We start from the raw sequence: 57,671 nt of genomic DNA, 5'->3' as shown, positions 1-57,671 counted from the left end.
TAATCCCTAAAATCCCGCCTTCTGATAGATGATTCGGGATCGTGAAATAATTGACACCCAATGCAAAAATAAGTGATCCTAGCAATATATACAAAATATCCTTCAACGTTTTCTTCATAAGAAAGAACCCCTTAACGAAATTTATATCCTAATCTTAACCTAGTAAGTGATAACCATCAAACTACAAATTAGGCCAAAAATCAAGATAAAAAAATGCTTCAAGAACATTAAATTCTCACTGCATTTTAATCTATAACATCCGCCGCTCCGCCAGGAATCTAATATAAAAAAAGCCCCGCCCACATAAGTAGACAGAGCTGCCAATTAATATGTTTGTTTCTGATGCCAATTCCACGCATCTGCAATAATTCGTTCCAGATTCCGTTCAGCCTTCCAGCCTAGTTCGCTAAGAATTTTTTGAGAGGAAGCGACAAGCATAGCAGGATCTCCGGCACGGCGGTCAGCCATTTCTACGTTTGCCTCCACACCGGTAACTTTTTCACATGTTTCAATGACTTCCTTAACAGAATAGCCAAGACCGTTGCCAAGATTATAAACCTCAGCCGATTTCTTCCCTGTTAATAACGCCTCGAGTGCGAGGATATGGGCACTGGCTAAATCAGTCACGTGGATATAATCGCGAATACAAGTACCATCAGCTGTATCATAATCAGATCCGAAGACAGATACTTTTTCCCGCTGGCCTAACAGTTGTTGAAGGACAATCGGAATTAAATGTGTTTCTGGGTCATGACTCTCGCCAATTACTGCTGATTCGTGGGCTCCTGCTGCATTAAAGTAACGTAAGACCACATAATTCAATCCATAAGATTTTGAGAAATCAGACAGGATTTGTTCGATCATCAGTTTGGAATGTCCATACGGATTAATCGGTCTGGTTGGAGTTGTTTCATCAATCAACTCCACATCAGGAATTCCATAGGTAGCTGCAGTGGAAGAGAAAATAAAGTTTTTTACGTTGTTTTTCATCATCACTTTTAACAAGGTAAGTGTGGACGCCACGTTATTCTGATAATATTTCAAAGGATCCACAACAGACTCCCCTACCAAACTAAAGGCAGCAAAGTGCATAACCGCCTTGATGGGATAACTTTTGAAGATCATTTGTAAATCTTCTTCATTGCCAAGATCACCTTCGACAAAAACGGCCCGGCTATCAACTGCTGCGCGGTGACCAGTCGATAAATTATCGAGAACGAGAACCTCTTCTTTTTCTACTAATTCCTTTACAAGATGGCTACCAATGTAACCTGCTCCGCCAACGACGAGAATCATATTCATTTCCCCTTAGCTAGAATTTCAATTACCTTTTTTATTATAGCATTTTGACGAAAAAACGTATATTTTGCGTTAAAGTAAAAAAGTGCCAGGCACCATGTGAATTTTTCACATGGTACCTGACACCCTGACTGTTAAGCTACTTGGCCATCATTTTTACGGCTTTTTCTCTTTTTATCGGCTTTGAGGACTTTTAAGGATAGGTAAATCCCGGAACCAGTTAGGAAGATCATGTTAGTGCAACTAAGTCTACCAGCCATTTACATTAGTTGTGCGGATCAGACAATTCCAAAATCCAAATTTTGTGAAAGAAGTAGAAATAATATTAGGCGAAGCTAATTAGCGCCGCAATTCTTGAAAAATGAAATAACCGAAAGCATTTCACAAAATATCAATAAAACTTTAAAGGTATTGAATGAATAAAAAATGGATTAGGGATCCAAATTGTGATTGATTCCGGAACCGGGTTTCCTACTTAAGCTATTTGAAGAATATCCCCGTCAGCTGCTTAACAATAAAGCTTTTATCGATGATCCATAAATACAGATGGCCCCATAGTTAAAACAATTACTCCAATCTGCTACAGATCCTTCTTCCCGTTCACGCATCTTTTGGTGGAAACGCCAGTTGTCCTTACTGTTCGAAATTGAATTTGATCTGGGCTATTTTACACTGCCACCTTAAAGGGGATAAAATCAAAACGGGAAGTGCTTTTGAGCAACCTAAACTGATGACCATGCCATAAAGCTCCGGTTTAATTCCTTTAAGGGTACTCGTGGCGCGAAATTCTAAAAAAAGGGCTGCCCATTCGGACAACCCCCAAAAGTTATTTATAGCTAAATTACTTTACAATAATCGAATCGAGATTCACCCCGGTTGCGGACTTTTTCACTCCTGTCGCAGCTTTTCCTGTCCATTCAATCGTTAGAACGTGCCTTCCTGCTTTAAGTCCTGTTTTCGTATAATACAACTGCTTATAAAGCGTAGAGGCAGAGTACAGGTTTACCTCCGTACTTGCTCCGTCCAACGTTACCTTCACAATTCCCTGGGTTGCATACTTGAGGCCTGTTACTGTAACTGCTGTACCATTAAAAACGAACTGAGCCTTTGATCCCGCTACATTGGTGGTAGCATATGATCCACCCGATACACTTGTATTAGACACAGTACTCCACGTACCAATATACCCCAGTTCCTTAGCCGTATTCTCATACGTTCCAGCTGTTGAACCCTGCTTTAAAGTTGCTGTATAACTTCCTGCTCCCTTATAAGCGTATACATCCAAATAATAGGTGCCGTCTGCTGGGGCAATGTACGTAAATGTCTCACTCGATGTCCCAGTTTTTTCAGAATAAGCAACAATACCTGCGCTACTTTTTACCGTTTTAGCGCTACTGTTATATAGATATATGTCAAAATCCGTACCAGTTGCACCGGACAAGGTAATCGTGACTTTTTCGCCTTTCAGCATATTGATGGCGTAAACATCATCTAGATCACTTGTTGAACTTACAGTATTTGTTACACTGGTGCCTGGGAACGGCAAGCCCGGTATATCGTTATCCGGTTGGAAATTGACTGTCTTGTTTGCACTTAACATACTACCCGTTAATACAGCACCTTTCAAGGAGGAAAGAGCTGTTGAATTTTTCAAAATAGCATCCTTCATAGTTAAAGGAGCAGCGGCTGGATTCTTGCTCAAGAACAATGCTGCTGTCCCAGTGACATGAGGAGTAGCCATTGATGTTCCGCTGAAATAATCGTAAGCATTGGTGTAATTTCCAGGCGTTGTTGCCGGTACTGTACTTAAGATATCCTGGCCAGGCGCTGCGATATCAACAGTTGTAGCTCCATAATTGGAAAACCATGCTAAGTTTCCTGTATTATCAATGGCAGCTACCGACAAAACATTCGGTAAATTATAGTTAGATGGATAATGCGGTGAAGAATCATTGTCTGTTCCATCATTTCCAGCTGCCGCTATAAAAAGGGAGTTAGAATTTTGGATCGCATCGTACAAGGCTTGGCTGAAGCCTCCTCCACCCCACGAGTTGTTGGTAACCTTGACTCCTTTTGCCTTCGCATAATTTACTGCTAAAATAGCATCAGACGTGTAGCCTCCATCAGGACCGAGGAATTTCAGCGGCATAATCTTTACATTTGGCGCTACCCCAATAACCCCTAATGTATTGGCTGTTCCTGCAATTGTTCCAGAAACGTGTGTACCGTGTTCATCCCCATCTGCCGCGTCAAAAACTGTATTGTCGATATTATAGAAATCCCAGCCGTTTACATCATCAACATATCCGTTTTTGTCATTGTCGATGCCGTCTCCAGCAACCTCTCCAGGGTTTTTCCAGATCTGCGCTTTCAAATCAGGATGATTGATATCTACCCCAGTATCAATGACCGCTATGACTAAACTCGTACTTCCCTTTGTCACAGCCCATGCGGCTTCCGCTCCAATATCAATTCCGGCTTTACCAGGAACCCCCAAAATGGACTGACCTGTATTTTTTAATCCCCATAATTCCCCATAATAAGGATCTGATACAGCATCAGCTTTAAGTATATAGTTAGGCTCCGCATACTCGACTTGCGGAGAGGCATTAAGAGATTTCAGTACATCCTGCATTGGAATTTTAGCATTGAAGCTGATGAGTTTTGTATTGGATTGATTTAAATTCTTTTTCGTCTTCAAGCTGAACTTCGTCTGTAAAACACCTAAACTTTCAGTTTTATAAGTATTTTTAAACTTTACGATTACTTCCCCTTCTTTATAGCTTTTACCATTGCTGCTTTTAAATGTAGCCATGGCTTTATCGCTTTGTGACTTCCGTTCTTGAATCTGAATGACGGGATTGACCTTTTGTGTGGCCTTTTTGAAATTCTGTGTGCCACCGTTCCCAGATTCATTTGATGTAGCAAGCGCAGGAATGCTAGAAAATAACAACCCCACGCTTACCATTAAAGCAGTAATCTTCTTCCTCATACCATTTCTCCCTTCAACTATAAACTTGTTAAAAAATCATACGAGTCTAATATATTTAGAGAATTAGCCCCTTATGCCTATATCGTGATTATTTTTCTGAAGTCCTCTTATGCCAAGATAAGATTTATTGAAAAACTTTAAATAAAGCAGGTTTTATTAGTCTTACAACATAATTAAAACACCATAGTTTTAGAGATATCTTAAACGTATTTCTTTTCTTGTTAATTGTTTATTTTTGTACAATAAATTAGCTGCTTATCTACAAGTATCATATAGTTACTTGTAGATAAGCAGCTTAAATTTTTCTATCAAACAACTTTAATAGATTTCTTGAGAAGTATTTTCAACTGTGACTCCCGATTTTTCTTCAAAATTAAACAGACAAGTATGCACTCGGCCCCCCTCACCTATCCTTTGTTAGCCGGAAGACAATGGTGCAACTAAGCCAGATAATAAACCATTACTCATACTATGATTCTTGATTCGGGTAAATAAATATTTTGCCGTCGCCATCCTCACCAATCTGGGCAGAATTCACAACCTTCTTCATGGTCTACTGCTCTTTTTTTGACAAAAAATTTATGCCACTTTCCCGTCTGCTTTTCGTTTTTTCCTCATCATATCTACACGAAGGACTTTTAAGGATAAGTAAATCCCGGAACCAGTTAAGAAGATCATCGCTAGTGCAACTAGGTCGACCAGCCATTTCACATTAGTCGTGCCGATTTTCCCTTCATGAAGACCTCTAATGATACTTGTGATCGAACTCGCTCCGCCTTCTCCCCCAGGGCCGCCGGCGCCCATGCGTCCAGGGAATTGACCAGTTGCGTTTGTTCCTGTTTGTCCTTGAGTTTGGCCGTTTGTCTGCGTTTGATTGCTAGCAGGATTCTGCGATTGAGTTTGCCCAGTTGTTTGGCTTGAGTTTGTGGTTGCACCTTGTGGTCCTACACCTTGATTAAATTGACCCGGCTGGAAATTGCCTCGATTTCCTTCCATTTGTGTCTGACCGATTAACCACGGCTCGTTCATTAACAAACCCGTAATTGACTCGATTAGGATAAAGATAGAACAAATTAAACCAATCCATAAATGGGCTTTTCTCGTATTTTTCATTTAAAATTCTCCTCATTTTGTTATATTTTTATAGATACTCTCTTGTAAATTGCCGCTTTGAACTACTAATTTTTAATAAAATCAAGTTTATTTGCGAAAAATCGGCATTTATTTGCGGATTAACTGGATTTATTTGCGGATAAGTCGGTTTTATTTGCGAATTTACTAGTTTTATTTGCGGATCAAAATTTCGCCATCGCCAATGAGAGAGGTAATCCTTATCGTCCTTATTGGTAGCGAAGTGCTTGAATCGGATTTAGTTTGGATGCCTTGTTGGCAGGGAATACGCCGAAGACGACCCCGACCACAAGCGAGAATAAGAACGATGATAGAATCACGGTTGGGGAGTAAGCGATGCTTAAACTCATCAGTGATGAGACAACCTTTCCTAATCCTAATCCGAATAAAATTCCAATCAATCCACCCATCGAGCTTAAGACAACCGCTTCAATTAAGAATTGTAAGAGCACATCACGCCTTTTCGCGCCAATCGCTTTTCTGATTCCAATTTCCTTCGTCCGTTCTGACACGGACACAAGCATAATATTCATGATGCCGATCCCGCCGACAAGCAAGGATATACTTGCAATTCCTCCAAGCATCATCGTCATCGTGTCGGACACCGAACTCATCGTGTCCATCACATCCTGCTGATTCGTTACGCCATAATAGTCACTTTTGCCGGGATACATACTGGCCAGTGACAATTTAACCTCATTCATGACGAAATCCATTTGATCCTCGCTTTTCCCTTGCAAATAAACGGTGCTTATTGTCATACTGCCAACTAAACGTTGACCCGTGCTTAATGGGACGATGACTACATTATCCCCGCTCTGCCCGAGTGAACTCCCTTTCGAAGCTAAAACCCCGACAACTTTGAACGAGGTGCCTGACACCTGGATATATTGGCCGATTGGATTCTCTGTGCCAAAAAACGTCGCAGCGGTATCCGAGCCAAGAACAACAATCTTTTGGCGGTATTCTACGTCCAGATCGGTAATAAAGCGACCTTGACTAACCTTCGCATCACGTACCGTTGAATAAGCGGCGTTTGTTCCTGTTAAGGTAATCTGTGATGAGGTCCGCTCCTTCTTCACATAAACACGACCCGAAACAACCGGCGCAACAGCTTTGACTCCATCAATATCACTTAACTCACTAATTTTATCCTCGGTTAATTCAATATCGGTACTATAGGTATTAACGGTCAAAAGGTTCGTTCCTAATTGATTGATTTGACTTGTGACGTTTTTCGCTGACCCTTGCGCAATCGACACCAGCACAATGACAGACGAGACCCCAATAATGATGCCGAGCATCGTCAAGACAGCCCGGAGTTTATTGCTTCGAATACTCCGAAGGGCCATCTTAATAGATTGCATGATTCCCAAGTAGTACACCCCCATTCTCAAAAAGCTGGCCATCCTGAATACTAACCATTCTTCTTGCTTGTTTCGCAATCTCTAGATCATGTGTGATTAAAATAATCGTATGTCCTAATTCATTCAATTCCTTCATTAAAAAAAGAATCTCCTTGCTTGTTTTACTATCCAGTGCACCTGTTGGTTCATCGGCGAGGAGAATCGCCGGCTGCCCAACAAGCGCTCTCGCAATCGCAACCCTTTGCTGCTGACCCCCGGAAAGTTGGGTCGGAAGATGTCCGGCACGATCCTTCAAGCCCACCTTATCCAATCCGTCTAAAGCGCGCTCGCGCCTTTCTCGTGTTGATACACCGGCATATAACAATGGCAATTCTACATTTTCGAGTGCTGTGAGCTTACTTAATAAGTTAAAGTTTTGAAAAATAAACCCAATCTTACCATTACGAATCGTTGCCAAGCTGTTATCGTCCATTTTTCCAATATCTTTGCCATCTAGGTGATAGGTACCCTTATTGGGTCGGTCAAGGCAGCCGAGCATATTCATTAATGTCGATTTTCCCGATCCCGATGGGCCAATAATCGCTAGAAACTCGCCCTTTTGAATTTCTAATGACACATCATTGAGGGCATGGACCGTTTCACCGCCAAGTTTATAGGACTTCATCATATTTTTTATCTCAATAATTGGAGTCCTCATTAATTGCCACCCTTTCCGCTCGTGCTAGTTTGTCCCTGTCCACCGCCGCTTGGAGGCATTCCACCGCCAGTCATTGCTCCCATTCCGCCCATGCCGCCTTGCATCCTACCGCTTTGATTGTTAGAAGAACTACTAGTTGCAAGAGCAGGTAATTGAATCGTTTCGCCTGCCGTTACCCCTTCTGTAAGTTCTACATAATCATCAGTCGAAATGCCCGTTTTCACGGTCTTTTGCTGGCTAGTACTACTTGCAGAACTAGCATCGGTAGAAGTGGAAGTCACAACAACATATTTCTCATTATTGCTTGAATACACCCCATCAACTGGAACGTAAAGAGCATTTTCCTTACTCTCGGTGAGGATACTAGCTTCTGTACTCATCCCCACCTTTAAGTTTTTAGGTTGATCGATATGAATGGTGACATCAAAAGTGGATGTCCCGTTTGCAGAGGTTCCTTCTGCTGCAATATCCGTTACCTTTCCAGTAAAAGTGGTGTCAGGATAGGCACTCACGGTTATGCTAACGGTTTGTTTCTTTTTAATCTTAGTAATGTCTAGTTCATCCACTTGAACCACTGTTTGTAAATTCTCGTAATCGGTGAGATGAGCGATAACCTGTCCATTGGTAACCCGTTCTCCATCTGTAACGGAAATGGTTGTAATCTTACCATCGGCTGGGGCCGTAATCGAGTCACTATCATCTGTGAAGGTAATCAACTCATCTCCCTCACTTACGGTATCTCCTGCAGAAACTAACACTTCATCAATTTCATCATTATCGACCGTCGATTTAATGTCTTCACTAGTCACTGGTGCAACGGTGCCAGATCCACTAATCTTCACTTCGAGTTTGCCTTGTTGAACAACGGCGGTTCGAGTTTGAGCCGTTGTCTCCGTGCTGACTGTTTTCGATTTATAGTACTGAAACCCGACAAAGCCAATCACCAAAACACTTATGAGAATCCAAATCAACTTTTTCATTCCTATATACTCCTTTTGCTCCCTGCTGTATTACGCACTCCGACACCAGGGAAGTTTTTATTTGATGAGCCTATTATCTTGTCGGTTCCTTAACTTATCCTTAAGAATAAAATGAAGGGTGTCAGGCACCATGTGAAAATTTCACATGGTGCCTGACACCCAGGTTCAATCTTATTTTAATAATAAAAAAGCCTTAATTCCATGGACTAAATGGAATTAAGGCTTTTTTATATCTTAAATATCTTTTTGATTACCTTCTGCGTCACGTTCGACTGTCATTTCTATTACAGGCAGGTAGCCTTGTTCTTTTAATAAATTATTTTGAACATCATCACTCATCATATAATCGAAGAATGCTTTAGATACCTCATCTGGCTCACCTTTAGTATATGAATGTTGATAAGCCCAAACTGGGAATTCACCAGATTGTACATTTTCTGCAGTTGGTTCAACACCATCGATGGCAAGAGGAGTAACAGATTCGTCAGTAAAGTATGAGAATGCTAGGTAACCAATGGCACCGTCAGTTTCGTTAATAATCTTTTTAACTGTGTTTGAAGAATCTTCGGTAATTCCTTCAGCAGGTGTTGCACCATCAAGGGCAAACTTATTGAATACAGCACGAGTTCCTGAAGAGTCAGGACGGTTTACAAGAACGATTTTTTGATCGGCACCGCCAAGTTCTTTCCAGTTTGTGATTTTTCCAGTGAAAACTTTAATTAAATCAGCTTTTTTAATATCTTTAATCCCTACTTTAGGGTTAACAGCAGCAGTCATACCTACCACAGCTACTTTATGGTCAACAAGCTGATCAGCCGGGATACCTTCTTTTTCTTCTGCAAAAACGTCTGAGTTACCAATTTGAACGGATCCTTCAGCAACTTGTGATAAGCCTGTACCAGATCCACCAGCATTTACTTGAATATCAACTTTAGGATTATTAGCCATAAATTCTTCAGCTGCCGCTGCCACTAAAGGCTGCATTGCCGAGGAGCCGGAAATACTTAATGAGCCAGAAAGTTCTTTCGTTTCTTCAGTCTTTGCCGTTTCTTTCTTCGCAGTTCCTGCTGTCTTGTCTGTAGAAGTTGTGCCTCCACAAGCAGCCATGAAAACCATTAACGCAGCTAGCAATGTAAGCAGGCTTAATTTTTTCAAACTTTTCATATCTTTAAATCCCCCTATGAATTATGTTGTTGTTTACGTGTTTTAGATTAATCCTTTTTTGTTAACCGAGTATTAATGATTTGTATAGTTTTGTAAAGATATCATGTTGTTTGTAAATTTGAATTGCTAGTTGTCCTTCTTTCTTAAAACCTACCTTTCTTTCATTAAATAAAAATATCACCGGCCTTCTTAAGCAGGTGATATTTTCTTTCTAGTATTTTAAGCTGATAAAGGGTGCTGCTTAGTCTTTATTTCTCTGACTTTTCCACTCAGCCAATCGTACATAATCGGGATCACCACGAGGCTAATCAGTGTCGAGCTAATCATGCCGCCCACGACCACAACACCAAGAGTTTGTGAAATAATCGTATTCCCGTTACCTGAGAAAGCTAAGGGAAGCAAGGTTAAGATGGTAGTTCCTGCAGTCATTAACACGGGTCGAACCCTTGTAGAGGTTCCTTCCAGAATCGCCTGCTTGGGCTCCATCCCTTCTGAAAGGTTACGTTCAATTTTATCGACAAGGACAATTCCGTTGGTGACGACAATACCAGCGAGCATCAATATTCCAATCAATGCGGCTAGATTCCACTCCATTCCGATGAGGGCCATGCTCCAAACCGATCCTATTAACGCCAAAGGAATGCACACGATGACCGAAACCGGTGCATGCCAGCCGCGAAAAACTGCACTTACAATCATCAGGACTAGCAAAAGAGACAGGGCCAGAGCAAGGCTCATCTCAATCACCATTTGCTTGACTTGCTGAGAGATCCCTCCAAGCGAATAGTCAATGCCAGAAGGCAGGTCCAAACCTTTCATTGTTTCATTTACTTGTTTTGTAACTTTTCCAATGTCGCGAGTAATAATATTTCCCGTCACGGCAGCAAATGGACGACCTTCCCGCTCACTGATCACCGTTTGGGAACTGGTCTCCAAGGTTGTAATTTCCGCCAACGACACCTTTGAACCGTCCTTGGCAGTAAACATTTCATGGCCAATTTTTGATAGAATCGTTTTTTCAGGATCCGGGTCACCAGCTGCAACTAGACTTTCCTGATTGTCTAACCGAAGGGCAATTGGGGTAGTCAGGTCACCGGAGGAAACAGCCATCCTAACGTCTTTAGGTAAATAGCGATCAATCCGATTAAGAACTTCATCGACATTTATACCCAAGCGTTGAATTTCTTCCTGCTTAAGTGAAAGATAATGTTTCATTGATGTATCGGCATCATTTGCCGCTCCTTCAATACTTAAACCAGGGATCATCTGAAGTTTACTTCTTACCATAATGCTAGCTTTGGCAAGGTTTTGCTGGTCAGCCCCGGTTAAAATGACCTTTAAGCGGGAATCATCTCCAGAAATATTTTGATTAGAAACGGTATAGACGGCAGTTGTGGATAATCTGCCAAATTGCTGGCGCATTTTTTTTACAAATGAATCGATGTCGCTTTTATCTTTGATTCCAACTGAAATATTGGCGATATTCTGCTTTTGCATCCAACCGCCGCCTTCATCAAAGACATCATCAAACATCGGTGTAAATGTCGAACCGAGAGTCGAAGTGTAGGTATCTACCTCAGGATCATTTTTTAAGATGGTTTCGATATTTTTTACTTCCGCATCCACATCAGATAGCTGCACACCTTCAGGGAGCTCGACCTGGATGGCTATATCCTTTGAATTTCCTCTTGGAAAAAAGTTAACCGGCAGAAATACGGCTTCTGCTATGGTGATGGCAAAAAGCACCACAGCAAGTCCTACTACCACTTTTCTCCTCAGAAATGCCCAATGAAGAAGGTTTTGCGCCCTTTTCTCCATTTCTACTGACTTATTTATTGGCAATTCCTCCCATAATAAGTAAGCTAACGCTGGGACGACAATAATAGAAACGGCAAGAGATGTCACTAGGGCGATGACAACTGACCAGGCAAATCCAGAAAAAGCCGAACTAATCATCCCGCCGATGATACTAATTGGAAGAAACACAGCAACGGTGGTTGCAGTGGAGGAAACAATCGCTGGGATCATTTCCACTACCCCGCTAGCCAAGTTCCGAGCTGATATCTGTCCGTTGTATTTTTCCATTTGTTTCCTGTACATATTATCGATGACAACGATCGAATCATCTACGACTCGGCCCATCGCAACAATTAATCCAGAAATGGTTAAGATATTCAAACTAACATCCATCGCTTTTAAGATCGCTGTTGCACCAAGAAGGCAAATTGGCAAGGATAAGGCAATAATCAATGTCGACCGGACATTCCTGAAAAATAAAAATACACAGATGATCGAGAACAAAATCCCCAATAACCCCTCTTTAATCAGACCCTTCAAAGCAGCGTTTATGTCTTTTCCCTGGTCCAAAAGAATAGAAAGATCGACTGTTCCTGACTTGATTTCTGGTATTTCTTTAATCCTTTCGTTGATTCGTTCAGTCACATCGGTAATGTTTGAAGAAGGTGTTTTTAAAACATCGAGTAGAACACTCGGCTGCCCCGCTGTTCTAGAAATCGTCTGTAAGTCAACAATACTGCTCTCAATGTCTGCTACTTCCTGTAAACTTACTGTGATCCCCCCGCTAACAGGAATCTTTACACTTTTTAAGTCATCACTATTAAGAGTCCAATCAGTCACACGGATTGGCATGGAGATTTGGCCATCAGGTCCGCCCTTTTCTTTGATGGTTCCCTGCGGCCATTCTGGATGAATGGAAGCAAGAGCATCTTGTACGTCTTTTATGGTTAACCCATATTTTTGGAGGGCATTTGCTTTCAAAGTCAACACGTATCCGGAAGTCCCTGCCCCGGTGACACGTACTTCTCTTACTCCTGGAACACGCTTGATTTCATTGGCCACTTGATCTTGAATAGATGTACGTAATTGATTTTCATCAATTTTTCCGGCAGCACTCGTCAAGCTTACTCGCATGACCGGAAAAGAGTTCGTACTGACCCGTGTAATCAACGGCGTTTTCACACCGTTCGGCAAGTTAATTTTATTAACCGCCGCCCTCACTTCAGTTTCTGCCTTTTCCATATCGGTGTGGCCTGGAAAATAGAGGCTCGCCATTAAACCGCCATCAAATGAGTTTGTTTCCAGATAATCAAGCTTATCAACAGATCCGACCGCTTCCTCAACCTTTGCGGTAAGGAGTTGTTTGACCTGATCAGATTGATATTGATCTGCTTGAATCGTGACCATTAGGGCAGTATTGTTGATCGGAGGTAAGTAATCCCGCTGCATCTGCACGGCAGACATGGCACCCCAGGCGATAATTAGAACCACACATGTTAGGATCAATACGGACCGTTTCATCGATCCTTCAATAAATCGAATCATTATTTAAACCATCCTTTTAAAATAGTAATTTTTATAATTGCAAAAATAAAAGGGTTACCCATAGTGTCTGGTCTCACTGACAGAATACTGTATTAAAAGTGGCGAATTTACAGCATTTTATGAATGGTGCCTGACACCCTGCTTTAGGGTCACCCTCCTTACATTATTTAATTATTCTTTTTTTCGCCTGGATAAGGTTTATCACCTTTTGTAGCTTTCCAGAGAATCTTGTTCAATTTTTCCGAATCGGCATGGTCAACTCCAGAGAAATCTAGTTTTTTAGATTCTTGAGCCATCGGTGCCGTTTCTCCATTTTTACGATCAAGTGGATAAGTTGGTTCTTCCACCTTAAATGGAGAAAAGTTAGGTTTCTGGGTGAACGAATTGACCATTGGCACCGCTGATGCATCAAACTGTGTCATAGGTTTCATACCTAAAATCATTTCCATCGTGCGAAGCATCGATGTTGTATCATACATGGTGCTGTCTACTCTGCCTGTTTGGGTGTAAGGGCTGATCACAAGTGATGTAGTCCGGTGAGCGTCCACTGAATCCCAACCATTCTGTGCATCATCTTCGGTAACAAAAATAGCAGTATCCTTCCAATAAGAAGAGTTACTAACCATATCGACAAGTTGACCAAGCGCATAATCGTTTTGTGCCACCATGGCTTGTGGTGTTAGTTCTCCTGGTTTTGTTCCAAGGGTATGGTCGTTAGGCAGGCGAACGATTTGCAGCTGTGGCAGATTCCCATTCGCTTCATATTGCTTAAATTCTTCTTTCCACGCATCTAAGCGGGTAAGATCTGAAATTTTAAGATTATAGGAAGGGTAGTCAGGGTCAAAATTATTGCCCATGCTAGCTTCAGCTGCTACATATTTCCCTGTATTTTTGTCATAATTGACGAATTCACCATAGCTTCTGAATGATACACCCGAGCGACTTGCATTCGTCCATAAGAATCCCGCTTTTGGATAGGCCGCTTCATTGCCTCCTTCAAAGTCATAGCCGCGGTTACGACCTGAATAGTTTGCAAGCCAGTTTTTCTCTACATAGTCGTTGGACTGTGCAGCGGTAGACCAGTTATGTCCCTGAGCACTGATTTCAGCATTCGCATAAAAATTGTCTAATAAAACAAATTGATCGGCCAGCTTATGAATATTCAGTGTAATATCTTTACCAAAGATGGTTAAGCTCGGGTCGCCATTTCCTTTTTCCATATCACCAAATACTTGGTCATAGGTACGATTTTCCTTGATAACATAAATGACATGCTTAATCGGTGATTCTTGTCCTTCAAAGCGCGGGATTGGGAATTTTTCACTTCCACTGAATCCTGTTGGTTTATATACTTCATTATTCTTTTCTACTTGTTTCGTATATTTCTTCAGCTGTTTATCATCCGGAACATCGATAAAAGACATGGTTCCTTTCATCATATTACCGATGTACTGGCCTTCTCGGTTGGAACCAGCACCAAGGCCCTTGGCATTCAAAACCATCAATTTGTCATCATGTAAATAGATAGAACTTGGATACCAGGCGGTTGGAATTAACCCCTTCACTTCTCCTTTTTGCAGGTCAATGACCGCTACGTCGTTATTTCCACCGTTGGTAACGTATAAAGTTTTGCTATCCTCGCTTAATGTTAGAGCATTAGGCTGGCTTCCCGCAGGAGCATTTTTATATGGGCTAAGCGAAATGGTTTTGATTTCTTTTTGTTGTTTCGTGTCGATGATTGAAACGGAATCGCTGTCGGAATTGGATACATAGATCATGCCGTTCGCCGCATTTTCAATAATCGCATTCGGATGCAGCCCTACTGGAATGGTGCTTTTGATCGTCAGCGTTTCTGGATCGACCACACTAATGCTGCTTTCACCCCAGTTGCTGACATAAAGGGATTTCCCATCATTGCTCATTACAGCTGCATACGGATGTTTCCCAACAGCGGTTGTCTTTACGATTTGATTTGTGGCAAGGTCTATTTTTGAAACGGAATGATTTAAATTATTCGCAACAAAGAGCGACTTTCCATCCCTTGAAACGGAAATTCCAGCAGGATAAAAGTTTGTTTTGCTGCTATCTTTAAGCATAATTGGAGATTGTTCAGTTAACGTTCCATTTTCAAATCCATAGACACGGATCTTGTTATTCCCTCCTGCTGATGCATAGACGGTTTTTCCATCGCTGCTAAATGCGACTCCAAAATAGAGGGATTCAGGAGATTTGTATGGAATGGTCTGTACGACCTTCTGGGTGTTAACGTCAACCACTTGAAGAGATTGTTCCCCTTGTCCATCGTTGGAAACAATAAGATAACGGTGATCCGGGCTTAATACACCACCCATTGGGAAATCACCAAGCGTTACTTGGTTACCAGAAGGAGTAACGGGCCACCCATGAGAGGTAACTGCCGTTCCATCTGCCTTAGGTCCAACAAATTGTGTGTAACCTGCATAGGCTGACGTTGAACCAAGAAGCAAAGTAGCCAGCGATGCGGCCAGTATCTTTTTGCGTTTCATAAAAACATCTCCTTATTAATATGTAGTCCTTACACGCTCCATCCTACTCCCGCTTTGTAAAATAGAAGTTAAGTAGAGTTAAAGAAATATAAAGAAAAATAGGAAAATTTTAGGGTTGTTTTTCTCATTTAGTAGTTTTAACTAAGTCGACATCTGCCTATATGCCCAGAAAAAATAAGTAAAAAAAACAAGGTGCCTAAAAGTTTAGGTCACCCTGTTAGCTGCTCTTTTTAATCCAGTAGAAATTTCGTTTTTACATACGAGTTTCCCAGTTAGAGCATGATTTATTGTAAATTCTGATTGGTTACTTTTTTATTATCTCCCTTATTTTCCTGACTCTTGTTCAGTTCCGCTGTCTGGGGAACCAGTATCGCCTGAATCTTGATTTTGCTCTGTATCCGCATCTGTCTTTGTATTGCTACAACCTGAGGCAACTCCTACCAACATGAAAGACGCCATTAACACTAACATCCAATTTTTTAGATCCTTCATTTTTTCTTCCTCCTTGATTGTTTCAAATTTTAGTACAATCTCATGATATAAAAATCTGTGAGAAAAAGAAGAAGAATCACTCATTCTTTACAATCATTAACTAATTATTTATAATTTTCACAATAATTTAGCAAAACGTTTAAATTGACTAGTCCATTTCAACCTTTCTTTTTTTATCTGCTAATCCATTGTTCTTATAATTCTTAAATGATTTTAAAAAAATCGAATAATCACTCCACTTTCATTTGAGTTAAAAAGCTTCCTCCTATAAAATCATTAATATGAAATATAAATTTGGAGGCACCCGATGAAATTAAGTAATGAAGAACTCGAAATATTAAGACTGATCGAAGAAAATCACAAAATCTCAGAAGAAACAATCGCCTTAATGGTGATGAGCAGTGAAGAAACCGTAAGAAATATCATTAAAAAATTAGAAGAAGAAAAAGTAATTGTCAGTTACCCGGCCTTAATCGATTGGAGCAAAGTCGAGGGGCAGGAAAATATCATTGCGATGATCGATGTTAAAGTAACACCGAAGCGCGGAGTTGGATTCGATGAGGTCGCCGAAAGAATTTATCGTTTTCCAGAGGTAACATCTCTTTACCTCATGAGTGGTGCCTACGATTTATCGATCACCATTGAAGGTCAAACCATGAATCAAATCGCGTCCTTTGTATCGGAAAAACTATCAACGATTGATAATGTCATTTCAACCACAACCCATTTCATGTTAAAAAAATACAAACATGATGGGGTGATTTTTGGCGGCGGCGATGAGAAAGACAGGAGAATGGTGATTACACCATGAGAAAAGATTACTCCCACTATATATCTGAAACTGCTAGAGAATTACAGCCATCTGGGATCAGAAAATTCTTCGATTTAGCTGCCGGTATGAAAGACGTGATTTCTTTAGGCGTTGGCGAACCAGACTTCATTACGCCTTGGAACATTAGAGAGGCCGCCATTTTATCGCTGGAACAAGGCAATACCGCCTATACCGCGAATCCTGGCTTACTAGAATTGCGGCAGGAGATCTCTAATTATCTCGGAACAAGATTTGCAGTCAATTATGATCCAACAAACCAAATTATCGTCACTGTCGGAGCAAGCCAGGCAATCGACCTAGCCTTTCGCGCCATTCTAAACCAGGGTGATGAAGTATTGATTGTTGAACCAGCGTTTGTTTCTTATGCTCCCTTGGTTTCGATTGCCGGCGGGACACCAATCGCCATTTCTACCTCGCCTGCGAATGGTTTTAAATTAACACCCGAGCAGTTAGAAGGGGAAATTACAGAAAAAACGAAAGCCATTTTGTTTTGCTCGCCCAACAATCCAACGGGCAGTACCCTAAACAAAGAAGAACTGAAAGAAATTGCCGCCATTGTTGAAAAACATGATTTAATTGTTATTTCCGACGAGATCTATGCAGAATTAACCTATGAAGAAACGTATACAAGCTTTGCAACAATTGAAGGCATGTACGAGCGAACGATTTTAATCAATGGATTCTCAAAAGGCTTTGCGATGACCGGCTGGAGATTAGGCATGCTCGCTGCCCCTAAGGAATTTGTTGAGGTCATGTTGAAAATTTTTCAATATACGACGATGTGTGCTCCGACCATGCTCCAATACGGCGCTATTGAAGCACTAAGGAATACTTTTCATGAAGTAGAAGCGATGAAACGAAGCTATCGAATGAGACGGAACTATGTCGTGCATACCTTGAATAAAATCGGCTTGGACTGTCACACACCTGGGGGAGCCTTTTATGTCTTTCCTTCGATCAAAGCAACTGGCCTCAGTTCCGAACAATTCGCCGAAGAACTACTGATGAAGGAAAAAGTCGCAGTCGTGCCCGGCAATGTGTTTGGAGAAAGTGGAGAAGGTTATATTCGCTGTTCCTACGCAGCCTCCATGTCACAGCTGCAAGAAGCCCTGAAAAGAATCCAGAGATTTATCGAGTCAAAGGGCATCTACGGCGAAAAACGAACAGAAGAAATAAAACTAAACCAATAAATCACAAACCGTAAAAGCCCAATTGCTGTATCGTCTACCTACAAGCGATGGGGCTTTTTTTCATGTTTTAAGTGGTGCCTGACACCAATATTTTATAGGCATATTTTGTTAGTGCCTGACACCGCTTTTTTTATGACAGACCTTCCAATCTATGCTAAAATACTCGAGGTAATGGTAAAAAAAGGGGTGAACTATTTGTGGTCCTTTTCAATCAATCTTTTTAATAGAAAGAATAAGAATTCTCCTCCGAATCAAGAGTTTATTCATAGTAACTACGATGTATTATTTGAGCGAATTACGCTCGTTTCTTATATGTTAATCTCTACTTATCCTTGTTTTTTCATCGTTGACTTTTTCCTGTTTAATAAACTGAGCAGCCCTACATTTAAATTCAATCTTTCTGCCATTCACATCATTGGTCTTATCATCTCCCTTTTGATTCTATTCATTTATCATTTTTATAAAAATATTTCCAAGGGGTTCGTTGTTACTAGTTATATCCTTTTCTATTTATTAATCGGGGCAGCCTCTTCTATTAATAGTCAATTATTTACTGGAAATATATACTCCTATATCATTATTTTATTAGGAGTTGCCGTCTTCTTCCCAGTACAGCCAAGAAACGTATTGATCCTGTTTTTGGGTATACATATATTTTTCATTACAGGTTTATATCTTATCGAACATGAGCACTTCTCATTTTTATCAAAGTTGATTAATTCAACTGGAACCGTCGTCATTTCTTTCATGATTGCCCTATCATTCTATTCATTTCGTAAAAATGATTTTTCAAACAAAATGAAACTAGAAAGAAATGAGGAAAATTTCAGGCGTCTATTCAACCTAAATCCGAACCCGATCATCCTTAAAAAGCTAGAGAATGATGAAATTTTGCTGATGAATAAACACGCCATTGAATACTACCAACTCCAAGGTAACGATATGACTCAAATAGACGGAAAATTCTTGTTTCAAAACATCGGAGAAAAACTAGACATCCTAAAGCGTCTGGAAGAGCAAAAAAGTATAAAAAACTTTTGCGTGGAGCAACAAATCACTCCTGATATCCGGAAATGGGTCATGTTGAGTTTAGAATTGATAGATTACTTGGATGAAGCTTGTATCCTGATCGGCGTCACTGACGTCACCGACCTGAAAAAAAATGAGGAAGAACTTTTTAAACACGCTTCTTATGACATGCTTACTGGAGTGTTAAATCGAAGAAGTGGGATGGAATTGCTTAGTAGGCATATGAGCGGCGAGGCAGAATCTCAAGAATTCATTATCTGCTATATTGATATTAACGATTTAAAAATAACCAATGATCTTTTCGGCCACTCAACAGGTGATGACTTAATTAAGACTTGCTGCGACACGATTAATCGTCATATTACAAACAATGACGTATTATTTCGATTAGGCGGAGATGAATTTATCATTGTCTTCTTTCAAAAGCAGATGAAGGACGCCCGGCAGCTGGTGAAAAACATTAAGCGTGGGTTCGAGGATATTAATGTTACCAATCAAAAGCCTTATTCAATTTCTGCTTGTTACGGTTTTTATCACTATAAACCTGGAACCGAAATAACGCTTGAAAAAATTCTCGAAATGGCCGACCAGGAGATGTACAAAGAAAAGTTCGTTCACAAAAATAAATTCACGAGTCCAGCCCCTACCCCTAGCTTGGAAAAGACATTTATTTGAGCTAGAAAAGCGCAAGCGCCTTTTTCAGGAGCGACAGGCATAAGACGAGCCGGCGTGAAGGTTGCTTTTTAACCTTCAGGACGGATTGGCTTATGACCCCGAGCCCCTAGGCGCTGGAGCTAGACAGATCCCTAACGGTTGCGATCCTTTTCATCCTGTCCACCTTCTTTGGTCCACTCGTTAGTACGGTTTCCGGGATTTCTGCGATTACCGCACCGGCTTTAATCATTGTCGGCAGTCTAATGATGGGAAGCATAGCAAAAATCCGCTGGGACGAGCTGGATGAAGCCTTCCCTGCTTTTTTGACCGTCTTGAGCATGCCGCTCACATCAAGCATCGCAACAGGGATCGCACTTGGTTTCATCAGCTACCCGCTTTTAAAACTGGTTAAAGGTAAGTGGCGTGAAATTCATCCATTGCTGTACGTGTTCGCTGTCTTGTTCTTTATCCAACTTGCATTTTTACAACATTAATATAAAAAGCGCTCCTTCACAGTTGAGAAGGAGCGCTTTTTAATGGTAAAAGAGTGTCAGGCACCAATTTGGTGCCTGACACTCTTTTTATGTTACCTATTTTTTAGGAAGATCAAGTGCTTGGTACGCTAATTGATACTTTCCGCCGTCTGCCACTTCTGAATGGTACAATGCCTTTAGGGCAGTATTTTTCTCAAGCCCGTGTTCTACTTTTAACTCTTTAAAGCGTGTATGCAATTCTTTATTATCCTTAATTAGTTGCTGCATTTGTGATTTCAAATACTTCATAAGATGATTAACTCCTTTCAGAAACCAAATCCGTTCCCCAAGTATAGCATTAATCAACTTTATTTAAATAAATCATCCATATTTATTTTCTCTGACCGTGTCCCTTTTGCCGACTTTTTTTTATATAGAGTGTAATAGGAGGTGGAGGTTTCGGTCACTTAAAGGCTCTCTTTCTTACCGAAGACTGGTACAATTACATTTTCGGTAACTAAGAAAATCAACTGTTGGTGAAATCCTGCAATAATTACTGTGACAAGCACTTACCTATTTGTCCATACTGACATAGCATGTATAAATAATCAATTTTTAGAAATGGAGAGGATGAAATGAAGCTTTATTTAGATCCAGGTCATGGCGGACAAGACCCAGGTGCCCAAGGTAATGGATTAGATGAAAAAGATGTGACGTTAGCTATCGCGCTCAAACTACGGTCCATTTTACAAAATGATTATGAAAACATTGACGTAAATATGAGCAGGAGCAGCGACACCACAAAAAGCTTAAGTCAGCGATCGAGTGAAGCCAATGCATGGGGCGCAGATTTTTTCTTAGCCATTCATATCAATTCCGGACCTAGTACCGCTCTGGGCTATGAAGACTTTATATACAGCGGCTTATCTGACACTTCTAAGACAGCCCAATATCAAGATATCATCCATGCCGAAGTCATGAAAGTGAATCAACTGAAAGACCGCGGCCAGAAAAAGGCTAACTTCCATGTGTTACGTGAATCAAACATGCCAGCACTCTTAACGGAAAATGGATTTATCAGTAACGATCACGACGCCGCATTAATGAAACAGTCTTCTTGGATCCAAAAAGTAGCTCAAGGTCACGCCAACGGAATTGCATTGGCCTTTGGCCTAAAACGGAAAGCAAACAACCCGCCGAAACCAGATTCCGGAACGCTTTTCAAAGTAATTGCCGGTTCATTCAAATCAAAAGAAAATGCGGACGAGCGAGTAGACCAACTCAAGGCAAAAGGCATCGAATCATTCGTAGATAACACAAAAATAGCGGGCGAAACATGGTACCGAGTTCAAGCTGGACCCTTTTCCAATCGAGAAAATGCCGACGACCGTTTAGCAGAAGTAAAAAAAGCCGGAATCAACGATGCTTTCCTAGTTGCAGAATAAGCAGGCATTTAATGTGGCATTTATGGTATCACAGTTATGGTGTTACAGTTATGGTGTCAGGCACCATCCGTGGACACTTGTCCGCCACAGAAGGACAACCATTACGAAGGATATTGCCCTACAAAAGTCCCCTTAATGGCGAATAGCTGGGAGGCCTTTTGTAGGGTTTTTCTTCTTTAAGGTTCAGATAGAAGCCATTGGATTGGATTTGCCATAACATATATATGAACGTATTTTAAATGAAATGGGGGAGTAAGTATGAAGCTATATTTAGACCCTGGTCATGGCGGTGATGATCCCGGAGCCCAAGGGAATGGTCTGGATGAAAAAGATATTACCCTAGCTATTGCGCTTAAAATACGAAATACCATCCTAAAGGATTATGAAAATGTTCAAGTTAAGATGAGTCGTACAAGCGATACCACCAAAAGCTTAGCACAGCGCTCAAGCGAAGCCAACGCCTGGGACGCAGACTTTTTCCTGGCTATTCACATCAACTCTGCTGACAGTTCAGCCCAAGGATATGAGGATTTTATATACAATGGCGCCTCTAACTCAAGTAGAGCAGCCACAGTCCAAGATATCATTCATGCGGAAGTGATGAAAGTGAATCAGCTAAAAGACCGCGGGCAAAAAAAGGCCAATTTCCATGTAATAAGAGAAACAAATATGCCAGCAATCCTAACGGAAAACGGCTTTATCAGTAATAAACATGACGCCCAATTAATGAAAGATTCATCCTGGCAGCAAAAAGTAGCTCAAGGCCATGTCAACGGAATTGCAAAGGCCTTTGGTCTGAAACGCAAAGCAACGAAGGAAACACCGAAAACAACAACTACACCGAAAACACCCCAATCTAGTTTAACAACAGTTTACACCGTCTATGTTGGATCCTATAAATCCAAAGAAAATGCACAAGACAGGGTAGCTGAACTGAAAAAGAAAAACATTAAAACTTCAATTGTTACCACTAAAATATCTGGAGCAACCTGGTACCGAGTGAAAGTGGCAACCTATACGACCAACGCAAACGCAGAAAAACGTCTCAAAGAAATCGAAAAAGCAGGATATAGGGATGCCTTCATAATTATTGAAAAAGCCAGTACAACGACTACTAAATCAGCTACTCAAAAACCAACTACGAGCACCAATAAATCAGCTGCCCAAAAGCCAGCTACGAGCACCAATAAATCAGCTACCCAAAAGCCAACTACGAGTACCAGTAAATCAGCTACCCAAAAACCAACTACGAGTACCAGTAACTCGGCTGCTCAAAAACCAACCACAAGCACCAGTAAAACAACAACAGCAAAACCCGCCACAACCACCACCAGCAAAGAAACGAATACTGCAGGCGGCACGAATAAGAACACGAACCCAAGTCCGGCTCCAGCCAACAGTACAAAAGAATCCCCCATCATCGCCGACCCCGGTCAATTTACCATTTTAGGTCCGACCTTCCTAACTCCGGAACAGATGAATCAATTTGTGAAAAAGGTCAATCCTAACGCGCCGGAATTAGGTCAATTTTACCAAACATTAGGTAAATATTACGGCATTAGAGGTGATGTCGCCTTTGCACAAGCCATCCACGAAACAGACTATTTTCGGTTTACCGGAGTCGTCAACCCTGAACAAAACAACTACTCAGGGATAGGAGCAACTGGAGGAGATACTCGCGGAGCAAGCTTTGAAAATCAAGAAGAAGGTGTACTTGCACAACTTCAACACTTGTATGCCTATGCGACAGCGAAGCCACTTCCAGATCAATATCCATTGGTTGATCCCCGCTTTCATCTAGTCGACAGAGGATCTGCTCCAACATGGACCGCTTTAAACGGAAAATGGGCTGTTCCAGGTACCACATACGGGCAATCCATTCTAAATCTCTATGAAAAAATGATCCATTCCGGATAATTAATAGCTAGAGAAGCAACAACTCCAGCATCTTCCCAGATTGTCTTCCTCCATTTCAGTGACTTACTTGGATGATTTCCCCAAACGAAAGACCTCTTTTATTTTTAAAAGAGGTCTTTTCCTTTGTCAGATAGTTCATTCCGCCCCCTCGATTCGGTATATTACCGAAGAAACGAGACCACAATGATATAAAAAGGGAGGTCTCACCATGCGCGGAATATTTATTTTATTATGGGCAGCTGCAATCTTGATTTTGACCTGTACCGCCGATTTTTCTGAATTAATGGCATCTGGCGAAGTCCGCTTTGAGTGGGTCGGTCATCCGAATTTTTCTGATTTGCTATTCCCCTTACCGCTCGAGCTCAGCCGTGACTTCCTGCTTCAAAAATGTGGGCATGCCTTTGCCTTTCTCATTTTGACATTATTACTACAAACTAAATTCCATTCAAAAGCATTCATTCTTATTCTAGCTATTTCCTTTGCTTTGCTAACTGAAATCCTGCAATTATATTTCACTCGTGATGGAAGAATGTTTGATATCGGATTCGATCTAATCGGTATTCTTTTTGCATCAGGGACACGGAGTCTACTTACGGTGCACCAATCAAGGCAAACCGGGTTATAATGGAAGTTATTTATGTTAAAAAAGGCGAAAACCAATTAGTGGTTAACACCCTTGTTAAAAATGTAAATTCATAGCCTTTATAAAAGGGAAGTTCCAAAATGATCAACCCTCGAATTTGATAATCGGTTTACTTTTAGGATTTAACCATTTAATTACCTTCAATAGATCATTTTCAGAGATAGCCGTGCATCCCAATGTATAACGAGTGGACTTGTTTTTGATGTGTAAAAAGATAGCACTTCCAGCTCCGTTAATCACAGGATCATCATTATAGCGAATCACCACCGCGTATTTGTAGAGCGGGTGAGTCAGCCGTTCATACGACTTCCATTTCCACGTGGGATTACCATTATATTGGACCCATTTGTTGTAGTCTTTCGATTTTGAGTAGTCGACCCAGTAATCGGTTTTAGTCGCTTTACGAAATGGGTATTTTATTCCAGAAGGTTTGGTTCCCCAGCCAAACGACGTTCCAAGCAAATACGTCCCTCTTGGTGTTAGGCTGTCTCCTTCCTTAGTTTTCCCGACTCCCTTTTTACCGACAATCGCTTGCATTGGAGAGGATATTTTCACCCATTTCCCGTTTTTCTTTTCATACCTTTGCAAGATGGCTTTTGTTTTATCGCGGGTTGAGGCCTTGACAACAATCATTTGTCCGGCAGCTTTTTCGAGATTCATTTCATGAACGCACACTGCTAATTGCCTCTGTCTTGTGGTTGCTTTTTCTAGTTTAACTTTCTGGTCACGTGCAACAAATAGCCCGTTTCCTAAATCTAATTGAGAAGTTTGGATCGCATAAACAGGAATTTTCTCACCGGCCCTTGCTGTTCTCACCGTGATTTTCTTGCTCCCATCGATTTTATAAAGGATGGTCTTTTTCAAAAAAGTTACCCTGCCAACCTGATAAGGCTTAATTGCTTCTTTCCCCCACATCACCTTTGTTCCGGCCTTTACGGCTGCACACGGATTATCTGCTGCAGAGGCTTCTTGCTGGTTAAACATCACCAACGCATAAAAAACGAACAAAATACGAATAATTTTTGATCCCTTTATTTTCCTCATTTGAAATGGTATCTCCTTGCTTATTTATAAAATATTGTTAATTATATACTAACATTAACACAGAATTTATAATGATTTAAACAGAAAAAAGCAGCCCTCATCAATGTGAAGGCCGCATCACAAAACAATTATTCTATCAAAATGGCACTTTTTTATAGTATCTCCTGGTTGTCAGCGGGTGGTCCCTTTGTTGTTCCAAATGACAGCTGACTCTCTCAAGGAAAGCCGCGCAGACAATCGGAGAGACAAGACTTCTTAACCCTTCAGAAATGCCAGCTAATTCATAATCCTTTGTATCAAAAACCGTTAATTCCTTCGTGTAATGCTCAGCAAAGCGCTCGACTCTCTCTGTGAGCGGACGGGATTTATCCTCCCCTTTTAGTAGAATAACACTCGTATCTTCCTCCACTAATTCCAATGTACCGTGGAAGAAATCGGACGCATGTACCGGCCGTGTTTTAATCCATTGCATTTCCTCTAAAATACACATGCCATAATAATAGGTTTGACCCCAATCGATACCTGTCCCCGTAAGGATATGGTATGGGGTCTCCTTATGTTTTCGGGCAAACTCGGCAGCCCTAGGTTCAACTACTTCCTTTACTTTTAGAAGTGCACTTGGTAAATGCATCATTTCCTCGACAAATTGTTGATATTGCGGGAATTCATTTCGCTTATACATCAAGCGGAACGCTAGTAAATAGGACTGGATATAAAACGATTCACAGGAGGTATCATCTGCCGCATAATTGACAAAGGTATAATCGGTTAAATTCGCTAACGGTGTAGCAACATGACCCACTAAGCTAATCGTTGTCGCACCTTTTTCCTTACAGAACGCCGCCGCCTCCACTGTTTCTTTGGTCGTGCCAGACAAAGAAGGCAAAATAACTAATGAATGTTCATCTAAATGTTGATGATCCATCAACATTAATTCCGGAGCGATTTCCGTAAAAACAGGTAAAGTTGAATGAGTTTTTAAAATATATTCAGCCGGGTACATGAGAATGGCTGCTCCGCCAGTACCGACAAAGAATACATTTTTCAAACCTCTTTCCATCACCGAATCTATAGCCTGATCAAATTCATCCTTAAGAGACAGTGCTCCATTTTGGATGGCTAAATATCTTTTCACATCAAAGTTAAACAAACATCCCACCTCCTAATAGGCCATTTTACGGTAATATCTGCGAATCTCTAACGGATGATTTCTTTCCCTTTCAAGGTAAACGCTGATTCTGCCTGTTAGTGCCCAGTTAAGGCATACGGCAAAGTGCTTTCTGAATTCGTCACTAATCCCTTCCAATGGATAATCCTTTGTATCCAAGATGAACAATTCCTTTGTGATATTTTCTGCGAATCTTTCCACACGTTCCACCAATGGACGAGTTTCGTCTTCTCCTTTAAATAGAATGACACTTGTATCTTCCTCAACCAGCTCCAGCGTTCCGTGAAAAAATTCAGCTGCATGAATAGATTTGGACTTAATCCATTGCATTTCCTCTAAGATACACATGGCGTAGGAATACGTATTCCCCCAAAGGTTCCCCGCACCAACCAGCATATGGTAATCTGTATTTTTGTGCTTTATAGCGAATTGCTCAGCACGGGCATCGAAATCCTCGAGTGCATGAACAATACCTTGTGGTAAAAGGGCAATTTCTTTGGCAAACTGATCATATTGCGGAAATTCATCATTGTTATGAATAAAACGGAAAGTAAGCAATTGCAAATGAATAAAGAACGTGTCAAAGGAATGCTTTTCGTGACCAGTTGAGATGCAATAATCAACGGCTTCTGCCAATGGAGTGCCAAGTTCAGCCACTAAACCAATCGTTGTTGCCCCCATGCTCTTACAGAACTCGGCAGCAGCCACGGTTTCTTTTGTCGTTCCAGTAACAGAAGCAAAGATACAAACCGAATCCTTTGTCAGGTGGCGATTATTCATAACAAGGAGTTCAGCCGCAATCTCAGCATGAACCTCCAGCGATGAATTTGACTTTAAAATATACTCATATGGATACATCATCGCAATCGTCCCACCGGAACCGATCAGGAAAATATTCTTAAAACCTTTAGCCGAAATACCATCCACAACCCTCTCAATCTCTTCCCTCTTCCCCATCGCCTCTTGCCCAACTAACTGTAAATATAAATCAGCATCAAATTTCAACATCCAACATTACCTCCAAATTTAAATTAGAATTTTTGGGACTACAAATTTATATAGAAACATTTGGTGCCTGACACCATTCATGGACATTTGTCCTCGTCTCGCGAACAATAAGGACCATCCCCCAACTGTCCACCCACAGCGGACAAATAGCCAAAGTGTCTTTCTTTGGTGCCTGACACCAACAATGAATCACACCGACAATGACTCCAACAATTGTATTAGTAAGGTACTTTCCACATGTATCTTCTGGTGGTTAGTGGGTGGTTGCGGGCTTCGGCTAGTTCTTCGGCGTATTGGCGCAGGACGGTTTGCAGGACGAGTGGGGCGATGTAGCCTTTGACACTTTCGGCCACGCCTGTTAGGTCAAATTCCTTCGCATCGAGAACAACTAGTCTTTCGCCATAATGTCGGGTGAATTCCAATGAACGTTCTTCTAATGGACGAGTCTCGTCTAAACCCAACAGCTGAATCACTGGAACGTCTTTATCCAACACTTCAAATGGCCCATGGAAATACTCCCCGGCATGGAGAGCGTGGGAATGAATCCACTGCATTTCCATCAGCAGGCAAATCGCAAACCAATAGGCAATCCCATAATTGGCGCCGCTCGCCATGGTGTAAATCACTTTTTCATCCTTATAGGAATTAGCAAATTCCTTGGCCGAGGCTAAAAACTTTGCTTTCTCTGATACGAGTATTGGGTCTAGGTTCTCTAAGGAGGCAACGACCTCTGAAAACTTTTCATTTCCTTCTTTGATGGCCAGAAGTCCAAAAACAAGCTCCAACATCACAGCCTGCGCCTCGTTTACAAACTTCGCTTCTTTCCCATCTTCATAAACAATGACATATTCAGATACTTGGGCAAGCGGTGATTTCGCATCAAAGGTTAGCGAAACAGTAATCGCACCTTTTTCCCGTGCGAAGCGGGCTGCCTCGACCGTCTCTGGCGTTTTTCCATAGTGCGAGCACGAAATCACCAACGATTTCTCATTGAGTTTCCGTGGGTTACGGTGCACAAACTCATTGGAACTATATAGGTCAGAATCAATGGTGTCACTTTCACGATCTAACACGTATTTACTTGCATACATGAGGGAAGAAGAGCCCCCGCATCCTACGAAATAAACACGATTAATGTCCCTTTCTTTAAAAACCTCTAAAGCCTTTTGAACGTCTGCTAACATTCTTTATCCTCCTTTATTTATTGACTTTACGGTTGAAACTTCCTTTTGCGTATATTGGAGCCTTTGATATGCACCAAAACAAATCAAGGCAAAACCACAAATTAAAATACAAGAATACAGCAGCACCAAGGACCCAAACCCATCGTACAGCAGCCCGCCCAGCAAAGGCCCGATCGTTCTGCCCACATTGGCAGCACCACTGACTAAACCTTGATACATACCTCTTCTATTGAGGGGTGCCAGTCGATCCGCAATCGCTGGCACGGCTGGAAAAATAAGAATTTCTCCGATTGTCATAATCACCATCCCCGTTACAAACCCGCCATACGACTGGCTGTGTGACAGGAGGGCGAAGGTTAGCATAAAAAAAATCACACCGGATAGAAGCTGCCACTTCACCGGACTCTTCAGTCGGGCCATGAACCACTGGATCAAAGGCTGCCCAAACAAGATCAGTAAACCGTTGATTGTCCACAAAGCACTATACGCTGACAACGGAAAACCTAACTGGTGCATATAATTAGAAATACTCGTTTGCCATTGGATATACGTAACCCAACAAAACATAAACCCTAAACAAAGAATGAATAACGAATGGAAGCTTTGCTTCGTAGGACGCACTTCTTTTTTTAGCGTCAGGGCCGTATCCTTTTTTACAGTTGCTTCATAAATGGGTTCCCTCTCATCAAGAGCAAACCAAACGATGAAAATAAACAGGAGGTAGGTGAACCCATTCACCCAAAAGACGTATTGAAACGAAAATTGGGCCACAATTCCACCGAGAGCGGTACCTACTGCTACACCGAAATTGAGAACAAGGTAAATTAAGTTAAAGCTTTTTCTGCCGCCTTCCTTCCAAACAAACCCAGCGAGTGCATAAATGGGAGGGAAAATGGTTCCAATCCCTAATCCAAGAAGAATCATCGCTAGAATATAGATAGGCCATGATAACCTTATTGAAATAATGAAAATAAGACATGCTGATGTTAGAACAGCGAGGAGCAGGGTTCGTTTCCCTCGGATGCGGTCATACAAATAGCCGCCAAGAAAACTGCCAACAATTTCAGCCCCGGAATGAAGCATTAGAACAAATCCCGCTTCAGATAGTGTTTTACCCATCCCTTGGGTCATGTAAATGGTATGCAAGGGCCAAAGAAAAGCCATACCTGTCGAATTGACTAACATTGCTATTAATAAAACTTTTAAATTCCTAGGATAACTCCTCCATATAGACATAGGATAAACTCCTTTATATCGCTGAACTAGTCACCCGATTCGGAACAATTCCTCCACTTTTACACCAGAAAGGGTGCAAGACTTCGTAACGATTTTTCAACGGCCTGATTTGGATCTATCAAGTATTGAGAAGAAGTAAACTCCAACGTAAGAGCGCGATTGTAATTGTGGTCACCTAAGGTTTTCATGTATTTTTCCAATGGCAGGCTGCCGTCTCCCCAAGCTAAGTGTCCACCCGGGTCCCCATCCATAAAGTGGATATGGACAAAATCCTCGCGTAATTCTTCAAAGTAGCTAGCTAGCGCTTCTCCTTCAACCGCAAGCGGAATGGTATCGACCATTCCCTTCAGAGCAGGTGAATGGATTGAATCGAGCATTTCTTTTAGATCAGGCAAAGTATTAATCAGATTGGACTCGATTTTTTGTAGTGGCTCCAAGGCCAGAACGGTTCCTTGTTTCTCCGCATAGGCGGTAAGCTGCTCTAATGAATCTTGGGTCCGGCTCCAGGCTTCCCGTCTGCTTTCATTGCGGTACCCCCACCCGGCCGTTACTAACACCATCGGGGCTTCTAATTCAAGAGCGGCATCGATTGACTTTTTAAAGTAAGCCACACTTCTTTCACGAATCGCTGACTCCTTTGCCGCAAGATTAATAGGGTACATACACTGTTCAGGTGTAAAGCAAACGACCTCGAGGTCACGCCGGGCAATCTCTTTCTTAATGGCGCGGATTGCAGTTAAGGATAAATCCTCCACATATAGGTGCGGTGCGGCACCCCACAGTTCAATTTTTTCAAACCCATACTTCACCATCGCATCTAAAAAATAGTCCAGCGGATAGTGCAGGTAGTGAAAATTCATCCCAGTTATTTGTGACCGTTTGATTTTTACCATCCAATCCCTCCAACGTAGAAAGTTCGTTAACATCCTAATATTTACCAAAATACTCATTTGGTATATACCATTTAAACCAATCATGAAAAACCAACTGATTAGTTAACAGAATAGGAAAAGCAATCCACCCTTTCCTATTCTGTTTAAAAACCTTCAATTCAACCAACATCTTTGGATAAAATTACCCTTTCACACTGCCAGCAGACAGTCCGCGGACAAATTGCTTTTGGAAAATGATATACGCAATAATCATTGGCAGCGCCGAAATCGCTAATCCCGCCAATTGAATCCCAAAGTTGGTATTCAACTGACTTCGCAAATTCATCAGCCCAACTGGAATCGTCCTCAGGGAAGAGTCTTCCACAAATACTAACGCGAACATAAATTCATTCCAGACGTTCATCCCTGTTAATAAAGCACACGAGGCAATAATCGGTTTCCCCATCGGAACAATAATATGCCTATACACCTGCCACGTATTACACCCATCAATAATGGCCGACTCCTCAAGCTCTTTCGGGATGGATAGAAAATAGGACCGCATTAAGAAAATCGCAAACGGCAATTGAAACGCAACATACGGAAGGATTAACGCCCAGTAGGTGTTGTAAAGTCCCACCGCCTGCAGCAATTTATACAGTGGAATTAAGCTGACCTGCGGCGCCAGCATCAAACCACTTAGGATGAGAAGCAGAAAAATGTTCTGCCCCTTAAACTGAAAGCGGCTTAACCCAAAGGCGGCCATTGACCCGAGCAGTAACACCGAGACGACTGAAGCCACTGTTATGAACACACTGTTTAGGAAAAATTGACCAATCCCCGCATCCCATGCTGCCTGATAATTTCCCCACAGCCAATCCTCCGGCAACGACCATGTGTGCAAGAAAAAGTCTGCATTCGATTTTAGTCCGCTCAAACCGAGCCAGATAATTGGATAGATGATAATCAACGAAAAGATCCCAAACCAGACAAGCACAGCAGATTGGAAAATTCGATTCTTAATCTTCAGGGACATCCGTGAACTTCCTGTCCCGATTTCATTCCTATTACTCGTCTTTACCAAAGGGTTATTATTTATCATTGCCTTACGCCTCCTTCCCTGATTTGCCTATTTTTAACTGAACTAAGGAAAGGGTTAGGGTTATGACAAAAATAATGGTCCCAATCGTGGATGCATAGCCCATTTCATCATTTCGGAACGCGGCCCGATAAAGCATCGTGCCTAAGACCTCGGTTGAACGACCAGGTCCCCCATTGGTCATCACATACACTTCATCAAAGACTTTGAACGCACCAATAACAGTAATCACCGTACCGACAAGAATCATTTCCTTCATTTGTGGCAAGGTGATATAAATGAACGTTTTTATCTTAGAAGCCCCATCAATCATTGACGCTTCATAATATTCAAAAGGGATTTTTTGCATGGCAAGCAAGAAAAGCATCGTCATATAACCGGTATACTGCCATTGCGAAACAGCTACAACGGCATAAATTGCAGTCTTACTGTCACCCAGCCAAGATAAGGCCCATTCTGATTGACCGATTGTTTTTAACACCCCATTCACTAAACCAACTTCTGGGTTATAAAGAAGCTGCCATAATAACCCAACAACAGCAATCGAAATAACGGAAGGGATAAAAAAGACGGTCCGGAAAAAGGGCTGAAATTTTCTAATCAATTTATCTTCTAAAATGGCGGCAATAATTAAGCCCAAACCGACCTGAAAAATTAACGAAATAACCGCGTACAGAGAATTATTTTTCAAGGCGGTAAAAAAGATTGGATCCTTGAAAAGTCTGCCATAATACTCTAAGCCAACAAATACTCTTCCAGCCTCAAAGGAATTCCACCGAAACAAACTGTTATAAAGATTTAATACGATCGGTAAAAATACAAAAAACAGGATGAAAAGGAGCGCTGGCATTATAAATAGTATAGCGGTTCGACTGCTTCGAAATGTTTTTGTCATCCCCAACTCCTCCTAGGAGGGGGTAAGCAGTGCCTGCCTACCCTGTCTCAATAATTAAATGTATCATGTATTAACTTTGAAAACTGTCTAGCTCTAGCGCCCAGCGGCTAGTGGACTTCGCTTTTCTTATTCCACTTCACTTTGTACTTGCTTAGCTACTTTTTGAACTTCTTTGATAATTTCTTCCGGTGTTTTTGACCCGTCAAGCAACAGCTGGATATTGGATAAATACACATCTGCTACCTTGGCATGGACGTCTGTGTCGAGCCATTCGGCCATACCTTCCGCCTTCTTCATGTAATCCACACCTTCAGCTACTTCCTTCAGTGCCGTATCCGGGTTAGTGGCCCCATCAATCGGACTTGGCCAGCCAATTTGCTTCACAAGCTTCAAGGCATTTTCTTTACTTGTTAAGAACTTTAAGAATTTAATCGCTTCTTTCGGATGCTTGGTTTTCAAAGAAACGATAAATCCATCCGGTGCACCAGTAATGAAACTTTGACTGCCCTTACCCTCTGCAATGGACGGCATTGGGAAGAAGCCCCAGTTTCCTTTCATATTATTCTCGACCGTTTGGAACTCTTCTAATTCCACATAGAAGATCGCTCCCTTACCAGCTGCAAATAATTGTTGTCCCATATCATGGGAACTAGAATTAACATTCTTCATAAAATAACCCTTTTTATTCAAATCTACTAACATTTGCATCGCCTTCACATAGCCAGGATCGGTGAACTCTCCTGATTTAGGATTATAGTCTTTCATTCTCACATCCTGTGCGACCATCTTTTGGTTTAATCCTGTTAAGTAATGGATCGCTGCCCATGGGCCTTGGTTTCCGAGAATGATAGGTGTTTCTCCGCCCTTTTTCAGGGTTTCCAACACTTGTAAAAATTCATCCCATGTAGTCGGTGCCTGAAGTTGATATTTATCAAAAATCTTCTTGTTGTAAACAAAGAATTTTCCATTGAAGCGAAGAGGAATACCGTAATTTTTTTCGTTGGATGTGAAAGGTTGAAGAGATGCCGGAATAAAACTGTCCTTCCATGATGTATCTTCATTTAAATAAGGAGTCAAATCTAAAGCTGCATCAGCACGGACGAATTTTCTGGCAAATTCACCTGACCACGAAAACATAATGTCGGGAACTTCGTTACCGCCTAAAATAACACGGAGTTTGTCTTTAATCGGTTCATCTGCAACCGCTTCCATTTTAATCTTGATATCTGGATTTTCCTTTTCAAATGCTTTGACTACTTCTTCAAAATAAGGAGCGTATTCTGGCTGCGGCCATTTATGCAAAAATTTTAATACGACTTTCCCCGAATCCTCATTGGTGGAAGAAGAACTAGAACACCCCGTAAGTACCAGCGCGAACACCAACAGTCCTGCTAATAAAACGTTTATTTTCCTTCTCATTTCATTAACCCCCTTATTTTTTTAAATGATCAATCAGTTAAAATCCTTTCACCTCCCTACCCTTCTATCCTTATTTCAATCCCTTTTAGGAAATTAAAAGGGAATCCCATAACCAAATGCACCATCAACAAGACATGTTTTTGCCGCAAATTTCGCTCCTTCTACCAAACTATTTTTCAGGAGGACAGCTTCCTGCACATCAGGATTCACCTTTTTTTCAGAAAGATAATATAAGATAAACGCGGTAAAAAAGGAGTCCCCTGCGCCAAGCGTATCAACCGGCTGCACAAGGTGCGGCTCTTGTCGGTAAAAGGATTGGCCGTCATAGATGATCGAGCCGCGTGAGCCCATCGTGCCCAAAACTAATTGACTCCCAAAGGAATGGACACGTTTTAATAGATTCTCAACTTCCTCGTCGGCCAATTGCCCGCAACTTAGCAAACTGATATCAATATACTGGCAATTTCTCTCGAGCAACGCATCGGTATAATCACTTGAAAAATCATAAGATACCAGGATTCCGGATTCTTTTAACTTATGTAACTCTGAATCCATATCACTGTAGATGCTGCTATGGGCAATGTCGAAGCTTTTAATATAGGCCAAGTCTTCTGCGCTGAGGACAACCGGATGATCGCTTTGAACACCGCCCCCATTCCCACCAATAAACACTCGGTCTCCATCCACTAAATCAACCGCGGCAAATCCATTCTCCCCCTCATGCTGCCGACAATGAGTAATATCCACCTCCAAGCTTTTTAAGGTGGCAATAATATGCTCTGCAGCCCGATCATTGCCGAACACCCCAAGATAGGCCGCTTCAATCCCTAACTGCTTTGCATAGACACTGAAATTTAAAGCATTTCCACCTGGATACATCGTTTTTTTATAAACATATTTATCAACCACATTATCGCCAATGCCGATTACCTTCATGAAAAAACCTCCAATTACCACAATTGGTATATACCATTTGGTTTATTTAAAAACTGAAATGATTTTGCCTCATTTCAGCTTTAATTCCGAATAAAATTTCACAATGTCACTTCTTGTTAACGAAGTGGAGAATTCAATTTCCTTTTCATTTTTATCAAAAGCAACGGATTCTTGAAAGATACACGGACTTTCGGAACGTATTTTTAACAGCTTGCTTTCACTTTCATCCGACACGGTCACCTGCATGTACTCTTTTGCCATGACAAGGACAATCCCGTACTCTCTTTCTAAAATTTCATACAACGAATCATTTTCCGTAATAATTTCATCAAGCCTTGGGCAAAGCTTCTCTGGCAGGAACGATTCTTCAATCGAGATCGGTGTCTCATTAACAAGCCGAAGCCGTTTAATAGCAGTCATCACTTCCCCCGAGGGAAGCTTTAATTTTTGCGCTAAATGAGCGTGGGCTTCCATTTTACGAATGGACAGGATTTGTGTACTCGGAATCAATCCTTTACTCAACATGTTTTTGGTAAAACTGTTAAAGGTAACAAAATCCATCTCAATTTTACTTTGATTGATAAAGGTACCCGCTCCTACACGCCGTTCTACCACACCTTCCCTTTCCAGGATCGACAGGGTATGTCTTGCGGTCATACGGCTAATTTGAAACTGCTCGGCCAATTCCCTTTCCGAAGGAAGTTTGTCACCGTGTTTAAGTTTCCCACTCTCAATTTCCTCAAGAATTTTATTCCTTAATTGTTTGTAAAATGGAGTTGCCTCTTCATCTCTTATCATTCTACTCATCTCTAATTTCTCCCATTTATGCAGATATTCAATACCATACACAAAGGATATAGTATTTCTACTTCTTTTGTAAATTTTTGTTTTCGTAGTGGTATATACCATTAGGAATAGAGTTAAGATAATCTTTTTGGAAGTTTGAAAACAGGTGATTTGTAAGCGCTTTAAATATGATGTGTCAGAATACTTAATTAATTTTAGGATAATCCATATCTTTAACCTTGTCAACCGAAGAAATTTCTACAAAATCAGCTATGAGAATACTAATTAAACGTTTGATTAGTTTCACCTTAAGCCTTGTCAAGGCTAGGATTTCCCCTCCAACTGCCTAAGTATATTGTCGAGAATTGTCCAGCCATTTCACCGAATATACCTAAGGCATGTCCCCTTAGCATTAGAAAAGAGAGCATGAATCACCTCTCTTTGAACTAAATTACTGATTATAATCCCACATAATCCTCCACTCACCTTTTTCTTTTACTACAAAAACCTCTTGCTTTAAATCAAAATTTCCATATTTCCCTTTATAGGTTTGGGTAACAGGAACCGTGTATACATTTTTCAGCAAAGGTCCTGTTTTAGACATCTTCCACTTCTTCATTTCTTCCGGCTTGCCGATTGTATAGGTAAAGCTTTCCACGCCAAAATGGTTCATGAACACATGGGCACGATCCTGGATGTAGTTTCCTTTAGTGAACTTTTCCTTCATAGCAGAATGAAATAGATTCCATGAATTCGCGAAATCACCGTCAACTTCATACCTATAAAACTCGTCGACCATTTCCTTTGCCTGATTGCTAGGAGAAAAGAAAGCAAACTCCATTGCCAGAAAAATTAAGATACTAACAATCAAAACGATACCAATAATCATACCTTTGGAAAGTCTAGATTTTTTAGCCATGGTTATCTCCTTACGTTCCAAGCTATATATCTAACAATATGTTTAACCATGTCCAAATAGTATTTTGAATTGATTTGGATGAGTAAAATCTCCCCTGCTCCTTCCCTTTATTAACTTCTGTTGAAATCGCTCAGCAGGGTGTCTGGCATCAGAATTATAAATTTTATTCATTAGAAAACAACTTCCTAGATATATTAAAACCACCAATTTCCACTAATAACACCAAGCTTTCTTTAATCTTTAAGCGTTCTCTGCGGTAAGATGGAAGGAATCCGTTGGAACTGCCCCACAATTCTACGATTTAACGATTCTTTCTTTTTCTCCCACCTTTAATATTATAGTCACGAGAAAATTGGCAATGATAGTAGAGGAGGTGAAAAAAAGATGACAAACGACCCGAATCTTCGTGGAAATATGCTCGATCACGAATGGAATAGTGAAGAGGTTCAAAATGAAATCATGTTCAGCGGAATAATCGACGATGAATGGCTCGAAAACAGACGAACAGACGATGAAGACTATGACTATCAAGATGATGACCATAACGATTACGTATGGTAACCCAGCACAAAAAGCCACGGAAAGGTTCCGTGGCTTTTTAAAAAAATTTAAAAAAAAAAAACGCTTACTGGCGGATAAGAACATGTTACTGTCCAAGATGTATTAAAACTCCATAAGTCTCCTCTACATCAGATCGCAACCACAATACAAATAAGGCCGGAATCCCGGCCTCATTTTTCTATCGATTATCCACTTTCTCCGGATAAAGATCATGGTTCATCAAACGGAAATTGGCCATCTCCTCGTACTTAGTTCCCGGCTTTCCATAGTTACACCATGGATCAATCGAAATCCCGCCGCGTGGAGTGAACTTTCCCCAAACCTCAATATATCTCGGATCAAGCAGCTTAATTAAATCATTCATGATGATATTCACACAATCCTCATGGAAATCCCCATGATTCCTGAAACTGAAAAGATATAACTTCAATGACTTACTCTCAACAATCTTTTGATCCGGTACATATGAAATATACATCGTCGCAAAATCCGGCTGGCGCGTCAACGGACATAAACTAGTAAACTCCGGGCAATTAAATTTTACAAAATAATCACGATCTGGATGAAGATTATCGACCGCCTCCAATACCTCTGGAGCATATTCAAATGAATAGGTAGTCCCTTGATTACCTAATAAAGTTAAATCCTTTAAACCTTCTTCATGGCTTCTGCCAGACATACAAAAACCCCCTTGTAATCTGTCCCGATACTTCACTAAAGTAGAGTTTCCCGCAGCAGCTCTATTTTTCAAACTAAAAGGATCCCACAAAAAAGCCACGTCCAGTATGGACATGGCCTAAAGTCATGTATCCATAGTTTTTTATAGAGGGTATCAGCTATGAACCTCTCCCGCAAGTACGGGCATTCTCATCTTCATATCATATAGAACACCACAACATTCGTCAATGGCAGATCAAGGCAAATTTTTGCAGCGCTGGTGCCTGACACCATGTGGTATAATAAAAAATATTTGCCACGACTTTCGGGTTGCGAAATTCTTATATTATGAAAAAGTCCTGTCAAAAGGCAAAGGGGGATATGATGAAACAACAAGAAATAGGGTCACGATCGATTGGGCTGCCGCTAACCATTTCAATCATTGCCATCTCATTTTCGGCTATATTTGTCAAATGGTCAGACGCACCGGCCTCAATTTTGAGTATGTACCGGATGTGGTTTGCTAGTATCTTAATGGTTCCCATCGTCTGGAAAAAACGCAGTGAATTTAATAATATCATGAAAAAAGATTGGTTCTTTTTATTTTTCTCAGGCTTCTTTCTAGCCCTGCACTTTGTCCTTTGGTTCGGGTCCTTGAAATTAACAACCGTCGCAAGCTCGACCATTATCCTTGCCTTGCAGCCAATTGTCTCCTTGCTCGGAGGTTTTCTCCTATTTAAGGAACGAACCACCTTGTCCGCATTGATGACCATGGGTATTGCCATTATCGGAGCGATGATGATTGGCTGGGGGGATTTCGGTTTAAGCAACGATGCAATCATGGGGGACCTGCTGTCGTTTTTCAGTGTCATCTCAGTGGTTGGCTACTTATTAATCGGTCAGACGATCGTCAAAAAGGTATCACATTGGCTTTATAGCTTTTGCGTATTTTTCTCGGCTTCAATTATTCTTACCATCTATAACCTCACAACAGGAGTTTCCTTAACTGGATATCCTGCCAAGGAATGGGGCATCTTCTTGTTACTCGCCACCGTTCCAACGGTCAGTCACGTGATCAATAACTGGCTTTTAAACTACGTCAATGCGACAACAATCTCGATGAGTATTTTAGGCGAACCCGTCGGTGCCACCATTCTAGCGGTCCTATTATTAAATGAACATCTCGTCAGCTGGCAAATTGTCGGCGGCCTGCTCGTCCTGCTCGGTGTCTTCTTCTTTTTAAGCCAGCAGCAAAAACCACTGCCACAAGCGGTAAAAGAAGGCACTTTTAATTAGCCATTAAGAGAACAATCGTACAGAAAACAGGGGCTAAGATTAGTCCCTTTTTGAATACATTTATGTAGTGTGATCAATCACATTGTAATAATCAGTTTTGCTCTTTCATACCATTTACCTCATTCTGTTTTAGAAAACTCTTGATCGTTTCTACGGATAATCCAAGTTCTTTTGCTTCCAAAATTAGCGCAAACCATTCCTTATCAATAACCGTAACATCACTTTCTGAAACATTCATATTCTTCCTCCTAAAATGCTCTCCGTACTCAATTATCCATTTATCTTTTAAATAGTCTATACTGCTCAATATAAGCTATTATATCTAGTACTTTTATAACAATGTGTTGGATTCTGTCGTATTTATAAAATTTTTCCAACTATTATCTGCCGAATTATGCCAAATTATTACAAATCTCTACACCGCCCTTCTTAGAAATTAAAATAACCAAAACCAAATCTTTAACATACGAAAAAGGGCTGCTTACAAAAGACATGAATATGCCTCTTGAAGCAGCCCTTTAGTAAGATTTATTTACCTGAGTTTCCTTTCCGTACCTCTAGTCGTATTTCCTGCGACCCACCCTTTAAGCGGGTCCATTGAACCTTCTGCCTATCAACTATTTTCCCTATTTTACAGCTTCCAAGTTGGGAAATCCGTTTCTTTTTGTTTTTCATACTCTTTCATTCTTGAGTAAGAGTTTGATAGCTTTGATAAAATGTATCCTTGAGGGCTTGTTGTTTCCACTTGTTTGCTTAACTCTTGAATTTTTATATTCGTAAACATGTTTGACACTTGAGCTAAATTTTCAATCGTGTCCATTAATTCAGGGTTATCATTGTAATTGCTTTTGGCGATATAGTAAATATAATCAAGTTTGTTCCTTATGTGCTTTAGCGTCTCGAGATCAAATTGTTCAGTCATTACATCACCCCTTATCTTAAAGCATATGGAACAAAAGGTGATTTGGAACAAAATCCAAAAATAAATTTTTGTGGCAAAAAATAAAGGATGGCCACTTAAACGGAAATCAATGAAATCTACATATCGGATGGCATTATATGAGTTTGAACTTAAAATAGAAAAGCAGAAGTGAAACCCTAAGGTCTACTTCTGCTTTTTGATGTTCATTTAAGCTGTGACTTTTGCTTTTTCGTGATCTGGACCTTTTACTGGGTTCGCAATGGCTCCTTTTAAGAATCCAGCCGCATCGAAGCTGCCTGTTAATTTATGAAAACCTGCTGTAAACCAAGAATAGCCAAGGTATAAACGTAAGACAGTTAAGATAGCGGCAGCGATTTTATTTTCTCTTAAAAATTTGTTAAACATAATTCATTCCGCCTTTCAATTTTTGTTTGTTCTTTATGATTACACTATATTCCCTTTTTCTGTTAAACAACATAGAGATAGTGACAAGTTCACAGTTTGTTTAAAATGTTTTGACGAACTGATGGACAGCCCTAAAAGGAATGCATCAAACCCTACAGTCATTGCTTTCGAACCATTCCCTTTAAGTTGGCATATAGTAAGTTATTAAAATGCAAAGGATGTTCATCTATGTCAGAATTTCCAGTTCCAGTGAAGATTGATACAGTCAGTGGCGGGATTGTTCAATTTGGCAATTCGTTGTTTATTTCTCCTAAGAGCGCCTCGAAAAGCACACATGGCTCAGGCTCAACAAATTCAGGGCTTCATGTCACAACTATTACTGGTCAAAGTACAACCACTTCGGTCAATGCGGATCTACTTGACCAACCCATCGTGCAGGATAACTAACCAGGTTTATAAGGGTATAGACTGGGGGGGTTCTAAAGTATCATGACCCGCAGAAATTCTAATCAAAGCAAAAAGACGACTCGGAAGCCCGAATCGTCTTTCTTTAAATAGAACAGTTAAGCACTTACTTTTGCTTTTTCGTGATCAGTTTCGATTTTTCCAGCTGATTAACAACTGAGATCGTTTATTTCAGAATCTGGTGAGAAAATCCCACCGAGATATTCGGCGTGTTCGAGATATTGTTGCACAAAGTCTTTCAATGTCATCGGGATACCCGTATCTTCTAACCAATAATCATAACTAATCGCCAAAGTCTTTTTGATCATGTCATTTTCTAGCCAGTTAGGGGCTAATTTATGCTCAAGACCGGCAAGGACATTAGCAATTTCTTGAATTGTGGTTATGTTTATCACCTTCTTAGTTATATCACCTTTTTTCTAGTATATGTGATGATCGGCAAAAAAAATTCTAAAACCACTCCATTTCTTATAGTTCGCAGTCGGTGTCACATTCCTTCTATTTCTCACCGAGTTCGGTCGCTTAGACGAAAAATTATATAACTGATACATGTTGATCTATACCAAGCAGGCTTGGAGTTTTCCTCCAAGCCTGTTTTTCTATTCATTTATATTCTAATGTAATACTCTTGCTGCAGTTGTAAATTTAGCCGGATTATACGTAGCAATTTTCACAACATCACCCGTTTGCGGGGCATGTATATATTTCCCGCCTCCAATATATATGCCGACATGATAGGCAGGGTTACCCCTAAATACCAAATCACCTTTCTGTACATCATACGGAGAAATTCTGGTTCCTACATCTTGTTGGTCACGGGATACCCTTGGAAGACTAATACCAACATATCGGTACACATATTGAGTGAACCCTGAGCAGTCAAACCCGCTTGGAGATGACCCGCCCCAAACGTATGGAACGCCCAAATATTGTTTAGCGGCTGCTATTAACGCATTTGCCTTGTCAGAGTTAGTCGCTTGAATTGTCGGCGAACTGGAAGCTGATGGGCTCTTTACCGAAGACTGTGGTGCCTGTTGTCTTGGCCTTTCTGGTGCTTGTTGCTGTACTTCTTCTGGTACTTGTTGCCGTACTTCTTCTGGTGCTTGTTGCCGTACTTCTTCTGGTGCTTGTTGCTGTGCCTCTTCTTGTGCTTGTTGCTGTGCCTTTTCTTGTGCTTGTTGCTGTGCCTTTTCTTGTGCTTCTTGCCGTGCCTTTTCTTGTGCTTCTTGGCGTGCTTTATCTTGAGCATTTTTTTGTGTTTGTTGTTTAGCTAGTTCCGTTTGTTGTTGCTTTAAGGTACTTTTTGAATCAGCCAATAGCTGGTTCATTTCTACTTTATCTGCTTCAACCTTTTTCTGTTCAGAAGCAAATTCATCCTGACTCTTTTTTAATTGGGTTAATTCATTTTCAAGCTTTTGTTCTGCACCTTTTAAGGTTTCTTCTTTTTCTGCTAGAGCCTTCATTATATCTGTATTACTTTCAAGAATTTGCATAACGGCAGTAGATCGAGTTAATAACTGAGAAAAATCTTCAGAAGAAATGATAAATTCTGCGTAAGTGATAATGGACTGTTTCCCTTGTGCCTGCATGGTTCTTAGTCTTGTAGAATAGTAGTCTTTGTTCGTTTCTAAGTCTTTTCTTGCTCTTTCAATTTCAGTCTTTGTTTCTTCCATTTGACCTTGTTGTGCTTTAATATCATCGTTTAGTTGTTTGCTTTTTTCCATTCCTATAATGATTCGGTTGTCTAGTTGTTGTATCTTTGTTTCTATGTCTTCAATTTGTCCTTCGGTCTCGTTGATTTGTCCTTTTGTCTGATTGATTTGTCCTTGGGTAACAGGTCGACTTGCAAAAGCAGGGGTTGCTTGCACGATCGTAGTTAAAAGAGCAACCGATAGCGTAAATATTAATGTTTTCCGTTTCAAACTATAATCACCTTTTCTTAGAGAAAATTATTCCAATTCGTATAATTATAGTTTAAGTTTGTTTGAGAATAATAACAATGGAACTGAGATGAATGTAATAAATTTGTAATGTTATGTAGAAACTTCATAGAAAGCGTCGAATGTAGAACCTAGTTTTCGTGAGAGAATGTTAACTTTCGTCATTTTTCAATATATAAAGGAAAATTGAGAGATTAAGAGAAGAGTGGCAGGGAAATGTCCCAAAAAAACCTCGAAGAATACAGTCTTCGAGGTTTGTTCTGGATTTTGAGGCAGGTACATCGCATATCCTTATTTAGACAAAAGTCTGTGTAGAATTATTTCTACTAAATCGATACACCGCAATCAAGAAAAACGCAGCGGCAAAGGCGAATAGAATCATGAAATTTAAATACAACCCACTAAATTCATTTCCTTCCTGAAGCTTCGTTAACGTATCCAATGTCCAGCGCTGCGGCAGGAAATTAGCAATTTTCTGTAACGATTTCGGCATCACTTCCACCGGCCAGAAGCAGCCGGAAAGCATGACGGTCGGGGTGATAATTAAATTTTGTAAGGCGCCCGCGGCACTGCGGCTGTTTGAAAAAGAAACAATCACTAATGAAATCCCTACGGAAATCAATGAAAATAGCAGCATGACGAACGCCGCTGACCAAAAGGACATATTGATGCCAATATCAAAGATACTTTTCATAATCGTTAACGTGATCAGCACCTGTATCGTCATCACAATCATGTTGACCATGACATTGGAGAAGATATACTTCCTAGCATTAATCGGAGTTGATAATAACCGAAAATAGGTGCGGTTTTCTTTTTCTAAAAGGATGATCTCGGACATATTGCAGGCTGACATCAGCATGATCATAATCAGGAAGCCAATCGTTTGGTTGGTCATTAACTTGTTTTTTGAAGAATCTTCTAAAGCATTTGTGGTCAGCTTATAATCTGTTTGCTGGTAATCCTGATACATCTGCTCAAAAGTCTGTTGATTACCTCCCGCAACATAACTGATCGTCGCAATATTATCGATATACTGATGTAAATAAGATTTCACGTATGCGGTAATTGCTGCACCCTTGATCGAGGTTAGTTGGATATGGTCAGGCTCCCCAGCCAAGACACTGTCAGAATATCCTTTTTCAAAGGTAATTACACTATCTAGATCGCCAGACGAGATTTGATCTTGAACATCGGCCGTGGTAATCTTGGAAATTTCCACATTCTCTAATCTTTTTAAAAATTGGATTGTATCCGTAGTAATCTTGCTTGTGTCCTGATTAACAATTCCAACATGGAGGATTGTTTTTTGATCGCCGCCATAGACTAGCAGGGAGATAAAAATCCCGATTAACGGCATACATAGATACATAATAATGTTTTTCTTTTTTCGAAACGTCACACGTAACGTGTTCTGAATTAACCAGAGGATATCCTTCATTATAGCCCCTCCCGTCTTTGCAAAGAAATGATCGCCACGAGTAAAAATAAGAGCGCCCCGCCAAGATTGATCGTTAGTGCCGGAATAGCTGCGGCAAAGTCATTCGCATAAATAATCTTTGTCAGCGCTGTATTCATCCAGGTTAGCGGCGAAAGCTCGGTAATCAGCTTGAAAATGCCTTCTGGGTTGTCAATTTTAAAATAAGCCCCGCCAAAAAAGGACGATAACTGCACAAACAGCATGATAATCACTCTCGGACCTGCACTTGTTTTTGACAGGAAGCTGACGCCAATCCCCATGCTGACCGCATACACGACTTCTGTCAGCAGAACAAGGAATACCAATCCAAGATGTTCGCCCCAATTGGCTTTGAAAATGAGCTTGCTAAACAGGATGACGAGCAGGATACAGATGCTATTACTAACGAGACCCCCGAGCACTTTCCCGATGAAAATTTCACTTTTTCGTACTGGAGAAGCAATCAGGCGGTCCGCTGTCTTGCGAACTCTTTCGCTTACGATTAACGAGCTTGACGACATCGCACCGTAAAGAACAATCATCGTTGTGATGACAATTGCATAATAATCCATCGATCCCGGCTTTTTATCGGGAAGCAGCGATGTTTCCTTAATGAAATTTGCCGGCTTTTCACGCGTGAAGGCACTTTCCAGCTTTTGCGGAGCCACCTTCATGACTTCAGAAGCAATATTGTATTGATCGACAAAGGAGGAGAGCATCCCTTGCAGAATATTTCCTTCAATACTGGTCCCATTATTGACATAGAGCTGAATCCCTTTATCGGTTACTTCTATATAACCATCATAGTTACCTTGCTTCACTTCTTTTTCGCCATCGCTATGTTCAGTTGCCTTTTTAAAATGAAGCCCTGATTTTTCGGCCTCAGTGATGAAGTGAGGAAAGTACTCACCCTTCGTTGTATCTTTATATAAGACATCGATATCATCGACGCGCAGACTGGTCGTAAACGTGTTCGACAGTGCCGTTCCAAGGACGAGCATTAACACAATTGGGAAAGCTAACATAAAAAACAAGGTTCGGGTATCCCGGAAGTCTGTTTTAATACCCTTCCACGCGATATTGAGTATGTTCAAAGTGAGTCCCCCCTTATTGGTCACGTAGATTTCTACCCGTTAATGTTAAAAATACCGTTTCCAGGTTCGGTGCTTTTTCTTGTAAAGAGCGGATTTCGATCTGGCTGCTCATAAAATGCTCAATAATCTTGTTTAAGTTATTGACGCCCGTATCTGAGTTGATTTTAATCAAGTTTTCATCGACTGAAACAGCTTCGACCCCGTTTATATCTTTAATCGATTCCAGGTTCACCTTTTCAGTAGATTTAACCTCAATCCAGACATCCTTTGTATTGGTAATGATCGACTTCAGCTGCTCCTGCGTTCCTTCAGCAATGATTTTTCCATGATCAATGATTGCAATCCGGGAACAGATCTCTTCGACTTCCTCCATATAGTGGCTCGTGTAAATAATCGTGCAGCCCATTTCATTCAGCCGTTTTACTGATGTAAGGATATAGTTCCGGGACTGTGGGTCAATCCCGACGGTTGGTTCATCCATAATGATGAGCTTTGGCTGGTGGGCAATTGCACAAGCAATATTTAAGCGGCGCTTCATCCCACCTGAAAAACTTTTCGGATAGCTTTTATGTTTATCCTGTAGGCCGACGAAATCAAGGGCCTCCTCTACTCGTTCATTTAATTCGGCACCACGCAGACCGTAAAGTCCAGCAAAGAATTTTACATTTTCATAAGCCGTCATATCCTCATAGATCGCCAAATCCTGCGGCACCATGCCAATATTCATTTTCGCAAATCGGCTGTATTTAGCACTATTTTTTCCGAGTATGCTAATCGTTCCATCATTGCTGCGCAGCAGACCAGCAATCATGTTAATCGTCGTACTTTTCCCAGCTCCATTGGCGCCCAGAAAACCAAATATTTCTCCCTCTGCAACAGATAAACTCATATTGTCAACTGCGATAAAGTCAGCGAATTTTTTTGTTAAATTGTTAATCTCTAAAACGTTCATCGTTTCACCCCTAGATCGTTTTGTCTATTTCCAGTATAAAGAAAAAGAATAAACGCGCATAAGTGCAATCGTTCATTCTTTTCACATGAGAATATTCATATTGTGAGCGTGAGATTCTCATCACCCTAGTGGCAGGAGCGTAGTGACGGAAAAACCATTGCTGCTGTCGACAATCATTTTTCCATTGACAGATGCCGTCCGCTCCTCCATTCCGATGATACCTAGGCCTTTTTTAATCGTTGCGGTTCCCGCACCATTATCCTTCACTTCAACTCTGATCATTTTGTTTAAAACCTTTAGATCGACGGAAACTTGTGTTGCATGTGAATACTTCATCGTATTCGTCAGCGCCTCTGTGACATTTTCATGGATGATTTTCCATTGAATCGGCGCGATAATATCTAAATTGCCTTCATGGGTGAGGACGGTTTTTATCTGTTGTTTGGCGTTAAAATCATCGATTAGCAGCTTCAAGCGGTGAATCCCCACTTGTTCCGTGGGGGGCTTCATATTTTTTAGGGTCATGCGGATGTTTTCGATCCCCTCTTTCGAAATGTTGATCGCATTTTGGAGGAGCTCGGTTGCTTTTTGTGGATCGGTCTCCATTAATCGTTTGGACGCTTCCATCTGAAAAAGCGCACCGGTCATCGAGTGGCCAATTTTATCATGAATCTCCTGTGAAATTCGGTTGCGTTCCTCTAATTTAAAGGTGTATTCGGACTGCCGTATGTATTCGGTATTTTCATTGATATTTTTCGTTAACTTTTGGAGTTTTTTTCGCATCGAATCGATTTGTTCTTCATTTTTTACCAGTCTATCGCTATAGATAGTCGTGAGCGAAAAAATCATAAAAGAAAGACACGCCACTAAACCGTATAGGGGCTGCAACGATTCATTCATATACAAGATAGGAAGCAAGGAAAGAATCATTAGCGTAATTTTTTTATCGGAAAAACATGCGGCCAGTTCCACAATCGATAAAGGCAGGAGCAGGCTAAACGAGGGATCCACGATGAGATAGGCTCCTGACGTAATAGCGATGGACACCATATGCAGTATCCTTTTGATGGTGTTATTTTTAAAAATATAAAGCGTAATATTTGCACAAAAATACACGAGAAAGGCGAGGACAACCCAGGAGATATGGCTGATATTGGTTTGTACTGCAAGGTAAGCAATATACACTAACAAGATCAGCTTTGTAAAAATAATCCAAAACTCCATTTTAGTCTACTTTTCCCGTCAGATAGTAAATCGCAATTTGAGTTCGGTGCTCAAGCCCTGTCTTGCCTAGAATAGAGCTAATGTAATTAGCTACCGTCCCCTCGGAGATAAATAATTCCTTGGAGATCGCTTTATTTGAATACCCCTTCGCAATCAAGGACATGATTTCACGTTCACGTTCGGTAAACCCTGTGAGATCGATTTTTGTTTCAGGTTCTTTATTAGACGCCGACAAATTGGACTTTATTTTTTCAAGAATAACATCCTGAAGAATGCTGTTTCCATGGAAAACACTCTTCAACGCATCACGGATTTGTTCGGGGTCATTGTTTTTTAATAGATAGCCTTTGGCCCCATTTTTGATGGCATCGAGGATGTATTCATCATCATCAAATGTCGTTAATATGATAGGCTTGGTGTTCGTTGTTTCAGTAATCAGCTTCGTGGCTTCCACCCCGTTCATATTAGGCATGCGAACATCGAGCAGGGCGATGTCGACTTCATGCTTTTGACAGTAATCGACTGCCTCTTTTCCATCACTGACGGTGTCAAGTACTTCAAATTCCCGGTAGGTAGATAGAATGATTTTCAGACCTTCTCGAATAAATAAGTTATCATCCGCAATTATGACTTTAATTTTCATAAGTTTAGGAGCCACTTCCTTATTTTTACTCTCTATACCTGCCATTATAGCAAGAAACCTGGAGGAAGATGCATATCAAATCAAATCGCGGATTTCATAAATGTGTTCATCTGCCCATTCATTGGACGTTTATATGCATAAAGTACAAAAGGTAACCATTTTTAAGGGTAATCAAAAGGACGATTTGTTATCGACAAAAAAGGAGATGTATTTGTATGATGGGAGGACATTTCGGCGGTCACCAGGGGGGACATTATGGGGGGCACGACGGTGGGCATCACGATGGACACCATGGGGGCTATCACGACTTTGGGCATCATGATGGACACCATGGGGGCTATCACGACTTTGGGCATCATGATGGACACCAGGGCTATCACGACTTTGGGCATCATGATGGACACCATGGGGGCTATCACGGAGGCTATCATGGGGGGTATCACGGTGGGTATCACGGAGGCTACCCTGGCTATGGTGGTTATGGCGCTCCATTTGTAGGGGGATTGTTAGGCGGCCTAACGGTCGGTGCATTGTCATCTGGCGGAGGTTATCCATACCCAGTACCCTATCCTGCCCCATACCCAGCACCCTATCCGGCACCTGTACCATATCCAACCAGCTATCCATATAGAGGGTATCCCTATTAGTAGTTGAGTAAAAGACTGATTTCAATGAAGTGGAACTGACACTAGGTCGGTACCTTTTGAGCCAAAAAATAAAGCGTAAAAAGGCCTCTTCAAAGGACTTTTACGCTTTTTCTCTATGAGAGAGTTACCATGATATACTGCATGGTATCTAGTGCCTTTTCTTTCAAACTTAATCATTATGAATATATTGGATAAATATAATAAGTAATTAAGCAGATATTTTCTCTAGTAAACCCATTTGTAAGTTAATTAATTTATCAAGCTTTTCACTTAGTTTTACCGTCTCAACTGAAGTAAAACCTTTGGATAGCCCCACTGAAATCATTGTTTTTCTAAGATGTTCGATTTTGGTAAACAGATCGTCGTTAGTCATCATCAGAAACTCCTTATTTTAGAACTTGTACTAAGTGTACCAATTGAAAGCGAATACAATAAAATAGTTTTCATCATCAAATATCGACACTTTTTACTATCTTCATAATGTTTATGACATTTAATTTTATAGTGACACTCGGAATATGCCGAATACTGCATTCTGCCAAGGAAAAAAGTTCATTTTTTGGACACAAAGATACATAAAGTCAATAAGATGATGAATTTCAGAAATAGCATCCTGTTCTACAAGCACTTGAATGAATATTATTTTTGTATCTGAATACATAAATAAGAAGAGCGTAAAAAACTGTTTCTTCTATAATACTTATGGTGAAACGGAGGTTTTTAGATGAAAAGGTGGTTGACTGTTTTTTCTGCCAGTCTATTGCTGCTCCTGAGTGGGTGTTCTTATTTAAACACGGCGGCTGACACGCTTGATTATGTAAAGGAAGCCACAAGCTACGCAGTAACCCTAGACAATTTTGCCGCTGAAACTCCTCCACTTATCAAACAGGTTGTAGATAACCAAGCAGAAGCAGATGAACTCACGGCACAACTCCAACAGATGAAAAATGAGATACAATCCTTTAATACTCTTGATGTCCCGGAAACGGTAAAGGGATTTCATCAGGAAATTATTGAACAAAATAACCTCTTAATTCAACAAATTGACCTCTACTTAAAGGATCTCAAAGACGGCAAACTTAACCCATCAACCCTCGATAACAGCAAACTACTTCAACCCGTACAAGAAATCACAACCATTATCGTGCAAATCCAAAAGCTCGGGGCTCAAGTAAATGAAACACTCGGTGCCTAGAAAAGCGGAAGCCCGTTTAGCGGCGAACACTTGGTGCCTGACACCAAAAAAAGACGAGATTTTTCCTCTCGTCTTTTTACATACTTTAACGCATGGAACTTATAACAGAGCGAGGGTCAGCCCCCCTTTATTCTTGTCATCCCAAGTGCATTATTTTCCCAGATGATTTTTTCTACAGACTCCCATTGATGTTCTTCACAACGAATCATGAGGACTATTTCTGATCTAATGTTTTTTGCTCCACCTTTACTTTTTTTCACAAGTAACAATTTAATCAAAAATCCTAGTAGCAAACCGCTCACTGCCCCAATAATTCCCCATATAATCGGACCCCATTTTAATACATAGCCGTAAATGGCCCCAAGTAGCATGAAACAGGTTCCTAACATGGCGGCAGCATCAAAAAGACTCAACCCGTCCGCCCGATGAATCGTATCAAATAATTTTCGCGGTTCAGATCTTTTATCGAGAGGGGCCGCTAATATCTTATCATTTGAAATTCCGTTTTGTTCCAAGGCTGTGATAGCTAACTCAATAAAAATGCTATTCTCGAAAGTGACAATGACAAACAATGGACACACACTCACTTTCTACAAAGGGTAAATGAAATCTTTACTTTGATATTTTCGCCGCAAATATTTGGACATTTCTTTTTCAAACAGTTTGTTGTGTTCAATCGTTAAAACATAAGAATCGTAAATGATAAAAAAATAAATAGAAGGGAAATAAATGGTCCATTGCATATTTAGTTCATTTATAGCCTTTGTAAACTCTCCCACCATTGAGTAGTTAATCGCTTTGGGAATATGCCCCAAATAACATATGGCTACCGCATAAACAAATATAAAGAATCCTGTAATAACATGATGGAGATACAGATGACCTAAACCAGGAAATAAGGCTGACCAGATGAGTGCTATTGACGGTTTTCGTTTATCCAAGTAATTGACATCAAATAATCCCATTTGCATGATCAAGACCTGAGCGTCCTCTCGGTCAGCTAATATATACTGCTTGTTTAAATCAACGGTTGTCCGATAACTATCCCAAATTCCAAACATATAAATAGCCAGATAGAGAATTAACCACCGATTATCCAATACGTCTTTTGCTTTTTCAAATTCACCCAATAAGGTATATAAAATTCCGAGGTTTACTTTTGCCCGATCATTAATAAATGTCTCCCAGAGAATGAGAATATACCCAGCCGCGTAACGATGCTGCATGATATGTCCAAACCCTGGATAGGAAAAGGAAAAAAAGGCTGAAATCCATGGGTTTTTTAAATGCAGCTGTCCTGTTGAAAATTGGGATAAATACGACCTTTGTCTTCGAAACGGAGGTATTTGATTCAATAGTAAGTTCTTCTCCTTTAAAATTGTACGTCTTCGATTATCGTTTGCAAATTATGGGATAAATATCCACGTCGGGTAGAAATAGTCAATCAGCCACAATCCATGTAAAATAGTTTTATGATAATGAAATGTAGAGGTGAATGAGGATGGTTTGGAAGATTAGTAGTTCAAATAAAGAACAGGTAGATCGCTTTGGGGTGGTTATAGAAAAGGTAATTCTCCCGAATGGTGAGGAAAAGAACTTTTCCTATTTAGATTTCGCAAAGGGCGTATGTATCCTGCCAATCACGAAGGACAAAGAAATCATCTGTTTAAAACAATATCGACATGCGATAAAGAGCTGGCAATGGGAACTGCCTGCCGGGATGATTGACAAAGAAAGCGATGCTCCACTAGAAACCGCCAAAAGAGAGCTTGAGGAGGAAACAGGAAATAAAGCGGAATATTGGCTGGATTTAGGAAGCTTTTATCCTTCTCCTGGTTCAACAAGCGAGGAAATCTATTTATTTGCAGCAACAGGCCTCATCGCTACAGAGCAACGATTGGAAAGCAGTGAACAAATTGAGTTACATAAGCTAACCATGGAAGAAGTAATGACCTTAATTATAAACGGGGAGTTCAAGCATGGTGCGGGCCTCGCCGCGATATTACGATATATGTTAATGACGGAGAATAATTGATGTAGGTTATGGATGGTAATAAGAGAACGTTTTAGTCGGAGAAAGGCCATTTGTGTTACGTGACCGTAATCTTTGATATTCCTTGGCTTCGGTCACGTAGAACCTTTCTACGTTACTGTACTCTTTGATATTCCTTGGCTTCGGGCACGTAGAACCTTTCTACGTGACTGTACCATCTGATATTCCTGGGCTTCGGTCACGTAGGACCATTCTACGTTACTGTACTCTTTGATATCACTTGGCTTCGGGCACGTAGGACCTTTCTACGTGACTGTACCATCTGATATTCCTGTGTTTCGGGCACGTAGAACCTTTCTATGTGACTGTACCATCTGATATTCCTTGGCTTCGGTCACGTAGAACCATTCTACGTGACTGTACCATCTGATATTCCTTGGCTTCGGGCACGTAGAACCTTTCTACGTGACTGTACCATCTGATATTCCTGGGCTTCGGTCACGTAGAACCTTTCTACGTGACTGTACCATCTGATATTCCTTGGTTTCGGGCACGTAGAACCTCCCTGCGTGACCCCACTCTCTGTTATTCCTTGGTTTGGGTCACGTAGAACCTTTCTACGTGACCCAAAAACTCAATAAACTTTTTTACAAAGCATATAAAGTAAGAAGTAACACCAGTTGGTTGTTACTTCTTTCAATGTTATATTGTTTTTTCACCTTTTACCCCATTAATAGAGTAGCTGACGGTTATTTCTGAGTTCAAGGAATGGGAGACAGAACAGTATTTTTCTTTCGATAATTGAATCGCCCGGATCACCTTATCTTCAGGCAATTCTCCTTCTAATGCATAATGAATGGTAATCGTTGTAAAGCGCTTAGGATGATCTTCGGCACGTTCGCCTTTAACATCCATATGAAAAGCAGATGGCTCGAGGCGCATTTTATTCAAGATCGAAATGATATCGATCCCTGTACAACCTGCCACCGCCTGTAGTAGCAGTTCCGTCGGTCTTGGGCCTGAATTCTCTCCTCCGACTTCTGGAGCGGCATCCATCGTAAATTCATGTCCAGAAGGGGTAACCCCCGAAAACGCCATTTTCTCTTTCCAGTTAATTGTTAATTCCATACTCATTCCCCTTTCACTTTTATATTCTTACCCATTCATCACTTCCTTATTTTACATGATCATTTACCGTTTTAAACTTTAGTCGACTGGGGGTCAGACCCCATTGCCCCTACAAAGTTAATCTCTAACTTTCCGTCCTGATTGGTAATTTCAATGACTTTTTCCTCAAAAAAGTAAGGAGCGTCATATTTATCTTGTTTCTTGATCGATGCATAGTTGTTTTTCGCGGTGAGAGCTGGGAAAACTACATTTGTTTTCTTACCTCCACCGTTCTGCACAATCTCCACTTCAGCCATTAACATGACCTGTTTACTAGCGATGGCAAAAAACAGCCTACCGATCTCTCTTCCGTTTTCAGTGATTTTCACATGCTGTAGTATCGAGATAACACACACAATAATATCGTTAACTTGTTCATTGGATATGCCCTTTAACCCACAATCAACCAGCACTTGATTGATGCCATTTTTTATTTCCTTGAATGAAAATACCTCTTCGATTTTAAGAGCCGTGTTCATTTTTCCGAGATTAGCAAACTTATTTCTTGTCTCACAAAGATACTCCGTGACAACTCCGGGCTTCGTACCTCGGCTCACAACAAAGCCCGCTAGCTCCTGAAGACAGCTATTGCCATTGCTCTTATTGCTAAGTAGAATTAAAAAGGCGTATACATCCTTCTCATCCAAGCGATTATCCAATAATTTTTCATAGTAATAATTAATTAATGTCCGTTCTTTTCTATCCATTTTATGACCCCTAAATTTAATGTTTTTCGAAACCTAAGTATTTTCCCAACTCCTATTGTACAATTTTTCACAATGAAATACAGGGCAAATAAATAAGAGAAAACGGAGAGTCCATGGGCTCTCCGTTTTCTCTTATCAAAATCTTTCAAGTAATTCGATGATTACTTTGTATGTAGATGTAGTATCCATGTAAGCGTATCTGCCTTTACCGTTCCAGAAATTACCTCTTTGGATGATGGGATAGCCCAGGTCCTCCAGCAATTTCACTTTTTCCTCGATATCATTAACCACAAAGGAAATATGATGAACACCTTCTCCTTGTGTTTCGAGGTGCTTTTTCCAAGTGCTTGGTGAATCACCCGGCTCAATTAATTCAAGTTGAAGTAATGGGGTATGAATAAACATATATTTCGAGTCAGCTTCAGTTGGCTTTCCTTCAAAAATAACCTGAGTAAGTTCACTCGGACCTGATTGAATTACCGGAGGTTTTTCCACACCCAACAACTTGCAATACGCTTCGGCAGCGGCATCCAGATCTTTTACGACAATTGCCAACTGCTCGACTTTATTGGTTCCTAATAAAGGGGTGAAGATATCTGTGGTAGGGGCCGTATCCCTCGGAACAGCACTTTCTAGGAGTTCCATTAGTGTCTTATGACTTTTTAACGTATCCACATAAACATATCTTCCATCACTAGACGTAAATTCCCCGCTCTGCAGCAATGGGTAACCGTTCTCCTCAAAAACAGGAAGTTTCTCTTTAATAGAATCGACATCAAAGGCGATATGATGAATTCCTTCCCCAACAGTATCCAAAAATTCACGCATCGTCCCAGGCTCTTGGTTGGGTTCAATCAATTCGATTTGCACAGTCGGCGTGTTCATAAATACTAGTTTACTCCGAGAAGCACTTGGCTGACCGCGAAAGACCACTTTAGAAACTTCACGATCGCCTGTTAAGAACCAATTTGGTTTTGGTATCCCAAGAAGTTTCGCATATGCTTCCGATGCCTGCTCAATATCCCGAACAACGAAAGCAATTTGGTTAATGACGTTATTTCCAGCTAACGGCTTATTTTCCGTCAATGATTCGGTCATTTAAATTCACCTCCAATAGTTATTCGGATACAAATCAACCAAGCCCGCGAACAGCTAATCCGCCATCACTTGAAATCACTTCACCTGTAATCGCGCGGGCCTGATCCGAAGCTAAAAGGAGATAAGCCCCCACATGATCTTCAGACTTCATCGCAATTTGAAGGGGGTTCCGTTTTTTTATGCTTTTCTCTTTCGTCTCATTATCGACCATTTTTACAAAAGGCTGCAGTGGTGGAATGACATGTAATGCTGTTAACGTTCCTCCAGGCGCCACCGCGTTCACCCGGATTTCCGGTGCCAATTCAAACGCCAGTTGGCGCATTAGTCCAATTTGAGCATGCTTGCTCGCCGTATACCAAACACCGCCGCCATCCGGATAGAACCCTGCACCTGAGACAGTGAAAATCATATTTCCTGCTGTTTTTTTAAGTTCCGCAGTGGCTGCTTTTGCCCCATTAAAATATCCTTTTACATTGATATTGAATAGGAGGTCATAGGCATCTGACATGGCTTCCGGTGTGACGGTTTCAAATTTGGCAAAACCATCGAATACACCTGCGTTAGCAACAAAGACATCTAATTTTCCATATGTTTTTGTGGCAGTTTCCACTGCTCGAACATGATCTTCATATATCGTAACGTCGCCTTCAATGCATTGAACCTGTTCACCATATTGCTGTTTGAGCTCATTTAATCCTGCTGCAGACCGATCAAGGATGGTCACAACGGCACCCTCTTTTACAAATGCCTCGGTGACAGCCCTTCCAATCCCGGAGGCACCTCCGGTCAAATAAATTGATTTCCCACTAAGCTGAGCCATCAAGGTGCTCCTTTCTACTTTGGCTACTATACAAATATAGCCAGATTTCTAGTATTTAAAGTCGTTTGATCTACAATGAATACGCGCTTAGAAAGCTTCCATTCCCCGTCAACATACGTGAATTCATCCTGACGTTCCCCTGAAATCAAATCGTGATGAATATCGGTACTTCGGCTCCGGTAGATGGTTAAATAACTGTTTACAACCGCCTTTTCATTGGGAACGTACTCCAGCAGCCGGACATTATTAACAGATCTCCGAGTACGAGACGGCGGGATTTCAGCCCAGGCGTAATCTGTTTTTAAACGGTCCACGCGAATTTTCAATAATTCAATGTCATCATTAAAAGCAAACATATCGAAGGAATAATCGGGACGTTCAATCCCTTCCTTATTAACCCTTACCGGCATTTGATAAGAAATGTCTGGGTGCAGCAAACTAAACCAGCCATCAAAATCAATATCATCGAGAAACTTCGCTTCCCGGTATAACCATTGCTCCAATTCAAAGGTTGCAAGCATCTTCTCTAAGCTCATCATGACTCCTCCAATCTTTTTTGTAGGCGCTTTCTCTCTTCAAAAAATAAAACCTTAAGAAGTCATGAGATCGAGCCAGTAACGATAAAAGTTCCTTTGATTGGCCTCGGTGAATTTATCATCAAAAACGACACCCGGGCCAATAAAATCTTCCACAGGCTTTCGATGTAAGCCCATCATATAATTAAAGGTCAGCTGCTTCACTAATGGCATCGTCCCGGAGGCTGCAGCAGTAATATCGGTAAATACCTCTGTGTCATCCTGTTCAAAGATTCCTGATGGGCTGAAGGTCAAAACAAACGACTCACGAGAACGTCTTTTCCAATCGACTGAAGCATTTTTCTCCACTAAAAACCAAGTAATCACTTCCATTTTATCGACACCAACCGGCCGCCATAGACGAACCGAAGTATTCGAAATCAACTGGCCTTTTACCTTCGTATGAGAAATTAAGAAAGATAGATTGGGAAAAATATTGCCGATCATATTTTTTAGATTAGACAAAACGTCATACTGTTCTTCTGTTAAATTAGATTTATACTCTTCCTTAAGTTCCTCTGGAAAGGCAAAATCAGGATTAGGTGTGCCTAGATTTAAGCCATGCCCCTTGTCAGTATGAATTTGATAACCCTTTTTGGAATAGGTAGCACTTGGGACCATTCCCAATTTGACAATCGAGCCATGCGTAACCATGGTATGATACGAATCACCCACAAAATTATCCGCGCCAATTTTCCAGTTCGAATGAATAATAAATCGTTGCGGCGGCCCCAATACTTCCATTTCCGCCCGGCCTGCCAAAATATCGAGATACCATTTAAAGTCGCCTAAGAAATCTTCTAATGGTTCAGCCTCGTCATTCCACGTCCCGAACATAAGACCCTTGTAGGTTTCGATTCTAACTTGATGAAGCCCTAAACCTGATTTATCAAATCCCTCACCATAAATATCTTTTTGAAGCGGTACGCCAACACAATCCCCATTGTTTTTAAAATTAAAACCATGATACGGACAAGTAAACGAGGATTTATTTCCGGCATCCGCCCGGCAAAGCTTCATGCCACGGTGGGTACACATATTATACAAACAGCGAATTTCACCATCAGCGCCTCGTGTAATAATCACGGAATAACCAGCAACATCTCTTGTAAT

Annotated in this window: 54 protein-coding genes, 3 pseudogenes and 1 riboswitch (2 of these 58 running past the window's edge); of the genes and pseudogenes, 13 read left to right on the top strand and 44 right to left on the bottom strand. The window is 40.9% G+C overall.

Going from position 1 to position 57,671, the window contains the following annotated elements; translation table 11 throughout:
* The 11 genes and pseudogenes from J7E67_RS00870 to J7E67_RS00820 form a co-directional block, all read right to left on the bottom strand.
* Positions 1 to 118 (bottom strand): annotated as a pseudogene (locus tag J7E67_RS00870) (YitT family protein); it reaches 728 nt to the left of the window's first position.
* A gap of 206 nt (positions 119 to 324) precedes the next feature.
* A complete protein-coding gene (gene galE / locus J7E67_RS00865; protein WP_214717261.1) occupies positions 325 to 1,296 on the bottom strand; it encodes a UDP-glucose 4-epimerase GalE in 972 nt (323 codons plus the stop codon).
* Positions 1,297 to 2,140: 844 nt separating this feature from the next.
* Positions 2,141 to 4,291, bottom strand: coding sequence for a S8 family serine peptidase (locus J7E67_RS00860; RefSeq protein WP_214730672.1), 2,151 nt, complete (start codon positions 4,289 to 4,291; stop codon positions 2,141 to 2,143).
* Between the two features lie 579 nt (positions 4,292 to 4,870).
* The gene (locus J7E67_RS00855) at positions 4,871 to 5,404 is read right to left on the bottom strand and encodes a PepSY-associated TM helix domain-containing protein (RefSeq protein ID WP_214730670.1); all 534 of its coding nucleotides are present in this window, start codon (positions 5,402 to 5,404) and stop codon (positions 4,871 to 4,873) included.
* 227 nt (positions 5,405 to 5,631) lie between these two features.
* Positions 5,632 to 6,798, bottom strand: coding sequence for an ABC transporter permease (locus J7E67_RS00850; protein ID WP_251026482.1), 1,167 nt, complete (start codon positions 6,796 to 6,798; stop codon positions 5,632 to 5,634).
* Positions 6,776 to 7,486: an ABC transporter ATP-binding protein gene (locus J7E67_RS00845; RefSeq protein ID WP_251026481.1), complete on the bottom strand. Its 711-nt coding sequence runs from the start codon at positions 7,484 to 7,486 to the stop codon at positions 6,776 to 6,778. Before J7E67_RS00845 ends, J7E67_RS00850 begins: the two co-directional genes overlap by 23 nt.
* On the bottom strand, positions 7,486 to 8,466 hold the full coding sequence (locus tag J7E67_RS00840; protein ID WP_214730668.1) for an efflux RND transporter periplasmic adaptor subunit: 981 nt from the start codon (positions 8,464 to 8,466) through the stop codon (positions 7,486 to 7,488). Before J7E67_RS00840 ends, J7E67_RS00845 begins: the two co-directional genes overlap by 1 nt.
* A gap of 234 nt (positions 8,467 to 8,700) precedes the next feature.
* Complete coding sequence (locus J7E67_RS00835) at positions 8,701 to 9,630, bottom strand: phosphate ABC transporter substrate-binding protein (RefSeq protein WP_214730666.1); 930 nt, start codon at positions 9,628 to 9,630, stop codon at positions 8,701 to 8,703.
* A gap of 219 nt (positions 9,631 to 9,849) precedes the next feature.
* On the bottom strand, positions 9,850 to 12,972 hold the full coding sequence (locus tag J7E67_RS00830; RefSeq protein WP_214730665.1) for an efflux RND transporter permease subunit: 3,123 nt from the start codon (positions 12,970 to 12,972) through the stop codon (positions 9,850 to 9,852).
* Positions 12,973 to 13,139: 167 nt separating this feature from the next.
* Positions 13,140 to 15,497 (bottom strand): bifunctional YncE family protein/alkaline phosphatase family protein, encoded by a 2,358-nt coding sequence (locus J7E67_RS00825; RefSeq protein ID WP_214730664.1) that lies wholly within the window; start codon positions 15,495 to 15,497, stop codon positions 13,140 to 13,142.
* A 324-nt stretch (positions 15,498 to 15,821) separates the two neighbouring features.
* Positions 15,822 to 15,989, bottom strand: a complete 168-nt coding sequence (locus J7E67_RS00820; RefSeq protein WP_214717267.1) for a hypothetical protein — start codon at positions 15,987 to 15,989, stop codon at positions 15,822 to 15,824.
* Positions 15,990 to 16,296: 307 nt separating this feature from the next.
* Here J7E67_RS00820 and J7E67_RS00815 point away from each other — a divergent pair, with 307 nt between their 5' ends.
* The 4 genes and pseudogenes from J7E67_RS00815 to J7E67_RS00800 all read left to right on the top strand — a co-directional run.
* Positions 16,297 to 16,800 (top strand): Lrp/AsnC family transcriptional regulator, encoded by a 504-nt coding sequence (locus J7E67_RS00815; RefSeq protein WP_214717268.1) that lies wholly within the window; start codon positions 16,297 to 16,299, stop codon positions 16,798 to 16,800.
* Positions 16,797 to 18,011, top strand: coding sequence for an aminotransferase (locus J7E67_RS00810; RefSeq protein ID WP_214730663.1), 1,215 nt, complete (start codon positions 16,797 to 16,799; stop codon positions 18,009 to 18,011). The genes J7E67_RS00815 and J7E67_RS00810 overlap by 4 nt, the downstream gene beginning before the upstream one ends.
* 195 nt (positions 18,012 to 18,206) lie before the next feature.
* On the top strand, positions 18,207 to 19,715 hold the full coding sequence (locus J7E67_RS00805) for a sensor domain-containing diguanylate cyclase (RefSeq protein ID WP_214730662.1): 1,509 nt from the start codon (positions 18,207 to 18,209) through the stop codon (positions 19,713 to 19,715).
* A 128-nt stretch (positions 19,716 to 19,843) separates the two neighbouring features.
* A pseudogene (locus J7E67_RS00800) lies at positions 19,844 to 20,188 on the top strand (solute carrier family 23 protein); the annotation flags it as partial.
* A 96-nt stretch (positions 20,189 to 20,284) separates the two neighbouring features.
* Here J7E67_RS00800 and J7E67_RS00795 read toward each other — a convergent pair.
* On the bottom strand, positions 20,285 to 20,476 hold the full coding sequence (locus J7E67_RS00795; protein WP_214717271.1) for a hypothetical protein: 192 nt from the start codon (positions 20,474 to 20,476) through the stop codon (positions 20,285 to 20,287).
* A gap of 326 nt (positions 20,477 to 20,802) precedes the next feature.
* Between J7E67_RS00795 and J7E67_RS00790 the strand changes: the two genes are divergently transcribed.
* The 3 genes from J7E67_RS00790 (at position 20,803) to J7E67_RS00775 (ending at position 24,154) form a co-directional block, all read left to right on the top strand.
* Entirely contained in the window at positions 20,803 to 21,612 is an 810-nt protein-coding gene (locus J7E67_RS00790; protein WP_214730661.1) for an N-acetylmuramoyl-L-alanine amidase, read from the top strand.
* A 258-nt stretch (positions 21,613 to 21,870) separates the two neighbouring features.
* A complete protein-coding gene (locus J7E67_RS30975; protein WP_251026480.1) occupies positions 21,871 to 23,529 on the top strand; it encodes an N-acetylmuramoyl-L-alanine amidase in 1,659 nt (552 codons plus the stop codon).
* 208 nt (positions 23,530 to 23,737) lie between these two features.
* Entirely contained in the window at positions 23,738 to 24,154 is a 417-nt protein-coding gene (locus J7E67_RS00775; RefSeq protein ID WP_214730659.1) for a VanZ family protein, read from the top strand.
* Between the two features lie 102 nt (positions 24,155 to 24,256).
* Here the strand turns inward: J7E67_RS00775 and J7E67_RS30970 are convergent, their stop codons facing one another.
* The 12 genes from J7E67_RS30970 to J7E67_RS00715 all read right to left on the bottom strand — a co-directional run bounded on the left by J7E67_RS30970 (position 24,257) and on the right by J7E67_RS00715 (position 36,738).
* A complete protein-coding gene (locus J7E67_RS30970) occupies positions 24,257 to 25,216 on the bottom strand; it encodes a L,D-transpeptidase family protein (protein WP_251026479.1) in 960 nt (319 codons plus the stop codon).
* A gap of 136 nt (positions 25,217 to 25,352) precedes the next feature.
* Positions 25,353 to 26,375, bottom strand: coding sequence for an SIS domain-containing protein (locus J7E67_RS00765; RefSeq protein WP_308161323.1), 1,023 nt, complete (start codon positions 26,373 to 26,375; stop codon positions 25,353 to 25,355).
* A 3-nt stretch (positions 26,376 to 26,378) separates the two neighbouring features.
* The gene (locus tag J7E67_RS00760) at positions 26,379 to 27,392 is read right to left on the bottom strand and encodes an SIS domain-containing protein (RefSeq protein ID WP_214717275.1); all 1,014 of its coding nucleotides are present in this window, start codon (positions 27,390 to 27,392) and stop codon (positions 26,379 to 26,381) included.
* 218 nt (positions 27,393 to 27,610) lie between these two features.
* Complete coding sequence (locus J7E67_RS00755) at positions 27,611 to 28,576, bottom strand: SIS domain-containing protein (RefSeq protein ID WP_214730654.1); 966 nt, start codon at positions 28,574 to 28,576, stop codon at positions 27,611 to 27,613.
* Between the two features lie 3 nt (positions 28,577 to 28,579).
* The gene (locus J7E67_RS00750; protein ID WP_214730653.1) at positions 28,580 to 29,812 is read right to left on the bottom strand and encodes an MDR family MFS transporter; all 1,233 of its coding nucleotides are present in this window, start codon (positions 29,810 to 29,812) and stop codon (positions 28,580 to 28,582) included.
* Between the two features lie 59 nt (positions 29,813 to 29,871).
* Complete coding sequence (locus tag J7E67_RS00745) at positions 29,872 to 30,705, bottom strand: TIM barrel protein (RefSeq protein ID WP_214730652.1); 834 nt, start codon at positions 30,703 to 30,705, stop codon at positions 29,872 to 29,874.
* 181 nt (positions 30,706 to 30,886) lie between these two features.
* Positions 30,887 to 31,786: a carbohydrate ABC transporter permease gene (locus J7E67_RS00740; RefSeq protein WP_251026478.1), complete on the bottom strand. Its 900-nt coding sequence runs from the start codon at positions 31,784 to 31,786 to the stop codon at positions 30,887 to 30,889.
* A 4-nt stretch (positions 31,787 to 31,790) separates the two neighbouring features.
* Entirely contained in the window at positions 31,791 to 32,678 is an 888-nt protein-coding gene (locus J7E67_RS00735; RefSeq protein ID WP_214717279.1) for a carbohydrate ABC transporter permease, read from the bottom strand.
* A 126-nt stretch (positions 32,679 to 32,804) separates the two neighbouring features.
* The gene (locus J7E67_RS00730; protein ID WP_214730651.1) at positions 32,805 to 34,097 is read right to left on the bottom strand and encodes an ABC transporter substrate-binding protein; all 1,293 of its coding nucleotides are present in this window, start codon (positions 34,095 to 34,097) and stop codon (positions 32,805 to 32,807) included.
* A 93-nt stretch (positions 34,098 to 34,190) separates the two neighbouring features.
* The gene (locus J7E67_RS00725; RefSeq protein WP_308161319.1) at positions 34,191 to 35,054 is read right to left on the bottom strand and encodes a fructoselysine 6-kinase; all 864 of its coding nucleotides are present in this window, start codon (positions 35,052 to 35,054) and stop codon (positions 34,191 to 34,193) included.
* A 48-nt stretch (positions 35,055 to 35,102) separates the two neighbouring features.
* On the bottom strand, positions 35,103 to 35,840 hold the full coding sequence (locus J7E67_RS00720; protein ID WP_251026477.1) for a GntR family transcriptional regulator: 738 nt from the start codon (positions 35,838 to 35,840) through the stop codon (positions 35,103 to 35,105).
* Positions 35,841 to 36,270: 430 nt separating this feature from the next.
* Positions 36,271 to 36,738: a hypothetical protein gene (locus J7E67_RS00715; protein ID WP_214717282.1), complete on the bottom strand. Its 468-nt coding sequence runs from the start codon at positions 36,736 to 36,738 to the stop codon at positions 36,271 to 36,273.
* A gap of 384 nt (positions 36,739 to 37,122) precedes the next feature.
* On the opposite strand from J7E67_RS00715, the gene J7E67_RS00710 reads away from it, so the two are divergent.
* Positions 37,123 to 37,299 carry a hypothetical protein gene (locus J7E67_RS00710; RefSeq protein ID WP_214717283.1) on the top strand — a complete coding sequence of 59 codons (177 nt, stop codon included), beginning with the start codon at positions 37,123 to 37,125 and terminating at the stop codon, positions 37,297 to 37,299.
* A 178-nt stretch (positions 37,300 to 37,477) separates the two neighbouring features.
* Here J7E67_RS00710 and queF read toward each other — a convergent pair whose 3' ends face one another.
* Complete coding sequence (gene queF, locus J7E67_RS00705; RefSeq protein ID WP_088089713.1) at positions 37,478 to 37,978, bottom strand: preQ(1) synthase; 501 nt, start codon at positions 37,976 to 37,978, stop codon at positions 37,478 to 37,480.
* A 127-nt stretch (positions 37,979 to 38,105) separates the two neighbouring features.
* A riboswitch (PreQ1 riboswitch) is annotated at positions 38,106 to 38,152 on the bottom strand.
* 188 nt (positions 38,153 to 38,340) lie between these two features.
* On the opposite strand from queF, the gene J7E67_RS00700 reads away from it, so the two are divergent.
* Positions 38,341 to 39,252 carry a DMT family transporter gene (locus J7E67_RS00700; RefSeq protein WP_214717920.1) on the top strand — a complete coding sequence of 304 codons (912 nt, stop codon included), beginning with the start codon at positions 38,341 to 38,343 and terminating at the stop codon, positions 39,250 to 39,252.
* Between the two features lie 91 nt (positions 39,253 to 39,343).
* Here J7E67_RS00700 and J7E67_RS00695 read toward each other — a convergent pair whose 3' ends face one another.
* The 3 genes and pseudogenes from J7E67_RS00695 to J7E67_RS00685 all read right to left on the bottom strand — a co-directional run.
* Positions 39,344 to 39,490, bottom strand: coding sequence for an anti-repressor SinI family protein (locus tag J7E67_RS00695; RefSeq protein ID WP_214717917.1), 147 nt, complete (start codon positions 39,488 to 39,490; stop codon positions 39,344 to 39,346).
* Positions 39,491 to 39,883: 393 nt separating this feature from the next.
* Positions 39,884 to 40,174, bottom strand: a complete 291-nt coding sequence (locus J7E67_RS00690; protein WP_214717915.1) for a hypothetical protein — start codon at positions 40,172 to 40,174, stop codon at positions 39,884 to 39,886.
* A gap of 246 nt (positions 40,175 to 40,420) precedes the next feature.
* Positions 40,421 to 40,579: pseudogene (locus J7E67_RS00685) on the bottom strand (Crp/Fnr family transcriptional regulator); the annotation flags it as partial.
* 228 nt (positions 40,580 to 40,807) lie between these two features.
* Here J7E67_RS00685 and J7E67_RS00680 point away from each other — a divergent pair.
* Positions 40,808 to 41,026, top strand: coding sequence for a spore germination protein (locus tag J7E67_RS00680; RefSeq protein WP_214730649.1), 219 nt, complete (start codon positions 40,808 to 40,810; stop codon positions 41,024 to 41,026).
* A gap of 167 nt (positions 41,027 to 41,193) precedes the next feature.
* On the opposite strand, the gene J7E67_RS00675 is transcribed toward J7E67_RS00680, so the two are convergent.
* The 7 genes from J7E67_RS00675 to J7E67_RS00645 all read right to left on the bottom strand — a co-directional run bounded on the left by J7E67_RS00675 (position 41,194) and on the right by J7E67_RS00645 (position 48,356).
* The gene (locus J7E67_RS00675) at positions 41,194 to 41,439 is read right to left on the bottom strand and encodes a hypothetical protein (RefSeq protein ID WP_214717909.1); all 246 of its coding nucleotides are present in this window, start codon (positions 41,437 to 41,439) and stop codon (positions 41,194 to 41,196) included.
* Between the two features lie 219 nt (positions 41,440 to 41,658).
* Positions 41,659 to 42,966 (bottom strand): C40 family peptidase, encoded by a 1,308-nt coding sequence (locus tag J7E67_RS00670; RefSeq protein WP_214730648.1) that lies wholly within the window; start codon positions 42,964 to 42,966, stop codon positions 41,659 to 41,661.
* Positions 42,967 to 43,279: 313 nt separating this feature from the next.
* Positions 43,280 to 44,425 (bottom strand): ABC transporter permease, encoded by a 1,146-nt coding sequence (locus J7E67_RS00665; RefSeq protein ID WP_214730646.1) that lies wholly within the window; start codon positions 44,423 to 44,425, stop codon positions 43,280 to 43,282.
* The gene (locus J7E67_RS00660) at positions 44,425 to 45,537 is read right to left on the bottom strand and encodes an ABC transporter permease (protein WP_214730644.1); all 1,113 of its coding nucleotides are present in this window, start codon (positions 45,535 to 45,537) and stop codon (positions 44,425 to 44,427) included. Before J7E67_RS00660 ends, J7E67_RS00665 begins: the two co-directional genes overlap by 1 nt.
* A gap of 13 nt (positions 45,538 to 45,550) precedes the next feature.
* Positions 45,551 to 46,489 carry an ABC transporter ATP-binding protein gene (locus J7E67_RS00655; RefSeq protein WP_214730642.1) on the bottom strand — a complete coding sequence of 313 codons (939 nt, stop codon included), beginning with the start codon at positions 46,487 to 46,489 and terminating at the stop codon, positions 45,551 to 45,553.
* 120 nt (positions 46,490 to 46,609) lie between these two features.
* Complete coding sequence (locus J7E67_RS00650) at positions 46,610 to 47,713, bottom strand: sensor histidine kinase (RefSeq protein WP_214730640.1); 1,104 nt, start codon at positions 47,711 to 47,713, stop codon at positions 46,610 to 46,612.
* Between the two features lies 1 nt (position 47,714).
* Positions 47,715 to 48,356, bottom strand: a complete 642-nt coding sequence (locus J7E67_RS00645; protein WP_214730639.1) for a response regulator — start codon at positions 48,354 to 48,356, stop codon at positions 47,715 to 47,717.
* A 215-nt stretch (positions 48,357 to 48,571) separates the two neighbouring features.
* Between J7E67_RS00645 and J7E67_RS00640 the strand changes: the two genes are divergently transcribed.
* Entirely contained in the window at positions 48,572 to 49,003 is a 432-nt protein-coding gene (locus J7E67_RS00640) for a hypothetical protein (RefSeq protein WP_251026476.1), read from the top strand.
* Positions 49,004 to 49,211: 208 nt separating this feature from the next.
* Here the strand turns inward: J7E67_RS00640 and J7E67_RS00635 are convergent, their stop codons facing one another.
* Entirely contained in the window at positions 49,212 to 49,379 is a 168-nt protein-coding gene (locus J7E67_RS00635; RefSeq protein WP_168240888.1) for an aspartyl-phosphate phosphatase Spo0E family protein, read from the bottom strand.
* Between the two features lie 348 nt (positions 49,380 to 49,727).
* Here J7E67_RS00635 and J7E67_RS00630 point away from each other — a divergent pair, with 348 nt between their 5' ends.
* Positions 49,728 to 50,198 (top strand): DUF6376 family protein, encoded by a 471-nt coding sequence (locus J7E67_RS00630; RefSeq protein WP_214717895.1) that lies wholly within the window; start codon positions 49,728 to 49,730, stop codon positions 50,196 to 50,198.
* 116 nt (positions 50,199 to 50,314) lie between these two features.
* Here the strand turns inward: J7E67_RS00630 and J7E67_RS00625 are convergent, their stop codons facing one another.
* Both J7E67_RS00625 and J7E67_RS00620 read right to left on the bottom strand, forming a co-directional pair.
* Positions 50,315 to 50,770 (bottom strand): hypothetical protein, encoded by a 456-nt coding sequence (locus tag J7E67_RS00625; RefSeq protein WP_214717888.1) that lies wholly within the window; start codon positions 50,768 to 50,770, stop codon positions 50,315 to 50,317.
* A gap of 18 nt (positions 50,771 to 50,788) precedes the next feature.
* The gene (locus tag J7E67_RS00620; RefSeq protein ID WP_214730638.1) at positions 50,789 to 51,553 is read right to left on the bottom strand and encodes a hypothetical protein; all 765 of its coding nucleotides are present in this window, start codon (positions 51,551 to 51,553) and stop codon (positions 50,789 to 50,791) included.
* 146 nt (positions 51,554 to 51,699) lie between these two features.
* Here J7E67_RS00620 and J7E67_RS00615 point away from each other — a divergent pair, with 146 nt between their 5' ends.
* Positions 51,700 to 52,233 (top strand): NUDIX hydrolase, encoded by a 534-nt coding sequence (locus J7E67_RS00615; RefSeq protein WP_214730637.1) that lies wholly within the window; start codon positions 51,700 to 51,702, stop codon positions 52,231 to 52,233.
* Between the two features lie 660 nt (positions 52,234 to 52,893).
* On the opposite strand, the gene J7E67_RS00610 is transcribed toward J7E67_RS00615, so the two are convergent.
* The 6 genes from J7E67_RS00610 to J7E67_RS00585 all read right to left on the bottom strand — a co-directional run.
* Positions 52,894 to 53,319 carry an OsmC family protein gene (locus tag J7E67_RS00610; RefSeq protein ID WP_214730636.1) on the bottom strand — a complete coding sequence of 142 codons (426 nt, stop codon included), beginning with the start codon at positions 53,317 to 53,319 and terminating at the stop codon, positions 52,894 to 52,896.
* Positions 53,320 to 53,390: 71 nt separating this feature from the next.
* The gene (locus J7E67_RS00605; RefSeq protein ID WP_214730634.1) at positions 53,391 to 54,065 is read right to left on the bottom strand and encodes a hypothetical protein; all 675 of its coding nucleotides are present in this window, start codon (positions 54,063 to 54,065) and stop codon (positions 53,391 to 53,393) included.
* 135 nt (positions 54,066 to 54,200) lie between these two features.
* Complete coding sequence (locus J7E67_RS00600) at positions 54,201 to 55,163, bottom strand: VOC family protein (RefSeq protein WP_214730632.1); 963 nt, start codon at positions 55,161 to 55,163, stop codon at positions 54,201 to 54,203.
* Positions 55,164 to 55,197: 34 nt separating this feature from the next.
* Positions 55,198 to 55,983, bottom strand: coding sequence for an SDR family NAD(P)-dependent oxidoreductase (locus tag J7E67_RS00595; RefSeq protein WP_214717861.1), 786 nt, complete (start codon positions 55,981 to 55,983; stop codon positions 55,198 to 55,200).
* A gap of 26 nt (positions 55,984 to 56,009) precedes the next feature.
* A complete protein-coding gene (locus J7E67_RS00590; protein ID WP_214717859.1) occupies positions 56,010 to 56,519 on the bottom strand; it encodes an aromatic-ring-hydroxylating dioxygenase subunit beta in 510 nt (169 codons plus the stop codon).
* A gap of 54 nt (positions 56,520 to 56,573) precedes the next feature.
* On the bottom strand, positions 56,574 to 57,671 hold the 3' portion of the coding sequence (locus J7E67_RS00585; RefSeq protein ID WP_214730630.1) for an aromatic ring-hydroxylating oxygenase subunit alpha. 207 nt of this gene lie beyond the right edge of the window; 1,098 of the gene's 1,305 nt are visible here — the last part of the coding sequence; its start codon lies off the right edge, out of view; its stop codon occupies positions 56,574 to 56,576.

This window comes from Bacillus sp. ISL-46 (assembly GCF_018613205.1).
Note: the sequence above shows the minus strand (reverse complement) of the source record. Positions and strands in the feature narration are given on the sequence as shown.

What these genes read in the sequence shown, in the direction of transcription:
- galE (WP_214717261.1), bottom strand. Translation starts at nt 1,296, where the DNA reads ATGATTCTCGTCGTTGGCGGAGCAGGTTACATTGGTAGCCATCTTGTA.
- J7E67_RS00860 (WP_214730672.1), bottom strand. Translation starts at nt 4,291, where the DNA reads ATGAGGAAGAAGATTACTGCTTTAATGGTAAGCGTGGGGTTGTTATTT.
- J7E67_RS00855 (WP_214730670.1), bottom strand. Translation starts at nt 5,404, where the DNA reads ATGAAAAATACGAGAAAAGCCCATTTATGGATTGGTTTAATTTGTTCT.
- J7E67_RS00845 (WP_251026481.1), bottom strand. Translation starts at nt 7,486, where the DNA reads ATGAGGACTCCAATTATTGAGATAAAAAATATGATGAAGTCCTATAAA.
- J7E67_RS00840 (WP_214730668.1), bottom strand. Translation starts at nt 8,466, where the DNA reads ATGAAAAAGTTGATTTGGATTCTCATAAGTGTTTTGGTGATTGGCTTT.
- J7E67_RS00835 (WP_214730666.1), bottom strand. Translation starts at nt 9,630, where the DNA reads ATGAAAAGTTTGAAAAAATTAAGCCTGCTTACATTGCTAGCTGCGTTA.
- J7E67_RS00830 (WP_214730665.1), bottom strand. Translation starts at nt 12,972, where the DNA reads ATGATTCGATTTATTGAAGGATCGATGAAACGGTCCGTATTGATCCTA.
- J7E67_RS00825 (WP_214730664.1), bottom strand. Translation starts at nt 15,497, where the DNA reads ATGAAACGCAAAAAGATACTGGCCGCATCGCTGGCTACTTTGCTTCTT.
- J7E67_RS00820 (WP_214717267.1), bottom strand. Translation starts at nt 15,989, where the DNA reads ATGAAGGATCTAAAAAATTGGATGTTAGTGTTAATGGCGTCTTTCATG.
- J7E67_RS00815 (WP_214717268.1), top strand. Translation starts at nt 16,297, where the DNA reads ATGAAATTAAGTAATGAAGAACTCGAAATATTAAGACTGATCGAAGAA.
- J7E67_RS00810 (WP_214730663.1), top strand. Translation starts at nt 16,797, where the DNA reads ATGAGAAAAGATTACTCCCACTATATATCTGAAACTGCTAGAGAATTA.
- J7E67_RS00795 (WP_214717271.1), bottom strand. Translation starts at nt 20,476, where the DNA reads ATGAAGTATTTGAAATCACAAATGCAGCAACTAATTAAGGATAATAAA.
- J7E67_RS00790 (WP_214730661.1), top strand. Translation starts at nt 20,803, where the DNA reads ATGAAGCTTTATTTAGATCCAGGTCATGGCGGACAAGACCCAGGTGCC.
- J7E67_RS30975 (WP_251026480.1), top strand. Translation starts at nt 21,871, where the DNA reads ATGAAGCTATATTTAGACCCTGGTCATGGCGGTGATGATCCCGGAGCC.
- J7E67_RS00775 (WP_214730659.1), top strand. Translation starts at nt 23,738, where the DNA reads ATGCGCGGAATATTTATTTTATTATGGGCAGCTGCAATCTTGATTTTG.
- J7E67_RS30970 (WP_251026479.1), bottom strand. Translation starts at nt 25,216, where the DNA reads ATGAGGAAAATAAAGGGATCAAAAATTATTCGTATTTTGTTCGTTTTT.
- J7E67_RS00760 (WP_214717275.1), bottom strand. Translation starts at nt 27,392, where the DNA reads ATGTTGAAATTTGATGCTGATTTATATTTACAGTTAGTTGGGCAAGAG.
- J7E67_RS00755 (WP_214730654.1), bottom strand. Translation starts at nt 28,576, where the DNA reads ATGTTAGCAGACGTTCAAAAGGCTTTAGAGGTTTTTAAAGAAAGGGAC.
- J7E67_RS00750 (WP_214730653.1), bottom strand. Translation starts at nt 29,812, where the DNA reads ATGTCTATATGGAGGAGTTATCCTAGGAATTTAAAAGTTTTATTAATA.
- J7E67_RS00745 (WP_214730652.1), bottom strand. Translation starts at nt 30,705, where the DNA reads ATGGTAAAAATCAAACGGTCACAAATAACTGGGATGAATTTTCACTAC.
- J7E67_RS00740 (WP_251026478.1), bottom strand. Translation starts at nt 31,786, where the DNA reads ATGATAAATAATAACCCTTTGGTAAAGACGAGTAATAGGAATGAAATC.
- J7E67_RS00735 (WP_214717279.1), bottom strand. Translation starts at nt 32,678, where the DNA reads ATGACAAAAACATTTCGAAGCAGTCGAACCGCTATACTATTTATAATG.
- J7E67_RS00730 (WP_214730651.1), bottom strand. Translation starts at nt 34,097, where the DNA reads ATGAGAAGGAAAATAAACGTTTTATTAGCAGGACTGTTGGTGTTCGCG.
- J7E67_RS00720 (WP_251026477.1), bottom strand. Translation starts at nt 35,840, where the DNA reads ATGAGTAGAATGATAAGAGATGAAGAGGCAACTCCATTTTACAAACAA.
- J7E67_RS00715 (WP_214717282.1), bottom strand. Translation starts at nt 36,738, where the DNA reads ATGGCTAAAAAATCTAGACTTTCCAAAGGTATGATTATTGGTATCGTT.
- J7E67_RS00710 (WP_214717283.1), top strand. Translation starts at nt 37,123, where the DNA reads ATGACAAACGACCCGAATCTTCGTGGAAATATGCTCGATCACGAATGG.
- queF (WP_088089713.1), bottom strand. Translation starts at nt 37,978, where the DNA reads ATGTCTGGCAGAAGCCATGAAGAAGGTTTAAAGGATTTAACTTTATTA.
- J7E67_RS00700 (WP_214717920.1), top strand. Translation starts at nt 38,341, where the DNA reads ATGAAACAACAAGAAATAGGGTCACGATCGATTGGGCTGCCGCTAACC.
- J7E67_RS00695 (WP_214717917.1), bottom strand. Translation starts at nt 39,490, where the DNA reads ATGAATGTTTCAGAAAGTGATGTTACGGTTATTGATAAGGAATGGTTT.
- J7E67_RS00690 (WP_214717915.1), bottom strand. Translation starts at nt 40,174, where the DNA reads ATGACTGAACAATTTGATCTCGAGACGCTAAAGCACATAAGGAACAAA.
- J7E67_RS00680 (WP_214730649.1), top strand. Translation starts at nt 40,808, where the DNA reads ATGTCAGAATTTCCAGTTCCAGTGAAGATTGATACAGTCAGTGGCGGG.
- J7E67_RS00665 (WP_214730646.1), bottom strand. Translation starts at nt 44,425, where the DNA reads ATGAAGGATATCCTCTGGTTAATTCAGAACACGTTACGTGTGACGTTT.
- J7E67_RS00655 (WP_214730642.1), bottom strand. Translation starts at nt 46,489, where the DNA reads ATGAACGTTTTAGAGATTAACAATTTAACAAAAAAATTCGCTGACTTT.
- J7E67_RS00650 (WP_214730640.1), bottom strand. Translation starts at nt 47,713, where the DNA reads ATGGAGTTTTGGATTATTTTTACAAAGCTGATCTTGTTAGTGTATATT.
- J7E67_RS00645 (WP_214730639.1), bottom strand. Translation starts at nt 48,356, where the DNA reads ATGAAAATTAAAGTCATAATTGCGGATGATAACTTATTTATTCGAGAA.
- J7E67_RS00640 (WP_251026476.1), top strand. Translation starts at nt 48,572, where the DNA reads ATGATGGGAGGACATTTCGGCGGTCACCAGGGGGGACATTATGGGGGG.
- J7E67_RS00635 (WP_168240888.1), bottom strand. Translation starts at nt 49,379, where the DNA reads ATGATGACTAACGACGATCTGTTTACCAAAATCGAACATCTTAGAAAA.
- J7E67_RS00630 (WP_214717895.1), top strand. Translation starts at nt 49,728, where the DNA reads ATGAAAAGGTGGTTGACTGTTTTTTCTGCCAGTCTATTGCTGCTCCTG.
- J7E67_RS00615 (WP_214730637.1), top strand. Translation starts at nt 51,700, where the DNA reads ATGGTTTGGAAGATTAGTAGTTCAAATAAAGAACAGGTAGATCGCTTT.
- J7E67_RS00610 (WP_214730636.1), bottom strand. Translation starts at nt 53,319, where the DNA reads ATGGAATTAACAATTAACTGGAAAGAGAAAATGGCGTTTTCGGGGGTT.
- J7E67_RS00605 (WP_214730634.1), bottom strand. Translation starts at nt 54,065, where the DNA reads ATGGATAGAAAAGAACGGACATTAATTAATTATTACTATGAAAAATTA.
- J7E67_RS00600 (WP_214730632.1), bottom strand. Translation starts at nt 55,163, where the DNA reads ATGACCGAATCATTGACGGAAAATAAGCCGTTAGCTGGAAATAACGTC.
- J7E67_RS00595 (WP_214717861.1), bottom strand. Translation starts at nt 55,983, where the DNA reads ATGGCTCAGCTTAGTGGGAAATCAATTTATTTGACCGGAGGTGCCTCC.
- J7E67_RS00590 (WP_214717859.1), bottom strand. Translation starts at nt 56,519, where the DNA reads ATGAGCTTAGAGAAGATGCTTGCAACCTTTGAATTGGAGCAATGGTTA.